52 protein-coding genes (1 of these 52 cut by a window edge) are annotated in these 56647 nt (G+C 73.0%); 29 read left to right on the forward strand and 23 right to left on the reverse strand.

Features of this window, described 5'->3' with window-relative positions; all coding sequences use genetic code 11:
• Nucleotides 1–73 precede the first annotated feature (73 nt).
• Together AMK24_RS29065 and wrbA are read right to left on the reverse strand one after the other, a co-directional pair.
• Nucleotides 74–1501 (reverse strand): glutamate decarboxylase, encoded by a 1428-nt coding sequence (locus AMK24_RS29065; protein WP_073771882.1) that lies wholly within the window; start codon nt 1499–1501, stop codon nt 74–76.
• A 90-nt stretch (nt 1502–1591) separates the two neighbouring features.
• Entirely contained in the window at nt 1592–2215 is a 624-nt protein-coding gene (wrbA, locus tag AMK24_RS29070) for an NAD(P)H:quinone oxidoreductase (RefSeq protein WP_073771883.1), read from the reverse strand.
• Between the two features lie 493 nt (nt 2216–2708).
• Between wrbA and AMK24_RS29075 the strand changes: the two genes are divergently transcribed.
• A complete protein-coding gene (locus AMK24_RS29075) occupies nt 2709–3425 on the forward strand; it encodes a DedA family protein (protein ID WP_073771884.1) in 717 nt (238 codons plus the stop codon).
• A 181-nt stretch (nt 3426–3606) separates the two neighbouring features.
• On the opposite strand, the gene AMK24_RS29080 is transcribed toward AMK24_RS29075, so the two are convergent.
• Both AMK24_RS29080 and AMK24_RS29085 read right to left on the reverse strand, forming a co-directional pair.
• Entirely contained in the window at nt 3607–5310 is a 1704-nt protein-coding gene (locus AMK24_RS29080) for a threonine/serine ThrE exporter family protein (protein ID WP_073771885.1), read from the reverse strand.
• 228 nt (nt 5311–5538) lie between these two features.
• Nucleotides 5539–6033, reverse strand: coding sequence for an inorganic diphosphatase (locus tag AMK24_RS29085; protein WP_003968257.1), 495 nt, complete (start codon nt 6031–6033; stop codon nt 5539–5541).
• An 86-nt stretch (nt 6034–6119) separates the two neighbouring features.
• Between AMK24_RS29085 and dacB the strand changes: the two genes are divergently transcribed.
• From dacB to AMK24_RS29120, 7 genes are all read left to right on the forward strand, one after another.
• On the forward strand, nt 6120–7595 hold the full coding sequence (dacB, locus tag AMK24_RS29090) for a D-alanyl-D-alanine carboxypeptidase/D-alanyl-D-alanine endopeptidase (RefSeq protein WP_199876529.1): 1476 nt from the start codon (nt 6120–6122) through the stop codon (nt 7593–7595).
• A gap of 70 nt (nt 7596–7665) precedes the next feature.
• Nucleotides 7666–8799, forward strand: a complete 1134-nt coding sequence (locus tag AMK24_RS29095) for a zinc-dependent metalloprotease (RefSeq protein ID WP_073771886.1) — start codon at nt 7666–7668, stop codon at nt 8797–8799.
• 197 nt (nt 8800–8996) lie between these two features.
• Nucleotides 8997–10109 carry a tRNA lysidine(34) synthetase TilS gene (gene tilS / locus AMK24_RS29100; RefSeq protein ID WP_073771887.1) on the forward strand — a complete coding sequence of 371 codons (1113 nt, stop codon included), beginning with the start codon at nt 8997–8999 and terminating at the stop codon, nt 10107–10109.
• Between the two features lie 108 nt (nt 10110–10217).
• Nucleotides 10218–10757 (forward strand): hypoxanthine phosphoribosyltransferase, encoded by a 540-nt coding sequence (gene hpt, locus AMK24_RS29105; RefSeq protein ID WP_073771940.1) that lies wholly within the window; start codon nt 10218–10220, stop codon nt 10755–10757.
• Between the two features lie 182 nt (nt 10758–10939).
• Nucleotides 10940–12991, forward strand: a complete 2052-nt coding sequence (gene ftsH / locus AMK24_RS29110) for an ATP-dependent zinc metalloprotease FtsH (RefSeq protein ID WP_073771888.1) — start codon at nt 10940–10942, stop codon at nt 12989–12991.
• A 167-nt stretch (nt 12992–13158) separates the two neighbouring features.
• Nucleotides 13159–13764, forward strand: a complete 606-nt coding sequence (gene folE, locus AMK24_RS29115; protein ID WP_073771889.1) for a GTP cyclohydrolase I FolE — start codon at nt 13159–13161, stop codon at nt 13762–13764.
• A 67-nt stretch (nt 13765–13831) separates the two neighbouring features.
• On the forward strand, nt 13832–14821 hold the full coding sequence (locus AMK24_RS29120; RefSeq protein ID WP_242435280.1) for a hypothetical protein: 990 nt from the start codon (nt 13832–13834) through the stop codon (nt 14819–14821).
• A 52-nt stretch (nt 14822–14873) separates the two neighbouring features.
• On the opposite strand, the gene AMK24_RS29125 is transcribed toward AMK24_RS29120, so the two are convergent.
• The 6 genes from AMK24_RS29125 to AMK24_RS29150 all read right to left on the reverse strand — a co-directional run bounded on the left by AMK24_RS29125 (nt 14874) and on the right by AMK24_RS29150 (nt 19837).
• Nucleotides 14874–15362, reverse strand: coding sequence for a DUF3180 domain-containing protein (locus tag AMK24_RS29125; protein ID WP_073771890.1), 489 nt, complete (start codon nt 15360–15362; stop codon nt 14874–14876).
• A gap of 74 nt (nt 15363–15436) precedes the next feature.
• Nucleotides 15437–16048 carry a 2-amino-4-hydroxy-6-hydroxymethyldihydropteridine diphosphokinase gene (gene folK / locus AMK24_RS29130; RefSeq protein WP_073771891.1) on the reverse strand — a complete coding sequence of 204 codons (612 nt, stop codon included), beginning with the start codon at nt 16046–16048 and terminating at the stop codon, nt 15437–15439.
• Complete coding sequence (gene folB / locus AMK24_RS29135) at nt 16045–16404, reverse strand: dihydroneopterin aldolase (RefSeq protein WP_073771892.1); 360 nt, start codon at nt 16402–16404, stop codon at nt 16045–16047. The genes folK and folB overlap by 4 nt, the downstream gene beginning before the upstream one ends.
• Before the next feature lie 235 nt (nt 16405–16639).
• Nucleotides 16640–17110, reverse strand: coding sequence for a nuclear transport factor 2 family protein (locus AMK24_RS29140; RefSeq protein WP_073771893.1), 471 nt, complete (start codon nt 17108–17110; stop codon nt 16640–16642).
• A complete protein-coding gene (gene folP / locus AMK24_RS29145; RefSeq protein WP_073771894.1) occupies nt 17107–17967 on the reverse strand; it encodes a dihydropteroate synthase in 861 nt (286 codons plus the stop codon). Before folP ends, AMK24_RS29140 begins: the two co-directional genes overlap by 4 nt.
• Nucleotides 17968–18007: 40 nt before the next feature.
• Entirely contained in the window at nt 18008–19837 is a 1830-nt protein-coding gene (locus tag AMK24_RS29150; RefSeq protein WP_073771895.1) for a phosphatidylglycerol lysyltransferase domain-containing protein, read from the reverse strand.
• 193 nt (nt 19838–20030) lie between these two features.
• Between AMK24_RS29150 and AMK24_RS29155 the strand changes: the two genes are divergently transcribed.
• Nucleotides 20031–21164 (forward strand): alpha/beta hydrolase, encoded by a 1134-nt coding sequence (locus tag AMK24_RS29155; RefSeq protein WP_073771896.1) that lies wholly within the window; start codon nt 20031–20033, stop codon nt 21162–21164.
• 13 nt (nt 21165–21177) lie between these two features.
• On the opposite strand, the gene AMK24_RS29160 is transcribed toward AMK24_RS29155, so the two are convergent.
• Nucleotides 21178–22362 (reverse strand): ABC transporter ATP-binding protein, encoded by a 1185-nt coding sequence (locus AMK24_RS29160; protein WP_073771897.1) that lies wholly within the window; start codon nt 22360–22362, stop codon nt 21178–21180.
• Nucleotides 22363–22566: 204 nt separating this feature from the next.
• Here AMK24_RS29160 and AMK24_RS29165 point away from each other — a divergent pair, with 204 nt between their 5' ends.
• The 4 genes from AMK24_RS29165 to AMK24_RS29180 all read left to right on the forward strand — a co-directional run bounded on the left by AMK24_RS29165 (nt 22567) and on the right by AMK24_RS29180 (nt 26384).
• The gene (locus AMK24_RS29165) at nt 22567–23334 is read left to right on the forward strand and encodes an ABC transporter permease (RefSeq protein ID WP_073771898.1); all 768 of its coding nucleotides are present in this window, start codon (nt 22567–22569) and stop codon (nt 23332–23334) included.
• Nucleotides 23335–23337: 3 nt separating this feature from the next.
• Nucleotides 23338–24039, forward strand: coding sequence for an ABC transporter permease (locus tag AMK24_RS29170; protein ID WP_073771899.1), 702 nt, complete (start codon nt 23338–23340; stop codon nt 24037–24039).
• A 132-nt stretch (nt 24040–24171) separates the two neighbouring features.
• Nucleotides 24172–25143, forward strand: a complete 972-nt coding sequence (locus tag AMK24_RS29175) for an ABC transporter substrate-binding protein (protein WP_073771900.1) — start codon at nt 24172–24174, stop codon at nt 25141–25143.
• Between the two features lie 119 nt (nt 25144–25262).
• Nucleotides 25263–26384, forward strand: coding sequence for a hypothetical protein (locus tag AMK24_RS29180; RefSeq protein ID WP_073771901.1), 1122 nt, complete (start codon nt 25263–25265; stop codon nt 26382–26384).
• 65 nt (nt 26385–26449) lie between these two features.
• On the opposite strand, the gene AMK24_RS29185 is transcribed toward AMK24_RS29180, so the two are convergent.
• The gene (locus tag AMK24_RS29185) at nt 26450–27595 is read right to left on the reverse strand and encodes an NADH-quinone oxidoreductase subunit D (RefSeq protein WP_073771902.1); all 1146 of its coding nucleotides are present in this window, start codon (nt 27593–27595) and stop codon (nt 26450–26452) included.
• Between the two features lie 145 nt (nt 27596–27740).
• Complete coding sequence (locus AMK24_RS29190; protein ID WP_073771942.1) at nt 27741–28718, reverse strand: SAM-dependent methyltransferase; 978 nt, start codon at nt 28716–28718, stop codon at nt 27741–27743.
• A gap of 185 nt (nt 28719–28903) precedes the next feature.
• Between AMK24_RS29190 and AMK24_RS29195 the strand changes: the two genes are divergently transcribed.
• Nucleotides 28904–30106 (forward strand): sensor histidine kinase, encoded by a 1203-nt coding sequence (locus tag AMK24_RS29195; protein ID WP_073771903.1) that lies wholly within the window; start codon nt 28904–28906, stop codon nt 30104–30106.
• Between the two features lie 62 nt (nt 30107–30168).
• Nucleotides 30169–30849: a response regulator transcription factor gene (locus tag AMK24_RS29200; RefSeq protein WP_073771904.1), complete on the forward strand. Its 681-nt coding sequence runs from the start codon at nt 30169–30171 to the stop codon at nt 30847–30849.
• 15 nt (nt 30850–30864) lie between these two features.
• Here the strand turns inward: AMK24_RS29200 and AMK24_RS29205 are convergent, their stop codons facing one another.
• Nucleotides 30865–31977 (reverse strand): helix-turn-helix domain-containing protein, encoded by a 1113-nt coding sequence (locus AMK24_RS29205; RefSeq protein WP_073771905.1) that lies wholly within the window; start codon nt 31975–31977, stop codon nt 30865–30867.
• 137 nt (nt 31978–32114) lie between these two features.
• Between AMK24_RS29205 and AMK24_RS29210 the strand changes: the two genes are divergently transcribed.
• Nucleotides 32115–32306: a hypothetical protein gene (locus AMK24_RS29210; RefSeq protein ID WP_073771906.1), complete on the forward strand. Its 192-nt coding sequence runs from the start codon at nt 32115–32117 to the stop codon at nt 32304–32306.
• Nucleotides 32307–32339: 33 nt separating this feature from the next.
• Here AMK24_RS29210 and AMK24_RS29215 read toward each other — a convergent pair whose 3' ends face one another.
• On the reverse strand, nt 32340–33491 hold the full coding sequence (locus AMK24_RS29215; RefSeq protein WP_073771907.1) for a threonine aldolase family protein: 1152 nt from the start codon (nt 33489–33491) through the stop codon (nt 32340–32342).
• Between the two features lie 178 nt (nt 33492–33669).
• Here AMK24_RS29215 and AMK24_RS29220 point away from each other — a divergent pair, with 178 nt between their 5' ends.
• From AMK24_RS29220 to AMK24_RS29265, 10 genes are all read left to right on the forward strand, one after another.
• Nucleotides 33670–34620 carry a Rossmann-like and DUF2520 domain-containing protein gene (locus tag AMK24_RS29220; protein WP_073771908.1) on the forward strand — a complete coding sequence of 317 codons (951 nt, stop codon included), beginning with the start codon at nt 33670–33672 and terminating at the stop codon, nt 34618–34620.
• A complete protein-coding gene (gene panC, locus AMK24_RS29225) occupies nt 34617–35801 on the forward strand; it encodes a pantoate--beta-alanine ligase (RefSeq protein ID WP_242435287.1) in 1185 nt (394 codons plus the stop codon). Before AMK24_RS29220 ends, panC begins: the two co-directional genes overlap by 4 nt.
• The gene (locus tag AMK24_RS29230; protein WP_073771909.1) at nt 35798–37501 is read left to right on the forward strand and encodes an L-aspartate oxidase; all 1704 of its coding nucleotides are present in this window, start codon (nt 35798–35800) and stop codon (nt 37499–37501) included. Before panC ends, AMK24_RS29230 begins: the two co-directional genes overlap by 4 nt.
• 100 nt (nt 37502–37601) lie before the next feature.
• Nucleotides 37602–38666 carry a carboxylating nicotinate-nucleotide diphosphorylase gene (gene nadC, locus AMK24_RS29235; RefSeq protein ID WP_073771910.1) on the forward strand — a complete coding sequence of 355 codons (1065 nt, stop codon included), beginning with the start codon at nt 37602–37604 and terminating at the stop codon, nt 38664–38666.
• Nucleotides 38666–39463 carry a type III pantothenate kinase gene (locus AMK24_RS29240; protein WP_073771911.1) on the forward strand — a complete coding sequence of 266 codons (798 nt, stop codon included), beginning with the start codon at nt 38666–38668 and terminating at the stop codon, nt 39461–39463. Before nadC ends, AMK24_RS29240 begins: the two co-directional genes overlap by 1 nt.
• Nucleotides 39464–39622: 159 nt before the next feature.
• Nucleotides 39623–40210, forward strand: a complete 588-nt coding sequence (locus AMK24_RS29245; protein WP_073771912.1) for a hypothetical protein — start codon at nt 39623–39625, stop codon at nt 40208–40210.
• A gap of 89 nt (nt 40211–40299) precedes the next feature.
• Nucleotides 40300–40479 carry a hypothetical protein gene (locus AMK24_RS29250; protein WP_073771913.1) on the forward strand — a complete coding sequence of 60 codons (180 nt, stop codon included), beginning with the start codon at nt 40300–40302 and terminating at the stop codon, nt 40477–40479.
• A 133-nt stretch (nt 40480–40612) separates the two neighbouring features.
• A complete protein-coding gene (locus tag AMK24_RS29255; RefSeq protein ID WP_073771914.1) occupies nt 40613–41071 on the forward strand; it encodes a BlaI/MecI/CopY family transcriptional regulator in 459 nt (152 codons plus the stop codon).
• A gap of 9 nt (nt 41072–41080) precedes the next feature.
• Nucleotides 41081–41650, forward strand: a complete 570-nt coding sequence (locus tag AMK24_RS29260) for an amino-acid N-acetyltransferase (protein ID WP_073771915.1) — start codon at nt 41081–41083, stop codon at nt 41648–41650.
• A 142-nt stretch (nt 41651–41792) separates the two neighbouring features.
• Nucleotides 41793–42128 carry a histone-like nucleoid-structuring protein Lsr2 gene (locus tag AMK24_RS29265; RefSeq protein WP_073771916.1) on the forward strand — a complete coding sequence of 112 codons (336 nt, stop codon included), beginning with the start codon at nt 41793–41795 and terminating at the stop codon, nt 42126–42128.
• Here the strand turns inward: AMK24_RS29265 and AMK24_RS29270 are convergent.
• On the reverse strand, nt 42107–42709 hold the full coding sequence (locus tag AMK24_RS29270; protein ID WP_073771917.1) for an SCO3374 family protein: 603 nt from the start codon (nt 42707–42709) through the stop codon (nt 42107–42109). The genes AMK24_RS29265 and AMK24_RS29270 overlap by 22 nt on opposite strands.
• A 467-nt stretch (nt 42710–43176) precedes the next feature.
• On the opposite strand from AMK24_RS29270, the gene AMK24_RS29280 reads away from it, so the two are divergent.
• Nucleotides 43177–45705 (forward strand): ATP-dependent Clp protease ATP-binding subunit, encoded by a 2529-nt coding sequence (locus AMK24_RS29280; protein ID WP_073771918.1) that lies wholly within the window; start codon nt 43177–43179, stop codon nt 45703–45705.
• Between the two features lie 90 nt (nt 45706–45795).
• Here AMK24_RS29280 and AMK24_RS29285 read toward each other — a convergent pair whose 3' ends face one another.
• Entirely contained in the window at nt 45796–49086 is a 3291-nt protein-coding gene (locus AMK24_RS29285) for an NACHT domain-containing protein (RefSeq protein ID WP_338012710.1), read from the reverse strand.
• The gene (locus AMK24_RS29290) at nt 49083–49481 is read right to left on the reverse strand and encodes a trypco2 family protein (RefSeq protein WP_073771919.1); all 399 of its coding nucleotides are present in this window, start codon (nt 49479–49481) and stop codon (nt 49083–49085) included. Before AMK24_RS29290 ends, AMK24_RS29285 begins: the two co-directional genes overlap by 4 nt.
• 456 nt (nt 49482–49937) lie before the next feature.
• Here AMK24_RS29290 and AMK24_RS29295 point away from each other — a divergent pair, with 456 nt between their 5' ends.
• On the forward strand, nt 49938–50642 hold the full coding sequence (locus AMK24_RS29295) for a M23 family metallopeptidase (protein WP_073771920.1): 705 nt from the start codon (nt 49938–49940) through the stop codon (nt 50640–50642).
• A gap of 231 nt (nt 50643–50873) precedes the next feature.
• On the opposite strand, the gene cseC is transcribed toward AMK24_RS29295, so the two are convergent.
• The 5 genes from cseC to AMK24_RS29320 all read right to left on the reverse strand — a co-directional run bounded on the left by cseC (nt 50874) and on the right by AMK24_RS29320 (nt 55803).
• Entirely contained in the window at nt 50874–52211 is a 1338-nt protein-coding gene (cseC, locus tag AMK24_RS29300; RefSeq protein WP_073771921.1) for a two-component system sensor histidine kinase CseC, read from the reverse strand.
• A gap of 29 nt (nt 52212–52240) precedes the next feature.
• Nucleotides 52241–52954 (reverse strand): two-component system response regulator CseB, encoded by a 714-nt coding sequence (cseB, locus tag AMK24_RS29305; protein ID WP_073771922.1) that lies wholly within the window; start codon nt 52952–52954, stop codon nt 52241–52243.
• A gap of 211 nt (nt 52955–53165) precedes the next feature.
• Complete coding sequence (locus AMK24_RS29310; protein WP_073771945.1) at nt 53166–53813, reverse strand: hypothetical protein; 648 nt, start codon at nt 53811–53813, stop codon at nt 53166–53168.
• A gap of 194 nt (nt 53814–54007) precedes the next feature.
• Entirely contained in the window at nt 54008–54679 is a 672-nt protein-coding gene (locus AMK24_RS29315) for a SigE family RNA polymerase sigma factor (RefSeq protein ID WP_073771923.1), read from the reverse strand.
• 206 nt (nt 54680–54885) lie between these two features.
• Complete coding sequence (locus tag AMK24_RS29320) at nt 54886–55803, reverse strand: A/G-specific adenine glycosylase (protein ID WP_073771924.1); 918 nt, start codon at nt 55801–55803, stop codon at nt 54886–54888.
• A gap of 219 nt (nt 55804–56022) precedes the next feature.
• Between AMK24_RS29320 and AMK24_RS29325 the strand changes: the two genes are divergently transcribed.
• Nucleotides 56023–56647 carry the 5' portion of a hypothetical protein gene (locus AMK24_RS29325; RefSeq protein WP_242435297.1) on the forward strand. The gene runs 209 nt beyond the window's last position, so only the first 625 of its 834 coding nucleotides appear in the window; its start codon is at nt 56023–56025; its stop codon lies beyond the right edge, outside the window.

Below are 56647 nucleotides of genomic sequence, written 5' to 3' on the forward strand. Positions count from 1 at the left end.
GCGGGTCAATACAGCTAGGGCCTGTCGTCACACCGCCGCCGTCGCCCGGCAGGCGGCAGTGTGACGACGGGCCCTAGTGGTGGAACGCCGTCGAGGCCGACCGGTCCCGGCTCAACGGGTGGCTCTGGGCGCGCAGTTCGGGCAGCAGCAGTTTCAGGTCTCCGATCAGGAGCTCGGCCAGGTCCGAGGAGAATCCGTTGCGGCACACCACCCGCAGCACCGACAGGTCCTGCCGGTCGGCCGGGAAGGTGTACGCGGGCACCAGCCAGCCCCGTTCCCGCAGCCGGCGCGACACGTCGAAGACGTCGTACGCCTGGACGTCGTCCTTCGTCGTGAAGGCGAACACCGGCAACTGGTCGCCCCGGGTGAGGAGCCGGAAGTCGCCCAGCTCCTCCACCGCCCGCGCCAGCCCGCGGGCCACGTCCCGGGACGCCTGCTGGACCGCCCGGTAGCCCTCGCGCCCGAGGCGCAGGAACGTGTAGTACTGCGCGACCACCTGCGCCCCGGGCCGCGAGAAGTTCAGCGCGAACGTGGGCATCTCGCCGCCCAGGTAGTCGACCCGGAAGACCAGCTCCCGCGGCAGCGCGTCCGGCGTACGCCACAGCACCCAGCCGACGCCCGGGTAGACGAGCCCGTACTTGTGCCCCGACGTGTTGATCGACGCCACCCTCGGCAGCCGGAAGTCCCACTCCAGCTCCGGGTCGAGGAAGGGCGCCACCATCCCGCCGGACGCCCCGTCCACGTGGACCGGGACGTCGAGGCCGGTGCGCTCCTGGAGGGCGTCCAGGGCCGCGCACAGCTCCGCGATCGGCTCGTAGGAGCCGTCGAAGGTGGAGCCGAGGATGCCGACCACCCCGATGGTGTTCTCGTCGCACAGCTCGACGGCGGCCGCCGGGTCGAGGTGGAAGCGGTCGCCGTCCATCGGGACCTGGCGGGCCTCGACCTCCCAGAAGTCGCAGAACTTCTCCCAGCACACCTGGACGTTGACGCCCATCACCAGATTGGGCTTCGCCGTCGCCGGGTAGCGGTCCGCGTTCCGCCGGGTCCAGCGCCGCTTCAGGGCCAGCCCCGCGAGCATGCACGCCTCACTGGACCCGGTGGTCGAGCACCCCACGGCCGTCTCCGGATCGGGGGCGTTCCACAGGTCGGCGAGCATCGCCACGCAGCGCCGCTCCAGCTCGGCGGTGCGCGGGTACTCGTCCTTGTCGATCATGTTCTTGTCCCGGCACTCGCTCATCAGGACGTCGGCCTGCGGCTCCATCCAGGTGGTGACGAACGTGGCCAGGTTGAGCCGGGAGTTGCCGTCGAGCATCAGCTCGTCGTGGACCAGCCGGTAGGCGGTCGGCGGCGGCAGCGGCCCGTCGGGCAACCGGTGGCGGGGCGGCGCCGTGGTCATCGCCGCGGTCGGATCCGCCTCGCCGTAGAACGGGTTCAGGGCGAGCCTGCGCTGCTCCTCGGAGGGCTCGTCCCCGTGCGGGTGGGCACCGCGGTGGAGCGGCATGGTGGGAACCCTTCTCTGAGCCGGCGCGCGCTCGGCTCTCGCCGACGCGCGGGACCGGTGGGCGGGGGGCGGTACGGCGGCCGGGCGGGGTCAGTCGCCGGCGGCCAGGCCGGCCTTGAGCGCCCGGGTGACCCTCACGACCCGCTCGGCCTGCACGCGGGCGGCGGTGAGCGTCTGCTCGCCGACCGGGATGTCGCCCTGCCCGGAGACGTGCGAAGTGCCGTACGGGTTGCCGTCGACGAACTTCGACGGATCGGTGTACCCCGGGGCGACGAGGATGCCGCCGAAATGGTGGACCGTGTTGTAGAGCGCGAGCAGCGTGGACTCCTGGCCGCCGTGGGCGGTGGAGCTGGAGGTGAACCCGCTGTAGACCTTGTCGGCGAGCTGCCCGGACTGCCAGAGCCCGCCGAGCGTGTCGATGAACTGCTTGAGCTGGGCGGCGACGTTCCCGTACCGGGTCGGTGAACCGAAGATCACCGCGTCCGCCCAGACCATGTCGTCCGGCGACACCTCGGGGATGCCGGCGGTCGCGCGGGCGTTCTCGGCCCACGCGGGGTTGGAGTCGATCGCGGCCTGCGGGGCCAGCTCCGCCGCCCGGCGCAGCCGCACCTGGGCCCCGGCCCGCTCCGCGTCCTCGGCGATGGCCTTCGCGATCCTCGCGATGGTGCCGGTGGAGGAGTAGTAGACGACGGCGACGGTGACGGGCGTGGACATACGGGGACCTCCGACGAAGCGGCAGCGGTGGCGAACGGTGTCAGCGGGTGGCGCGGACGCACATCGGCGCATAGAGGCACAGAAGGCGCTATTCGGACCATAAGGGGATTCGGTGCGCACGGCGCGGCGAGCGGGTCCTTCCCGGTGCCGTGCGCGGCGGGCGACGAGCTTCTTCTCCCCGCCGCGTACTCCCCGCCGCGTACGGCAGGGGGCGGGCCGCGGTGCCGGGTCCGTCTCCGACGCGGAGCCCCCGGCCGCGTACGCCGTCGGCCGCACCGCTGCGGCTGACCGCCCGCCCCGGCCCCCTGGCCTATCACCGCCGCCGCACCCTCCACGGGGCTGTGCGCGGCACCTCCCGCGGGCGGCTCCCGGCCGCTTCGTAGGATGCCCATTCCCGCTGTACGCCACTGGAACCACCGGCACGCATCGGGCGTTGATAGCTTGGGGCGGCCACAGAGCCGCCATCGCACCCCTCATTCTGGAGCCCGGACCCTTGAATACGCTTGCGCTCGGACCGAGCTGGCTGGACCCGGACTATCTGCTCAACACGTTCGGGCTCCCCGGCCTGCTCCTCATCGTCTTCGCCGAGTCCGGACTCCTCATCGGGTTCTTCCTGCCCGGCGACTCGCTGCTGTTCACCACGGGCCTGCTGGTGACCACCGGCCAGCTGAAATACCCGCTCTGGCTGGTCTGCACCCTGATCGCGGTGGCCGCGATCGTCGGCGACCAGGTGGGCTACCTCTTCGGCCGCAAGGTCGGCCCGGCCCTCTTCAAGCGCCCCGACTCCCGCCTCTTCAAGCAGGAGAACGTGGAGAAGGCCCACGAGTTCTTCGAGAAGCACGGCCCGAAGTCCCTGGTCCTGGCCCGGTTCGTGCCCATCGTGCGCACCTTCACCCCGATCATCGCGGGCGTCAGCCGGATGAACTACCGCTCCTTCATCACGTACAACGTCGTCGGCGCGATCCTCTGGGGCGTCGGCGTCACCGTGCTCGGGGCCCTGCTCGGCAAGATCGACTTCGTGCACGAGCACATCGAGATGATCCTCATCCTGATCGTGCTCATCTCCGTGGTGCCGATCGTGATCGAGGTCCTGCGCGCCCGCAGCCAGGGCAAGAAGGCCGCCGCCCTGGAAGGCGACGGCTCCGGCCGGCCCCCGGGGGGCGGCAACGGCCCCTCCTCCGGCCAGCGCGGCCGGCACGCCAAGCGCTGACCCCCCTGTACGCGCACGCGCGAGCGCCCCGCCCCGGAAGATCCACGGGGCGGGGCGCTCTCGTCTCCGCGGCGGGCGGCCCCTCCGTACGGCACGCGGTCCCGGACCGGCCACGCGGCCCCGGCGGGCGGACCCAGGCCTCGGACCGGGCAGCCCCGGCGCCCGCCGGGCGGGCGGCGGCTCAGAACCCCCTGGTCCGCTTCGCCGCCCGGCGGCTCGCCCCGCCGACCGCCCCCGGCAGCCCCATGAACAGCCGCGAGATCTCGCTCCCCAGGTTCACCCCGATCGCGATCGCCAGCGCCGTCGCGACGGCCGTCGACAGCGAGGCGAGCCCCGCGTCCAGCTCGTTCTGCGCCACGCCCAGCAGACCGAAGTACGTCGCCGAGCCGGGCAGCAGCGGGCCGATCGCCGCCGTGATGTACGGCAGCGAGGAGGTGAACCGGTAGCGCGAGAACAACTGGCCGAACAGCCCCACCAGACCGGCCGCCACCGCCGTCGCCGCGACCGGCGAGATGCCTCCGGTCCGCGCCAGCGCCCCGAAGACGATCCAGGCCACGCCGCCGTTCAGGGTGACCGCCAGCACCGTCGACCGCTCCTGCTGGAGCAGCACGGCGAAGGCCAGGCTCAGCGCCATCGACGCCAGGATCTGCACCACCGGCTCGTTGTACGGCGTGAACCGGGCCTCCGGATTGAGCTGCGCCCCCAGCTGGAGCCCCAGGTACAGCACGATCAGCACGCCCGCGACGATGCCGATGAAGAAGTACATGACCTCCAGGAGGCGGGCCGCGGCGGTGATGTAGTAGCCGGTCAGCCCGTCCTGCACCCCCGCCACCAGCGCCCGCCCCGGCAGCAGCGCGAACAGCCCACCGGTGATCACCGCGGAGGGCCGGATGTCCGTCGAGTGGGTCAGCGTCAGCGCCACCCCCATCGCGGCCGGCGGCATCGCGGCCACCGTGAACTGGTAGAACTCCGGCAGCCCGCGCCCCGCGCACAGCCACGCCAGCCGGTCGCCGAGCATCGCGCCCGCCGCCGCCACCAGGAACACCAGCACCCCGCCGCCCACCAGCACCGAGGCCGAACCGGCCAGCAGACCGGCCGCCGCCGTCAGCACCCAGCCCGGGTAGGGGTGGCGGTTGCGGCGAATCTCGGCGAGCCGCCGGTAGGCCTCCTCCAGCGACACCTCTGCGTCCGTGCTGGTGATGTCGTCCACCAGCCGGAACACGGCCGCCAGCCGGGTGTAGTCGGTGCCCCGGCGGCGCACCGTACGGCTCGCCGTCACCGGGTCGTCGACCAGCGAGGGCTGGTGCGAGATGGACAGCAGCGTGAACGTCACCGTCGGCTCGCTGCGGTCAAGCCCGTAGGACCGGGTCACCGCGAACATCGCCGCCTCGACGTCCTCGGCCCCCTCGCCGCCCGCCAGCAGCAGCTCCCCGATACGCAGCGTCAGGTCGAGCACGCGCGGCACCGCGGGGCCGGTCTCGTCGTCGGTGTGCTGGATCGACTCCGCCGCGGGGCGCTCGGTCACCGGCATGCGCAGCATCGTGCGCATCCGGTCCTGCCAGGGCGCCTCCTTGGTCAACTTGACCATCGGAATGCCCTGCGCGGGAGTGAACGCGGGCGGCGACTGCTGGGCCCTGTACGTGCTCGGCGGCGTGAAGGCGGAACTCAGCGTGTCGGAGTTCGAGCCGCCCCCGGAACCGCCGCCCGGCCCCGGTGAACCGCTCGGCTCCGGCTGCACCCCGGTCGGAAGGGCGAATTCCGACGTCGGATGGTCCTCCTCGGGCGGCGACACCGGCTGCATCGTCCCGGCGGGCGGAGCGAAAGCGCTCCGCGCCTCGTCGGACTGGGGCTTCTGGTCCTCGGGACCGCCCGGTTCCGCCACCACTCGACCTCGTTCCTGCTCGACTGCACGTCACTGGGGGTGCCCCGCCGCACGTGTGCCCAGTATGGCCACCGGCATGGGTGCCGCACGTGCGCGGGCCGCGCGTCCCGCGCGCCTCCGCGGACCCCCCGGGCGGAGGCGCGGACAGCGGAACGGGCGGCACACCCGCGAAGGTGTGCCGCCCGTTCCACGACGGCCGTCCGGCTCAGCGACGGAACCGGAAGGAGTACGTCAGTGCGCGCCGCCCTGCGCCTCCAGGCGCTTGTACGAGGCCTCGATCTCGGCCTCCGCCTCGGCGCGGCCGACCCAGTCGGCGCCCTCGACGGACTTGCCCGGCTCCAGGTCCTTGTAGACCTCGAAGAAGTGCTGGATCTCCAGGCGGTCGAACTCCGACACGTGGTGGATGTCGCGCAGGTGCTCCACGCGCGGGTCGGACGCCGGGACGCAGAGCAGCTTGTCGTCGCCGCCCGCCTCGTCGGTCATCCGGAACATGCCGATGGCACGGCACTTGATGAGGCAACCGGGGAAGGTCGGCTCGTCCAGGATGACGAGCGCGTCCAGCGGGTCGCCGTCCTCGCCGAGGGTGTTCTCGACGAAGCCGTAGTCGGCCGGGTAGCTGGTCGAGGTGAAGAGTCGACGGTCCAGGCGGATCCGACCGGTCTCGTGGTCCACCTCGTACTTGTTCCGCGAACCCTTCGGGATCTCGATGGTGACGTCGAACTCCACGGGTGGCTCCTCCATGATCAACACATACGACTGGTGATTAAGTGTCCCCCACGCAGAAGAGTGCTCGCGAAAGGGGCTGGTCAGCGGTGGCCGAGCAGGTGGAAGAACCGTCGGTGCGCCCCTCGGACCCGTGGGGCGGGCCGAAGATCCTGACGAGGAAGCGCAACGGGTCCTCCACCTGGCAGGTGATCGCAGGCTCCGCAACGCTCGGCCTGGCCGTGGCCGCCGGCGCCGTCCTCGCCGCCGGCCCCTGGGACAACGGTCAGCGTAAGGCCGAGCGGGCCCTGGCAGTCACCGCCGACCGGACAGGTGGCGCACATCACGGCCGCCCCGCCCCCGACGGCCCCCGCCCGGCCCCCAGCGCCCCCGCCGTCCTCCCCGCCCTCGGCACCGCCGCCCGGGAAGCCCCCCAGGACCCCGCCGGACTCCGCGACGCCCTCGCCCCGCTGATCGGCGCGCCCGGACTCGGGAACAAGCTCGCCGCCTCCGTCATCGACGCCGCCACGGGCGAGCGGCTGTACGAGCACGGCGCCGCCACCCCGATGACCCCGGCCTCCACCGTCAAGATCGCCACCACCGTCGCGGCCCTCTCCGTCCTCGGCCCCGACCACCGCATCACCACCACCGCCGCGCTCTCCCCCGACTCCCGCACCCTGACCCTGGTCGGCGGCGGCGACCCCACGCTCAGCGCGGCGGACCTGCGCTCGATGGCCGCCCGGGCCGCCCGGGCCCTGCGCGAGGACGGCCGGGACCCCGTCCGCCTCGCCTACGACGTCTCCCGCTACACCGGCCCCGTACTCCACCCGATCAGCCCCAACGAGAACATCGCGCCCGTCACCGCCCTCATGGTGGACGAGGGCCGCCTCGACGACACGGACCGCGGCCCGGCCGACCGCACCGACGACCCGGCCGGCGACGCCGCCCGCGCCTTCGCCCGGGCCCTGGAGAAGGAGGGCGTCCAGGTCGCCGGCGCCCCCCGCGAGGCCCGCGCCGCCACGTCCGCCCGCACCGTCGCGACCCACCGCTCGGCCCCGCTCTCCGCCCTCGCCGAGCGCACCCTCACCAACAGCGACAACGACATCGCCGAAGCCCTCGCCCGGCAGACCGCCATCGCCAAGGGCGAGAAGGCGTCCTTCGCGGGAGCGGGCCGCGCCGTCACCAACGAACTCAAGAAGCTCCAGGTCCCCGTCGCCGGGGCCCGCTTCGCCGACGGCAGCGGCCTGGACCGCGCGGGCCGGGTCACCCCCGCCCTCCTGACCGCCCTCCTCGCCCGCGCCGCCGACCCCGAGCGCCCGGGGCTGCGCCCCGCCCTCACCGGCCTCCCGATCGCCGGATTCAGCGGCACCCTCGGCGGCCGCTACGAGCGGGACGCGGCGGGCACCGGTCTGATCCGCGCCAAGACCGGCACCCTCCGGGGCGTCAACTCCCTCGCCGGGACCGTCGTGGACCGGAAGGGCCGGCTGCTCGCCTTCGCCTTCCTCGCCTCCGGCAGCACCTCCGCCACCGAGGCCGAACCCGCCCTCGACGCCCTGGCCACCGCCCTCGCCGGGACGGGCGGCTGAGGACGGCGCCGCATCCGGCGAGCCGCGCAAGACCCCGCCGCCGGACGACGGGCTCACGTACGGTTGACGCATGACGAGCATCGGTGGTGCCCAGATGGTCGACTGGAATCTCGCGGTGGCGACCGCGACCCGGCTCGTACGTCCCGGGCCCGACATCAGCCGCGAGGAGGCCCGCGCCGTCGTCGCGGAGCTCCGCCGCCACGCCAAGGCGTCCGAGCAGCACGTCCGGGAGTTCACCCGGATGGTCCCCGAAGGGACCGAACCCGAGGACACCCCCGTCCTCGTCGTGGACCGCTCCGGCTGGATCAAGGCCAACGTGGCGGGCTTCCGCGAACTCCTCAAGCCCCTGCTCGCCAAGATGGAGAACCGCCGCCCCGGCGGACCCGGCGGCGCCGTCCTCGGCGCGGTCGGCGGCAAGGTCACCGGCGTCGAACTGGGCATGCTGCTCTCGTTCCTCGCCTCCCGTGTGCTCGGCCAGTACGAGACCTTCGCCCCCGCCACCCGGGAGCTGCCCGCCTCCGCCGACGGCGGCGGCCGACTCCTGCTCGTCGCCCCCAACATCGTCCACGTCGAACGCGAACTGGGCGTCGACCCGCACGACTTCCGGCTCTGGGTCGCCCTCCACGAGGAGACCCACCGCACCCAGTTCACCGGCGTGCCCTGGCTCCGCGACCACCTCCGGGGCGAGATCCAGACGTTCCTCGACGAGACCGACGTCGACCCGATGACCTTCCTGGAACGCCTCCGCGAGGCCGCCCAGTCCCTCGCCGGCGGCCGGCCCGAGGGCGAAGAGGGCGAGAGCGGGGGCCGCAGCCTCGTCGACATCGTCCAGACCCCCGCCCAGCGCGAGGTCCTCGGCCGCCTCACCGCCGTCATGTCCCTCCTCGAAGGACACGCGGACTACGTCATGGACGGCGTCGGCCCCGGCGTCGTGGGCTCGGTCTCCGAGATCCGGGAGAAGTTCCAGCAGCGCCGCGCCCAGGGCGCCGGCCGCCTCGACCAAGCCCTGCGCAAGCTCCTCGGCCTCGACGCCAAGCTGCGCCAGTACAAGGACGGCGAGAAGTTCGTGCGATCGGTCGTCGACGAGGTCGGCATGGACGGCTTCAACCGCGTCTGGACCTCGCCCAACACCCTCCCGACCAAGGCGGAGATCGCCAAGCCCGCCGACTGGGTCGCGCGCGTGCACCGTAAGGCCGAATCCTGACCATCGGACGGCCCGAATACTCCTGGGGGACCGATATTCGCCCCCTAATCACCCATCCGAGGGACCATGGAGCCACGGGAAGGCGTGCAATGCTCGATGAACAGCTTGCCTCTGTCACCATCGACGCACTCTGAGTGACGGGACTCACGCGTTCCGGCGCTCGACGCTCCTCCCGAACTCCACGAAGGGCACCGGACATGGGTCCCCATCCTGCGGTCGCGGCGATACGCCTGGCGGTCCGCCGCGTACTCCACGACGTCCTCACCGATTTCCACCGGCACGCCGGAGACGACCGGCCCGCCGGCGCCGCGAAGCGCACCGCGCACGCCGCCCGCTCTCCCCGCGCCGTGGCCGCCCCGGCGGGCGGCGCCCGCGCGGCCCTCCCCGAACGGCCCGGCGCCCCGCTCGTCCTCGTCGCCTGCTCCGGCGGCGCCGACTCCATGGCGCTCGCCTCCGCCCTCGCCTTCGAGGCACGCAGACTCGGCGTCCGGGCCGGCGGCATCACCGTCGACCACAACCTCCAGCAGGGTTCCGCACTCCGCGCCACCGAGGTCGTCACCCGGCTCGCCGCCATGGAACTCGACCCCGTCGAGGCCGTCGCCGTGCACGTCGGACGCGAGGGCGGCCCCGAGGCCGCCGCCCGCGACGCCCGCTACGCCGCGCTGGACGCCGCCGCCGAACGCCACGGCGCCGCCGCCGTCCTGCTCGGTCACACCCGCGACGACCAGGCCGAGACCGTCCTGCTCGGCCTCGCCCGCGGCTCCGGCATCCGCTCGCTCTCCGGCATGGCCGACGCCTCCGGCCCGGCCGGCCGCTACCGCCGCCCCTTCCTCCGGCTCGACCGGCAGACCGTCCGCAAGGCCTGCCTGGTCCAGTCGATCCCCGTCTGGGACGACCCGCACAACACCGACCCCGCCTACACCCGCTCCCGGCTGCGCCACGAAGGGCTGCCCGCGCTGGAGAAGGCGCTCGGCAAGGGCGTCGTCGAGGCCCTCGCCCGTACCGCCCGGCTCTCCCGCGACGACGCCGACGCCCTGGACGCCTGGGCCACCGAGGCCGAGCTGTCCGTACGCGACGAGACCGGCGGCCTGGAGTGCGCCGGCCTCTACGCCCTGCCCCCCGCCGTACGCCGCCGGGTGCTGCGCCGCGCCCTGATCGGCGCCGGGTCGCCCGCCGGCTCCCTCTTCGCCCGGCACCTGGAAGAAGTCGACCGCCTGATCACCGGCTGGCGCGGCCAGCGGGCCATCAATCTGCCCGGCCGCGTCGAGGCGATGCGGCAGGGTGGCAGACTGGTCATTCGGCAGAGCTGACGCGCGAGCGGCTGAAGTGCAGGCGAACCGCCGCCGGCCCGGGTGCGCCCGGACCGGCGGGCCAGGGCGTCGGCAGCACAGAAAGAGACGTGGGTGAACGAGAAGGACATGGGTACCGACCTCCAGTCGGTGCTCCTCACCAAGGAAGAGATCGACGCGAAGCTTGTCGAGCTGGCCGCGAAGATCGACGCGGAGTACGCGGGCAAGGACCTGCTCCTCGTCGGCGTCCTCAAGGGCGCGGTGATGGTCATGGCGGACCTGGCGCGCGCCCTGTCGTCCCCCGTCACGATGGACTGGATGGCCGTCTCCTCGTACGGGGCCGGCACCCAGTCCTCCGGCGTCGTGCGGATCCTCAAGGACCTCGACACCGACATCAAGGGCAAGCACGTCCTGATCGTCGAGGACATCATCGACTCCGGCCTGACGCTGTCCTGGCTGCTGTCCAACCTGGGCTCCCGGGAGCCGGCCTCGCTGGAGGTCTGCACCCTGCTGCGCAAGCCGGATGCCGCAAAGGTCGCCATCGACGTGAAATGGATCGGTTTCGACATCCCCAACGAGTTCGTCGTCGGCTACGGGCTGGACTACGCGGAGAAGTACCGCAACCTGCCCTTCGTCGGCACGCTCGCCCCGCACGTCTACGGCGGCTGACCCCGGCTCGCCTGCCGGGGAACCCTCACCGCCCTCGGGCCGTTGAAGCTCCGAAAGCGGGTTTCTCCGCGGCACCCAGCGGTCGGGGGCGCCCATGCTGAGGTACCGTCCGAAGAACACTCTTTTCAAACAGCAGCATTTACCTACGGGCAGGAGGGACGGGGCGTCTTCGCTCCGTATGGATGGACGTGAAGCGATACTTCCGTGGGCCGGTCATGTGGATCGTGCTGGCCGTCCTCGCCGTGGTCGTGTTGATGCAGGTCGTCGGCTCGTCGGGCGGCTACAAGACGGTGGACACCGCCAAGGTGGTCCAGGCGATCAGCAAGGACCAGGTGGAGCAGGCCAAGCTGACCACCGGTGACGAACAAATCCTCAAGGTCGAGCTGAAGGACGGCCAGAAGCTCGAGGGCGAGTCCGGGAGCAAGTTCCAGGCGAGCTACATCGGCAACCAGGGCGTCGAGCTCGCCGACACGCTGCAGAAGAAGTTCGAGTCGGGTGACATCGAGAAGGGTTACACCGTCTCGCCGTCCAAGCAGTCCCCGTTCGTCTCGATCCTCCTCTCGCTGCTGCCCTTCGTCCTCATCGTGGTCGTCTTCCTGTTTCTGATGAACCAGATGCAGGGCGGCGGCTCCAAGGTCATGCAGTTCGGCAAGTCCAAGGCCAAGCTGATCACCAAGGACACCCCCAAGACGACCTTCGCCGACGTGGCGGGGTCCGACGAGGCGGTCGAGGAGCTCCACGAGATCAAGGAGTTCCTCCAGGAGCCGGCGAAGTTCCAGGCCGTCGGCGCCAAGATCCCCAAGGGCGTCCTGCTCTACGGGCCGCCCGGTACGGGCAAGACCCTGCTCGCCCGCGCCGTCGCCGGCGAGGCGGGCGTGCCGTTCTACTCGATCTCCGGCTCCGACTTCGTCGAGATGTTCGTCGGCGTCGGCGCCTCCCGGGTGCGCGACCTCTTCGAGCAGGCCAAGGCGAACGCCCCGGCGATCGTCTTCGTCGACGAGATCGACGCCGTCGGCCGCCACCGCGGCGCCGGCATGGGCGGCGGTCACGACGAGCGCGAGCAGACGCTCAACCAGCTGCTCGTCGAGATGGACGGGTTCGACGTGAAGGGCGGCGTCATCCTGATCGCCGCCACCAACCGCCCGGACATCCTCGATCCGGCGCTGCTGCGCCCGGGACGCTTCGACCGGCAGATCGCGGTCGACCGCCCGGACATGCAGGGCCGCCTGGAGATCCTCAAGGTGCACCAGAAGGGCAAGCCCGTCGCGGAGGACGTCGACCTCGGCGCCGTCGCCCGGCGCACGCCCGGCTTCACCGGCGCCGACCTGTCGAACGTGCTGAACGAAGCGGCGCTCCTGACGGCGCGCAGCGGCAAGAAGCTCATCGACAACGAGAGTCTCGACGAGGCGATCGACCGTGTCGTGGCGGGTCCGCAGAAGCGGACCCGGATCATGTCCGAGAAGGAGAAGAAGATCACCGCGTACCACGAGGGCGGACACGCCCTGGTCGCGGCGGCCTCCCCCCAGTCGGACCCGGTCCACAAGATCACGATCCTCTCCCGCGGCCGTGCCCTCGGTTACACGATGGTGCTCCCGGAGGAGGACAAGTACTCCACGACCCGCAACGAGATGCTCGACCAGCTGGCGTACATGCTGGGCGGGCGCGCGGCCGAGGAGCTGGTCTTCCACGACCCGACCACCGGCGCCGCCAACGACATCGAGAAGGCCACGGCGACGGCCCGCGCGATGGTCACGCAGTACGGCATGACGGAGCGCCTCGGCGCGATCAAGTTCGGCGGCGACAACTCGGAGCCCTTCCTGGGCCGCGAGATGGGCCACCAGCGCGACTACTCGGAAGAGGTCGCGGCCCTGGTCGACGAGGAGGTCAAGAAGCTCATCGAGACCGCCCACAACGACGCGTGGGAGATCCTCGTCGAGAACCGCGACATCCTCGACGCCCTCGTGCTCGAACTCCTGGAGAAGGAGACGCTGGGCAAGGACGAGATCGCGGAGATCTTCGCCCCGATCGTGAAGCGCCCCGCCCGCCCGGCGTGGACCGGCTCCGCCCGACGCACCCCGTCGACCCGGCCCCCGGTCCTCTCGCCCAAGGAACTGGCCCTCACCAACGGCGCCGCCAACGGTTCGGCCACTCCGCCGGAGATCGCTCCGACGGATCTGACGAAGGACATCGGCCCGTCCACCGAGGCGGTCCCCGAGGACCGTCCCGAGAGCTAGTCCCGGACCGGACACCCCGGTGAGACCCCCGTCACGGGGGCCGGACCGGGCCCGGAATGGATGCCGCGCCCCCCAAGTTCTAGCCTGTGGGGGCGCGGCTTTTCCGTAGGTCCGCGGTGTCCGGTCGCGAATCCGCGTACGGGACGGCACAGAGGAACGAGGCACAGATGACCGACCCCGTGACGCTGGACGGGCAGGGTCCGATCGGCGCATTCGACGAGAAGCGGGCCGAGGCGGCCGTACGCGAGCTGCTGATCGCCGTCGGCGAGAACCCGGACCGCGAGGGCCTGCGGGAGACCCCGGCCCGGGTGGCGCGGGCGTACCAGGAGATCCTGGCCGGCCTGCGGCAGGAGCCCGAGGACGTGCTCACCACGACCTTCGACCTCGGACACGACGAGATGGTCCTGGTGAAGGACATCGAGATCATGTCGCTCTGCGAACACCACCTGCTGCCCTTCCACGGGGTCGCGCACGTCGGCTACATCCCGGCCGAGACGGGCAAGATCACCGGTCTGTCGAAGCTGGCGCGCCTGGTGGACGTCTTCGCCCGCAGGCCCCAGGTGCAGGAACGACTCACCACGCAGGTGGCGGACTCGCTCATGCGGATCCTGGAGGCGCGGGGCGCGATCGTGGTGATCGAGGCCGAGCACATGTGCATGTCGGTGCGGGGCATCCGCAAGCCCGGGGCGAAGACCACCACGTCGGCCGTACGCGGCCAACTGCGCGACGCCTCGACCCGCGCCGAGGCGATGAGCCTGATACTCGCTCGATAGCCCGCTTCGTCGGCGGCACCCGATACGCTCCTCGGCCTGTGAGGGAGAGCAGGCCGAGGAGCGTCACATGAGTGAGGGTTTACCGAGCAGGCAGACCGTGAACGCGGTGGGGGGACGCCTACGGGCGCGGGATATAGCCGTCGGCACCGAGCTGTGGACGCTGGACGGGGGCCGTGCGGTTCGGACGGCGGTCACAGAAGTGAGGGCCGTCAAGGCGAGAACGGCCGTGCAGGTCGTCACGGACCACGCGGCCTTCATGGTCGCCGGGGATCTCCTGATGGCCACGCCGGACGGCTGGGTCCGGGCGGAGGACTCGGCGGGCAGGTCCATCGTATGGACTCAGGCGCGCAAGCTCTGCCGTGAACGGCCCGCGTTCCGCGTGGGATACGCCTTCGGCTATTTCGTGGGGGCCACCTGCGCGGACGGCACCGTGGGCAAGAACTACGTCTCGCTCGTGGTGAACGACGAAGCGTTCGCCGTCCGGTACGCGCGAAGCCTCACCGAAGCGACAGGGCTGCCCGCACGTCCCCAGCCGGTGATACGCCCTTCCGGATACCTGGGGCGAGACATCCCGGGCTTCCGGGTCCGGGTGGTGTCCTCGTACCTCGCCGACGCGCTGCGCCAGTACGCAGGCGGCGACGCGCACCACATGAGGCAAGCGTTTCCCCGGGTCGTGTTGCGGGACCGCGAGGTCTTCGACGGCTTCCTCGACGGGTACGCGGACGGTGACGGGTGCCGGGCCAAGCACTGGGCCGGCCGGATTCTGGTCAGTGCCAATGTGCCCTTCCTCGTCGACCTGGCCGAGATCATCGGCGCTCGGTTCACACCCCGGAGGGAGGGGCTGGCGTCGCATCTGACCGTGGTGGACCGTTGGGCGGACCGCGGCACTTTCCGCCCGGAACACCACGACGCCGATCCGGTGGAATCGAGTTGGGTGACGGTCCAGTCCGTACGGCCCCGGATCGCACTCGGTAAGCCGTTCACCCTGTACGGGTACCGGCTTCGGCCGTATCCCACGTTTCTGGTGAACGGCCACCTGGTGGGCGTGGCGGCATGAGGCGGGCCCGGCCCCGACCGCACTGTGCGGTCGGGGCCGGGCCCGCAGTGTGTCAGGCCGCCGCCGTGCCCGTGCCGTCGTGGTCGCCGCCGTCCTCCGGGAGGCGGCAGACGCGTTCCAGGAAGAGGGCGGCGGCGATGACGCCGATGCCGGCGACCACCGCCGCGCCCGCGTAGATGGCCTGGTCGCGGCGGGGCGGGATGTCGAGGAAGGCGAGCAGGAAGACGCCCGTGCCGCCGTACATTCCGGCGACCAGGGCGGCGACCAGGGCGCTCGCCTGGCCGAAGACGACCGCGCGGGCCGCGAACAGCGGCTCGACGCCCTTGGCGCCGGGGCGGCGCTCGCGCTGGGCGCGGAGGCGGGCGCGGGTGGAGAGCGCGGTCGCGAGGAGGATCACCGCGATCACCGCGAGCACGATCGACGCGGCCAGCGGGACGCTCGGCAGCGTGCCGAAGGAGTCCCAGAGGCGGGCCCCGCCCCAGGAGAGGACGCCGGCGGCGGCGAAGAGGCCCGCCAGTACCCCGAGCCGTAGTTGCTTCACCGCGTGAGCCGCCCTTCGCGCCGCCTGTGCCCGGTCCGGCCGTGTGCCGGACCGCCGTCCGTCGAGCCTAACGATTACTCCGGCAGGCGCAGTTCCAGGTCGTCCCGGGGCAGGACGCCGTCGCGGCCGACCGCGGCCAGCAGGTCGGCCACCGGACCGGAGCCGGGCAGCTGCGCCTCGGGGTCCACGTCGTGCCAGGGGGCGAGGACGAAGGCCCGCTCGTGGGCGCGCGGGTGGGGGAGGGTGAGCACCGGGTCGTCGGAGAGGACGTCGGCGTACGCCACGATGTCCACGTCGATGGTGCGCGGGCCCCAGCGCTCCTCGCGGACCCGGTCGAACGCCTCCTCCACGGCCTGGCCGCGCTCCAGCAGGGAGGCCGGGGGCAGCGTCGTCTTCACGAGGATGACGGCGTTGAAGTACGCGGGCTGGGAGCCGGCGTCCACGCCCCAGGGCTCCGTCTCGTACACCGGGGAGACGGCCTTGACCTTCAGGCCCGGCGTGTCCTCCAGGGCGTCGACGGCCCCCTGGAGGGTCTCCAGCCGGTTGCCCAGGTTGGAGCCGAGGGCGATCACGGCCGTCTTGGGGTTGGAGAGGGTGGTGTCGGCGGCGTCGACCTGCCGGACGACGGCGGTGGGAACCGGCTGTACGGTCGGGTCGCTCTGTCCCTCGGTCGAGAACGCGGTCATGATCGGCTCCGGGTGATGGTGACGGTGACGTCGTCGAAGGGGACGGTGATCGGTGCGTCCGGCTTGTGCACCACGACCTCGACCTCCTCGACGCCGTCGTGCTTCAGGCACTGCTGGGCGATGCGCTCGGCGAGCGTCTCGATCAGGTCCACCGGCTCGCCGGACACCACGGCGACGACCTCCTCGGCCACCACGCCGTAGTGCACGGTGCGGGTCAGATCGTCGGTGGCCGCCGCGGGGCGGGTGTCGAGGCCGAGCACCAGGTCGACGATGAAGGTCTGGCCCTCCTCCCGCTCCCGGGGGAAGACGCCGTGGTGCCCGCGGGCCTTGAGGCCGCGCAGCGCGACACGATCCACGCGAATCACTCCTGCTGTCGTTGGTCCAGAGGCGCCCCGGCCGCGTGCGGGCGGCGAGGCGCCGTCGTGCGAATCTACTGCGAGCACCGGGGGTGCTCGTCCGTGGGGGCCGCGCGCCGCGCCTCGTGGGGCTGGAAGCCGCCCCTACCCGGCGGCCCGGGTTTCCATCCCTACCGGTCCCGTACCCACTCGTACGGGTGTTTCCTCCTCGGGGGACCTTTGGCTGTGCTTTCGCTCAGGAGGAGGTCTCCCCGTCGTCCTCGTCGGAGTCGGCCAGGACGGGCGATCCGTGGTGGGACCAGAGCTTCCAGCCGTCCGCCGTGTGCCGGAACACGTTGGTGGCGACGACGAGCCGCCCCACCAGCGGGCCCAGCGCGTCGCCCTCCTCGGCCGGGCCGCCGCTGAGGATGTTCTCGGTGCAGGTGACCAGGGCGGTGGCGCCGGTCATCGCGACGTTGACGTCGGTGAGGAAGAACTGGATGTAGTCGGTGTTCGCCATGATCAGGGCGTAGCTGCGCAGGACGTCGCGGCGGCCCGTGAGCACCGGCCACCCGGGGTGGACGCAGGAGACGGTCAGGTCCTCGCCCGGCAGCCAGCAGTCGGAGAGGGCGTCGAGGTCGCCGCGTTCCAGCGCCTCGTAGAAGGCGGCGTTGGCCGCCTCGACCTCCGCGATGTCGGCGGCCGCCCGCGCGTGCTCCTCGTTCACGCGGCTCCCTCGACCGCGCGGGCCACGCGGACCGCGTCGGCGGTGGCCCGCACCTCGTGGACCCGGACCGCCCAGGCGCCGGCCGCCGCGGAGAGCGCGGAGACGGCCGCCGTCGCCGCGTCGCGTTCGCGGGCGGGCGGCGGGGCCGCGCCGGGGCCCGCCAGGACGTGTCCGAGGAACCGTTTGCGGGAGGCGGCCACCAGCAGCGGGCGGCCCAGCGTGTGCAGCCCGTCCAGGCGGGCGACCAGCGCCAGGTCGTGGGCGGCGTCCTTCGCGAAGCCGAGGCCGGGATCGATCACGACGCGGTCCGGGGCGATCCCGCCCGCGACCACCGCGTCCATCCGCTGCCGCAGCTCGTCGAGGACCTCGGCGACGACGTCCCCGTAGACCGCGCGGCTGTTCATCGACTCGCTGAAGCCGCGCCAGTGCATCACGACGAACGGGACGTCGGCGTCGGCGACCGCCGGGACCATGTCCGGGTCGGCGAGGCCGCCGCTGACGTCGTTGACCAGGGCGGCCCCGGCGGCGACGGCCTGTTCCGCGACGCGGGCGCGCATGGTGTCCACGGAGACGGTGACGCCTTCGGAGGCCAGGCCCCGCACGACCGGGACGACCCGGCGCAGCTCCTCGGCCTCGTCGACCCGGCTGGCGCCCGGCCGGGTGGACTCGCCGCCCACGTCGACCAGGTCCGCGCCCTCGGAGACCAGGTGCAGGCCGCGTTTGACGGCGGTCGTGGTGTCGAACCAGCGGCCGCCGTCGGAGAAGGAGTCGGGGGTGACGTTGACGACCCCCATGACCGCACAGCGGTCCCACTCCGGCAGTCCTCGGACCGTGCCCCGCGTGCGTGACGTACTCATACGACCAGACTAGAACCTGCCGCACCCGGCGGCTGCGCCGTCATGCCGCGCTCACCTCGTGCTCGGGCTGCGTCCGCGCGGTGTGGCCGCACGGGCGGGCGGGGCGGGCGCGGAACGGGCGGGGCGGCGAGAGGTTCACGAAGCCCTCCGCCCGCATCGCCGCGATCCCGATGCGGGGCAGGTCGCGGCTGGTGCGGAAGACCACGAAGCGGGGCTCCCAGCGCGGCTGGAACTTGGCGTTGAACTTGTACAGCGACTCGATCTGGAACCAGCGCGACAGGAAGATCAGCAGCCCGCGCCAGCAGCGCAGCACCGGTCCCGCGCCGAGCCGTTCGCCGCGGGCGAGCGCGGAGCGGAACATGGCGAAGTTCAGCGAGACCCGGTCGACGCCGAGCCTCTCGGCGGCCTGGAGGGAGGCGACGATCAGCAGTTCGTTCATGCCGGGGTCGGCCGAGCGGTCGCGGCGCATCAGCTCCAGCGACATCCCGTCGCGCCCCCAGGGGACGAAATGGAGGACCGCCTTCAGGTCGCCGTGCGGGGCGTCCTGCGTACCGGAGCCGGGCAGGTGGGCGGTGGCGATCACGCAGTCGCCGTCGGCCGGGTCGCCGATCCGGCCCAGCGCCATGGAGAAGCCGCGCTCGGTGTCGGTGCCGCGCCAGTCGGCGGCGGCGTGCCGGATGCGGTCCAGTTCGGTGTCGCCGATGTCACGTGCCCGCCGGACCCGGGTCTCGTAGCCGGCCCGCTCGATGCGCTTGACCATCTGGCGCACGTTCCGCATGGCCCGTCCGGAGAGGGAGAAATCCGCGGCGTCCACCACCGCCTCGTCCCCGAGCTCCAGGGCGGTGAGCCCGGTCTCCCGGGTCCAGACCTGGCCGCCGGTCTCGCTGCAGCCCATCACGGCGGGGGTCCAGGAGTGCGCCCGCGCCTCGTCCATGAAGCGCTCGATCGCGCCCGGCCACGCCTCCACGTCTCCGATCGGGTCGCCGCCGGCCAGCATCACCCCGGAGACGACCCGGTAGCAGACGGCGGCCTTGCCGCTGGGGGAGAAGACGACGGCCTTGTCGCGGCGGAGCGCGAAGTGGCCGAGCGAGTCCCGGCCGCCGTGCCGCTCCAGGAGGGCCCGCAGCCGGGCCTCGTCGTCCTCGGTGAGGCGGGCGGCCGGGTGCTCGGGGCGGAAGGCGAAGTAGACGGTGGTGACGGCGGTCAGCAGGCCGAGCGCGCCCAGCGAGCAGGCCACCGTCCAGCTGGTCCGCCCGGCGTAGTCGACGGGCCCCTCGACGCCGAACAGGCCGTACAGCACGTGTTGGAGGCGGTCGGCGATGGACGGGTCCCCGACGACGCGGCCGGGGTGGGCGCTGACGATGATCAGTCCGAGCCCCAGCGAACCGGCCCCGAGCAGCACGAAGTTGACGAGCGCGCGCCAGCGGCTGCGCGGGTCGGGCAGGGCCCGGAACTGGTCGCGGTGGCGCACCAGCAGCCAGCAGAGCACCAGCGGGACGAGTACCCCGACGACCGAGTGGCGGTACGCGAACTGGGCCGCGGCCCCCGCGGGCAGCAGGGCCACCGCCGCCCGCCAGGCCCGCCGCTTGTGCCGCTTCAGCCCGTGTGCGAGCAGGAGCAGGAGGACGCCCGCGCTGAGGGAGAGCGCGGCGGCGAACGGGCCGAGCGCGCCGGGGAGCACTTCGGCGATGGAGTGCATACGGCTGTGCCGGAAGCGGGGGAAGACCCCGGCGGCGACGTCGATCAGCCCGACGACGGTGCAGGCGGTGCCGACGATCGCCGGTACGGATTCGGGGCGCGGCCCGTGGAGCGACCGGCGGACGCGCCGCGGAACCGATATCGACTTATCCCCATCTAGCGTGACAGACATCGCTTCCCGTGGCTTCGCGTGAGATTTCCTGAGTCCGCCGACCGGAGCCGCTCGGACGATGTGCGCCCTCTAGGACGGGGGCCGGGGAGCGGGGGTTCACCCACATTCCGGAAATTTCCCGCATCCGGCCCCGGTCCGGCCCTGCGCCGGACCTCGTCCGCCCCGGTACGGAGAACACGGAGAAAGCACGCTCATGGGTCTCACCAGCACCGCGGTCCTCGCGGTCGTGGCGGCGACGGCCGTCGCGCTGTTCGCCGCCACGGTCCGGTTCTGGCCGCGGTTGGCCCGCCCCGGCGCGGTCGCGGTCTCGGGCCGGATCGGACTGCTGCTGGCGACCCAGCTGACGCTGTTCGCCGCGGTGGGCCTGGCGGCCAACAACGCCTTTCTCTTCTACGGCTCCTGGGCCGACCTCTTCGGGCGGGAGCAGGAGTTGGGGGTCGTCACCGACCACGCGGAGGGTGTGGCCGGCTCGCCGCACCTGGCGCGGATCGCCACCCGGCGCCCGGACGTGCCGGGCGGGCGGACGCCCTCGGCCGGCGGGCGGATCGACCAGGTGGTGGTCTCGGGGCGCAGGTCGGGCATCGAGGCGCCCGCGTACGTCTATCTGCCGCCGGAGTACTTCCGGGCGGCGTACGCCGGGCGGACGTTCCCGGCGGCGGTGGTCCTGACGGGGTACCCGGGCACGGCCGAGAACCTCCTGAAGGGCCTGCGCTACCCGCAGACGGCGCATGAGCGGGTGAGGGCGGGGAAGGCCCGGCCGATGATCCTGGTGATGCTGCGTCCGACGGTCGCGCCGCCCCGGGACACCGAGTGCGTGGACGTCCCGGGAGGCCCGCAGACGGAGACGTTCTTCGCGAAGGACCTCCCGGAGGCGGTGGCGGACTCCTACCGGGTCGGGAAGGAGGCCCGTGACTGGGGGATCATCGGCAACTCCACGGGCGGCTACTGCGCGTTGAAGATCGGGATGCTCCACCCGGACCGGTACGCGGCGAGCGCCGGGCTCTCCGCGTACTACGAGGCGGCCGAGGACCCGACGACGGGCGACCTGTTCCACGGGCGGCGGGAGCTGCGCGACCGCGCCGACCTGATGTGGAACCTGGAGAACCGGCCGCCGAGGGGCGGGTCCTTCCTGGTGACGACGTCCCGGGAGGGCGAGGACAACCTCAGGAGCACGATGAGGTTCATCGAGAAGGTGAAGGCGCCCGCGCGGGTCTCCTCCATCGTGCTCGACAGCGGCGGGCACAACTTCACGACCTGGCGGCGGGAGATCCCGCCGGCCCTGGAGTGGCTGAGCGCCCGCCTCGGCGGGAGCCGGGCCCCGGAATGACCGGGGCCGGTCCTCAGGAGGTCCGGGCGACCGTCGCGACCGTCTCCACGGCGACCTCCGCGCGCGGTACGTCCTGGGCGTCCGCGTCGATCGAGCGGCGCAGGGCCTCGTGCAGGCGGGCGGGGGTCAGCACGCCGAGGAAGCGGCCCCCGCCCTCCTCGTCGACGACCGCGATCCAGCCCGCGTCGTGCTGGAGCATGGTGGCGAACCCCTGCTTGAGGGGCGCGCCGAGCGGGAGCCACGCCTCCATCCGGCGGGCGTGGTCGCGGACGGCGCCCCCGGCGGCCCCCCGCGCGGTGGCGTCGGCGGGGATCCAGCCGTGGAGGTTGTCGCGGCCGTCCAGGACGACCGCCCAGCGCGCGCCCTGGGACCTGAGCCGTTCGGTGGCCGTGGCCAGCGGGTCGTCGAGGTGGACGACCGGCGGCTGATCGAGGTCGCTCTCCTCCACGGGCGTCACCGAGAGCCGCTTGAGGCCGCGGTCCGCACCGACGAAATCGGCCACGTAGGGGGTCGCCGGGGCTCCCAGCACGGTGGCGGGGGAGTCGAACTGCTCGATGCGGCCCTGCCCGTAGACGGCGATCCGGTCGCCCAGGCGGACGGCCTCCTCGATGTCGTGCGTGACGAACAGCACGGTCTTGCGGACCTGGGCCTGGAGTTTCAGGAATTCGTTCTGGAGGCGTTCGCGGACGACGGGATCGACCGCTCCGAAAGGCTCGTCCATCAGGAGGACGGGCGGGTCGGCGGCCAATGCCCGAGCCACGCCCACACGTTGGCGCTGACCACCGGAAAGCTGCTCCGGATAGCGGTCGCCATGAACGGAAGGATCGAGTCCGACGAGGTCGAGGAGTTCGGCGGCGCGTTCGCGTCCCTTTCCGCGCTTCCAGCCCAGCAGATGGGGAACGGTCGCGGTGTTCTCCAGCACCGTCCTGTGCGGGAAGAGGCCGACCTGTTGGATCACATAGCCGATTCTGCGGCGCAGTCGGACGGGATCGATGGTGGATATGTCGTCCCCGTCGAGGAATATCCGGCCCTCGGTCGGTTCGATCAGCCGGTTCACCATCTTCATGGTGGTCGTCTTGCCGCAACCGGACGGTCCGACGAGCGTGACCAGTTCACCCTCGGCGACCTCGAAGGAAAGGTCGTCGACGGCGGTGGTGCCGTCGGCGTACCGCTTGGTGACATGCTCGAAACGGATCATGGTTCCCCATTGTGGAGGGCGTTTCGTGAAGGGCGTGTTGCCGGAATGCGACAGCCCTCCGCGATTGTCGGTGGTCGAGGATAGGCTCGCCAGTCATCAGTTCGATCCGGTGCGATCCGGGGGCCGCGGGGTTCCGGGCGGAGCGCCGGGGCGGTTTCCCGGAGCGTTCCCGGGCGATGAGGACGGGCAGGAGGTGGAGGGCGGATGGCCGGACGGAGCTGTCTGGCGACGAACGACTGGATCTGCGGGGAGTATCTGCGCTCCCGGAGCCAGGAGTTGACGGACGCGACCGTGCAACACGTGGGGATCACGGCCGTCTCGGTGCTGATCGGGCTCGCGGTGGCCTTTCCGCTGGCCCTGCTCGCCCGCCGGGGCCGGGGGTTCGCCGGGCCGGTGCTCGGGCTGACGACCGTGCTCTACACCGTGCCCTCGCTGGCGATGTTCTCGTTGCTGCTGCCCCTGTTCGGGCTGTCGGCCTCGCTCGTCGTGACCGGCCTGGTGCTCTATTCGCTGACCATCCTCGTGCGCAACATCCTGGCCGGGCTCGAAGCGGTGCCGCAGGAGGCCAGGGAAGCCGCCCGCGGCATGGGGTACGGGCCGGCGAGGCTGCTGTGGGAGGTGGAGCTGCCGCTGGCGCTGCCCGCGGTGATGGCGGGGGTGCGGATAGCCACCGTGTCGACGGTCGCGCTGACCACGGTCGGTTCGCTCGTCGGCAAGGGCGGCCTCGGCAACCTCATCGAGGACGCGTTGCCCAGCTTCTTCAAGGCCCAGGTGCTCACCGCCTCGGTGCTGTGCGTGCTGCTCGCGGTGGCGGCGGACCTGCTGCTGCTCGGCCTCCAGCGGCTGCTGACGCCCTGGACGCGTCTCTCCGGGGCGGGCCGGCCGGGCGCGGCGACGACGGACGCCGGGCCGCGGGCCCCGGCGGTGACGGACGCGGGGCCTCCCGCCCCGGCGAAGGCGGAGGTGGGCTGACCCGTGGGAGTCGTCGGCGACGCCTGGACCTGGCTGACCACCGGGGCCAACTGGTCGGGGGAGGGCGGGGCCGCGCACCGGCTCGGCGAGCACCTGTACGTGAGCGGGGTCGCCCTCGCGGCGGCCTGCGCGATAGCCCTGCCGCTCGCCCTGTACCTGGGGCACATCGGCAGGGGCGGCCCGCTGGCGGTGAACATCTCCAACGTGGGGCGGGCCGTCCCCGTCTTCGCGGTGCTGGCCCTGTTCATGGTCACGCCCCTGCGCAACGCGGGGTACTGGCCCACCATCATCGCGCTGGTCCTGTTCGCGGTTCCGCCGCTGCTGACCAACGCCTACGTCGGCATGCGGGAGGTGGACCGGGCGGTGGTGGAGGCGGCGCGCGGCATGGGGATGTCGGGTCTCCAGCTCTTCGTCCGGGTCGAACTGCCGCTCGCCCACCCGATGATCATGACGGGGCTGCGGTCCGCCGCCGTCCAGGTCGTGGCCACCGCGTCGATCGCCGCGATGGTCGGCCTCGGCGGTCTCGGCCGGATCATCACCGCCGGGTTCAACACCTACGACACCGCCCAGGTCTTCGCGGGCGCCGTCCTGGTCGCCGGGCTCGCCCTGGTGGTGGAGGGCGTGCTGGTGGGCCTGGACCGGCTGCTCTCCCCGCTCCGCCGCCGCCGGCCCACGCCCCCCGCCCGCCGCGCACGACCCGCATGACGCGCACGGGTGTGAACGCCGGGCCCGCGGACACGCTTCCTGCGGACGCCGCCCCCGGGCTGCTCCGCCCGGGCACGCCCTCGGTCGCTTTCTTCTGATCACTTCCCTCTGTTCGGACGGAGAACAACACATATGAGCAGGACCTCGCGGATAGCCGGTGCGGTCGTCGGCATGGTGGCGCTGGCCGGGTCGCTCGCGGCCTGCGGCGGCGACAGCCTGGAGCAGGAGAAGGGCGGCCCGGCCTCCTCCGGCGGGGGCGGCGGGAAGGGCTCCCTGGTCGTCGGTTCGGCCGCGTTCACCGAGTCCAAGGTGCTCGCCGAGCTGTACGCGCAGATCCTGGGCGACGCCGGATACAGCACCTCCGTCACCACGGTGAAGAACCGTGAGCTGTACGAGCCGTCGCTGGAGAAGGGCGAGATCGACGTCGTACCGGAGTACGCGGCCACCATCGCCGAGTTCCTCAACGCCAAGGTCAACGGCGCCGACAAGGCCCAGGAGAAGCCCGTGGCCTCCGGGGACGTCGGGGCCACCGTCTCCGCGTTGAAGCGGCTCGCCGAACCGCTGGGCCTCACGGTCCTCCCGCCCGGAAAGGCCGTCGACCAGAACGCCTTCGCGGTATCGGAGGAATTCGCCGAGAAGAACGACCTCGCCTCCCTTTCCGATCTGGGGAAGGCGAAGATCAAGGTCAGGATCGCGGCGGGCGACGAGTGCGAGGTGCGGCCCTTCTGCGCACCGGGTCTCAAGGAGACGTACGGCATCGACGTCACCGGTATCGACCCGAAGGGCGTCGGCACCCCGCAGTCCAAGCAGGCGGTCCGCGACGGCAAGGCCCAACTGGTCCTGACGACCACGACGGACGCCGTGCTGGACGGACTGGTGTTCCTGAAGGACGACAAGAAGCTCCAGAACGCGGACAACGTCCTTCCGGTTCTGCATACGAAGGACGCGGGCGCGCCGGAGATCGCCGACGCCCTCGGCAAGCTCACCGCCGCGCTCACGACGGAAGATCTCGCCGAGCTGAACCGGAAGGTGGACGCCGAGCGGGCCAAGCCCGCCGACGTCGCCAAGGAGTATCTGGAGTCGAAGGGACTGATCGGGAAGTAGCGTTCGGGCCCGGAGAAAAGAGCCGGGCGAGCGCCTTCGGGGGGCCGTGAGGTAACCGGCGGGGAACAGATTTCCGGGCGGCCCCCCACATGGTCCGTGCACACGGTAAATTTCAGGCCATGCCCCGTGGACGCCACCGCCATTCGCCGCCCCTCCACAAAATCCTGCCCCCCTCCGTGGTGGCGGGCGTTTCGGTCGTCGGCGCCGCCGGCGCCTGGCTGCCGGCCGAACCCCTGGCCCTGCGCGGCCTGGTGGCCGTCGTGGCGGCCGCCGCCGTCACCGGCGCGTATCTGATGCGGAGCTGGGACCGGGCGGCGGGGCTGCGGGTCGCCGAGCTGACGCGCGCCCGCACCCGCGACGAATGGCGGGCCGAGGAGCGGATCGCCGAGCTGGAGCAGGACCTGGAGGAGTCGCGCGAGCTGCGCACCCGTCTGGAGGCCAAGCTCCGCCGCAAGCGGGTGGAGCTGGCCGGGCTGCGCGGTGAGCACGCCGGACTGCTGCGCCGTTACGCCAACGCCGAGACCGAGCGGGCCAGCGCGCTGGAGGGCCGGCGGCAGCTCGCCGTCGAGGCGGCCGCCCCCAAGGAGCTGCTGCCCGCACGCTCCACGCCGACCCCCGAGTCGTACCGGCGCGCGGACGAGGCCCTGATGAACCTCACGCGCAACGCGAAGATCCAGGAGGCCCGCCGCACGGCGGAGTTGGTCCGGCAGCGCGCCCTCGCCGGGCGCTCCCAGACGACGGACCCGGCGGTCCCGGAGGTCCCGGAGACGGCGGGCCCGCGGGCTTCGGCCGCCTCCGAACTCGCCCCCGCGACGGTGCCGCGCGCGCCCCGGTCCGCCTCGTCCGTCGTCCCGTACGCGGCACGCCGCCACCCGGCGCCCCAGGGAAACTTCGACTACTTCGGCACCCAGGGCGCCCGCACCGCCCGGAGCGCCCGGAGCGCCCGCAGCCCCCAGGACGCCGCGAGCCCGCAGGGCGGCGAGGGTGCCCAGGACGACGCGGGCGCCCAGGACGGCCCGGCTCCCCGGACCGTCCCGGCCGTCCGGGGCGCCCAGCGGGCGAAGTCCGCGATCGAGTCCGTGCAGAACGAGGACCTCGCGGACGTCGTCGGCGAGGAGGCGCTCGCCGCCCACCGCACGGGGGCCGTCGACCACCGCGCGGTCGGCAAGGTCATCGATCTCACCGCGCATGACGAGACCGAGCAGATCGACGTGGCACGCCTGCGCGGCGCCGTCTCCTGACCGGGCGCCGCACGCGCGGCGTACCGACGCCGCCCGGCCCCGGCCGCACGCGCGCCGGTACGCGGCTACTTGTCGATGTCCCCGACGACGAAGAACAGCGAGCCCAGGATCGCCACCATGTCTGCGACCAGCGTGCCCGGCAACAGCTCCGTGAGCGCCTGGATGTTGTTGAACGAGGCCGAGCGCAGCTTCAGCCGGTAGGGCGTCTTCTCACCCTTGGAGACCAGGTAGTAGCCGTTGACGCCGAGCGGGTTCTCCGTCCAGGCGTAGGTGTGGCCCTCCGGGGCCTTGAGCACCTTGGGCAGCCGTTGGTTGACCGGGCCGGGCGCCAGGCCGGCCATCCGGTCCAGGCAGGCGTCGGCCAGGTCCAGCGAGTTGAGGGTCTGCTCCAGCAGGCACTCGAAGCGGGCCAGGCAGTCGCCCTCGCTCCGGGTGACGACCTCCAGGGTGTCCAGCAGCTCCCCGTACGCGAGGTACGGCTCGTCGCGCCGCAGGTCGAAGTCGACGCCCGAGGCGCGGGCGATCGGCCCCGACACCCCGTACCCGTACACCGCTTCGGCGGACAGCACGCCGACATCGCGCGTACGGCCCCGGAAGATCTCGTTGCCGAGGACGAGGTCCTCGTACACGCCCATCCGGGAGCGGACCGAGGCGACCGCGTCGCGGACCCGGCCGGTCCACCCCGCCGGGACGTCCTCCTTGAGGCCGCCGACCCGGTTGAACATGTAGTGCATCCGGCCGCCCGACACCTCCTCCATCACCGCCTGGAGCTCCTCGCGCTCCCGGAAGGCGTGGAAGACCGGGGTGATGCCGCCGAGTTCGAGGGGGTAGGAGCCGAGGAACATCAGGTGGTTGAGGACCCGGTTCAGCTCGGCGAGCAGCGTCCGCGTCCACACCGCGCGCTCGGGGACCTCCATGCCGAGCATCCGCTCGACGGCCATCACCACGCCCAGCTCGTTCGAGAACGCCGAGAGCCAGTCGTGGCGGTTGGCGAGCATGACGATCTGCCGGTAGTCCCGCGCCTCGAACAGCTTCTCCGCGCCCCGGTGCATGTAGCCGACGACCGGCTCCGCGTGCTGGACGCGCTCGCCGTCCAGCACGATCCGCAACCGGAGGACGCCGTGCGTCGAGGGGTGCTGGGGACCGATGTTCAGCACCATGTCGGTGCTCTCCGCCGCTCCGCCGATACCGATCGTGGTCGTCTCCGTCATGCGGGACAGTATTCCCCCTGATCCTCCTGAACCCCCCGTCCCCCTTGCTCCCCCTGATCCCCCCTGCCCCCCTGATCCCCCCTACCCCCCCCGGCTCCGTCGCGCCGGGGCTCCCCCCGGGCCCCGCCGGGCCGCGCCCCGGCGGTCACCCGTGGTCCGGCAGGCCCACCCGGTGCAGCAGCCAGCCGAAGTCGCCGAGGCCGCCGCGTGCGGTCAGCTCCGCCGCCTCGCCGGCCGCCGCCAGCGCGGAGAGGTATCCCGCCGGATCGGTGGCGGCCAGGCTCAGCGGCGGCCGGTCGCCGCCGACGCCCAGCCGGCGCAGCATCGTCCGCTGGTCGGTCAGTTCGGCGCGCGCGTACGGGACCGCCGCCGCGCAGGCGTCCAGCGCCACGTGCGCGGTCAGGTCCCGGGAGCCGTCCGGCACCGGCCGCACCTCGCGCCCGCCCCGGAAGCCGGTCAGCGTTCCGAAGGGCGGCCGCGCGCCCCGTACATGGGCGTAGTCCACCGCCACCGCGAGCCCGGCGGCCACGCACCCCGCCGCCCGCGCCCAGGCCGCGTCGCGGGGCCGCCCGATCTCCGCCCGCTCGCCCGGCTCGGACAGCGGCCACCAGCGCTCCAGCCACGCCGCGTCCGCCCCGGCCACCGGGTCGCCCAGCCGCTCCGCGCCGTCCGAGGTCCGCACCCGGACGTACCGGGGGACGCCGTCCGCGTCCGCCTCCGCCACCTCCGCCGGAACGTTGTCCAGCCACTCGTTGGCGAACAGCAGCCCGGTGATCCCGGCAGGCGGTTCCGCGCACCACTCGATCCGCGGGTCCAGGCCCGGGGGCCGGGCGGCGACCTCCACGGCGTACGGGACCACCTCCAGCCCCTCGGGCAGCGCGGCCAGCACACCGGTCAGCAGCTCCCCCCGCCCCGCGCCCACGTCGACCAGGGCGATCGTGCCGGTGTCCAGCTCCCGCGCGATCCCGGCCAGCAGCCGGGCCACCGCCGCCGCGAAGAGGGGCGAGGCGTGCACCGACGTACGGAAATGGCCCGCGGGCCCCTCCGGGCGGCGGTAGAAGCCCTCGTCCCCGTACAGGGCGGCCTGAACCGCCTCCCGCCACCCGCGCCACTCGTCCGTCACGTCCGTCACCCGGCCAAGTCTCCTGCCTCCGGGGCGGGCGGGCCTCCACCGCCGGTCCCCTCCCCGGCGAGCGGGCCTCCACCCCGGGGAGCCGGGCGGGCCTCCACCTTGGGGAGTACGGCCCCGCACCCGGATCGACCCTCCGGTTGACCCGGCGCCGATCGGCGGTCCTTACGCTTGGTCACGTGCAGCGCCTCTACGACTTCATCCGCAGACACCCGACGGGCGTCGACGTCTTCTGGGCCGTCTTCCTCCTCGGGCTCTCCGGGATGTCGATGGTGTCGGGCATGTACGACGCGGGGCGCGAGGAGATCGTCGCCGTCCCGGTCGCGCTCGGTCTCTCCACGGTCGTGGCGCTGCGCCGCAGGGCCCCCGAGAAGATGCTGCTCCTCGCCGTCCTGGTGGGCCTCGTGCAGCTGGTGTTCGACGTCCGGCCCGGCATCGGGGACTTCGCGATGCTGGTGATCACGTACACCGTGGCCACGATCGGGGAGCGGTGGGCGTCCCGGCTCGCCCTGGCCTGCAGCCTGAGCGCGGCGGCCTTGTCCCAGCTGCGGTGGGATCCCGAACCCGGTGGATCCTGGCCGCAGGTGGTCTTCGTGACGATCATCATGACCGTGCCGTTCGTGCTGGCCTGGGTGCTGGGGGACTCGCTGCGGACCCGGCGCGCCTACTTCGACCAGCTGGAGGAGCGTGCGGCCCGGCTGGAGCGGGAACGCGAGGCGCAGTCCAAGGTCGCGGTCGCCGCCGAGCGCGCCCGGATCGCCCGGGAACTGCACGACGTCGTCGCGCACAACGTGTCCGTGATGGTGGTCCAGGCCGACGGCGCCGCGTACGTCATGGACGCCGCCCCCGACCAGGCCCGCCAGGCCCTGGAGACCATCTCCAGCACCGGCCGCCAGGCGCTCGCCGAGATGCGGCGGCTGCTCGGGGTGCTGCGGACCGGCGACGGCCCGGAGAGCGGGGAGTACGTCCCCCAGCCCGATGTGGAGCAGATCGAGGACCTGGTCGCCCAGGTCCGGCAGACCGGCCTGGAGGTCGACTTCAAGGTCGAGGGCACGCCCCGCCCGCTGCCCAGCGGTGTGGAGCTGACCGCGTACCGGGTCGTCCAGGAGGCCCTGACGAACACCCGCAAGCACGGCGGCCCCGACGCCGGGGCGAGCGTCCGGCTGGTCTACTTCGACGACGGCCTCGGCCTGCTGATCGAGGACGACGGCCGGGGAGCCGCGCACGAACTGTACGAGGACGGCGGCGCGGACGGCGCCGGGCACGGGATGATCGGGATGCGGGAGCGCGTCGGCATGGTCGGCGGCACGCTGGACGCGGGGCCCCGGCCCGGCGGAGGCTTCCGGATCAGCGCCCTGCTGCCGCTCAAGCCCCCGAGCTGACCGCCCCGCCCCGCCACCCCCGCCACCGCCCCCGCCACGACCCAGGACAGGACACGATCCCCATGACCCCCGCCATCCGCGTGATGCTCGTCGACGACCAGGTGCTGCTGCGGACCGGGTTCCGGATGGTGCTCGCGGCCCAGCCCGACATGGAGGTCGTGGCCGAGGCCGGGGACGGGGCGGAGGCGATCGAGCTGCTGCGGTCCACCGCCGTCGACGTGGTGCTGATGGACGTCCGCATGCCCCGGCTCGACGGCGTCGAGGCGACCCGCCGCATCTGCGCGCAGCAGGACCCGCCGAAGGTGCTCATCCTGACCACCTTCGACCTCGACGAGTACGCCTTCTCCGGGCTGAAGGCGGGGGCCAGCGGCTTCATGCTCAAGGACGTGCCGCCCGCGGAGCTGCTCGCCGCGATCCGCTCGGTGCACAGCGGGGACGCGGTCGTCGCCCCGTCCACCACCCGCCGGCTGCTCGACCGCTTCTCGCCGATGCTGCCCAGCGGCGAGAAGGAGCCCGGGAACAAGCACGTCGGCAAGCTCACCGAACGCGAACGGGAAGTCATGCTCCTGGTCGCCCAGGGCCTCTCCAACGGGGAGATCGCCTCCCGCCTCGTCCTCTCCGAGGCCACGGTCAAGACGCACGTGGGCCGCATCCTCACCAAGCTGAACCTCCGCGACCGGGTCCAGGTCGTCGTCCTCGCCTACGAGTCCGGCCTGGTCCGGGCCGGGGGCGGCGCGGGCTGAGGAAGCGCCGCCCGCTCAGCGCAGGACGCCCTCCAGGAAGTCGCTGCCGAGCCGGGCGACGACCGTCAGGTCCAGCTGGTGCAGGACGTAGCGGCCGCGGCGGCGCGTCGTGACCAGCCCCGCCTTCTTGAGCACGGAGAGGTGCCGGGAGACCTCGGGGGAGGTGATGCCGTGGGAGTCGGCCAGTTCACCCGTGGTGTACGGGGAGCGGGCCAGATTGCGGCAGAGGCGCATCCGCATCGGGTGGGCCAGCGCCTCCAGGCGGAGCCGGAGCAGTTCCACGGAGGCGGGCGCCGGCAGGTCGGGCAGGTGGACCGGGTAGTGGATGACCGGCCGCCAGCCCGGGGCGTGCAGCACCATCAGGTGCGGCCAGCCGAAGCTGGTGGGGATGAGCGTCAGACCCCGCCCCACGCTCGGGTCCAGGGCGGTGGTCCGGCCTTCGGACAGCTTGTCGACGCTGATCCGGCCCGCCTCCTCGTCCAGCGTCACGGCGGCGGAGACCGCCCCGACCGCGTCGGCCAGCCCCTTGCGCCGCAGCAGCTCCGTCTTGTGCCGGGCGTCCGCGACCAGCTGGACGGAGACCCGCCGCCAGGTGTCCGCGAAGAACGCCTGGTCGCAGTCCTCGAACAGCCGCCGCACCCAGCCGCGTACGGAGGCGGGGTCGGCCAGCAGCCGCCGGGTGAAGTCCACCTGCTGCGGGCCGCGCGCCGCCGCCAGGTCCAGGGCGCGCACCCGCATCGCCTCGTCGTGCAGCGGTGACGGCGACCCGGCCCCGTAATGGCTGGCGCAGGTGAACTCCAGCGCGGCGGCGACGAACCGTTCGTCGTCCAGCCGGTCCAGCAGGTCCAGGTCCTCCGTGAGCGTGGCCCCGGTCCTGCCGTCGCCGCCCCGGATGCCGGAGAACGGCATGAACACGTCGGAGAAGGTGTTCCGCCACAGGAACTCCGCCTCCAGCATCCGGTCCGCGAGGCCGGGCTCCAGCGCCGCCGCGGTCGCGGTGGCCCAGCCGTGCAGCCCCGGGTGGTGGCCGGGCTCGGAGAGCGCGTGCAGGGCCAGGCCCAGCTCGGCCAGCGGAGAGGTCGCGAAAACGACCTGGTCGGTGGGGAGTCCCCCGATGTCTATGTGCACGCTCACGCCTCCATGGTGGAGGAACGCGCCCGGGCCGTCGCCCCATTTGACGGCCCCCGTCAATCAGCGGCCGACGGATTGACGGGCCCCGTCAACCGGCGGGCGGCGGGCGGCGCGGCCTTCGCAGGCTGTGCCGTATGAGCGCCCTCCAGCAGCATCTGCTCGACGCCCACCGCGCGGCCCGGCTGTCCCGGCCCGCGCCTCCGCCCCCGGGCCGCCACGACGGCCCCCTCCTGCGCGCGCTGTACCGCCGCGTCCGCCCCGCCGGGCGGACCGCCCCGCCCGGCGCCTCCCGCCCGTCCGCCCCGCCCGGCCCGTCCGGCGGGTGAGGAGGGCGCCCCGGGGTCCGGGGCGCCGCGGGCCTATCCCACGTACCGCACGAACCCCGCCACCGCCTCCCGTACGTCCCGCGCCGTCCACTCCAGCCCGTCCGCCGCCACCGTCACCTCGGTGAACGAGACCCCGGGCGGCAGCCCCGTCCCGGCCGCCCCCGCGGACCAGCGCCGGAAGAGCGCCACGCCCGTCTCCTCGGCCTGCCGCACCGACGCCTCGTCCAGCACCTCGGGCCCGTACGGCAGCCAGACCTGGAACTGGTGCGTGTGCGGCGGCTCCGGCCACACCCGGAACCACGGCGCCCCCGACGCCGCGAACCCCTCCGCCAGCGCCCCGGCCACCACCTTCGCGTGCGCCACGTACGACGGCAGCCTGGGCAGCTCCCGCTCCAGGCCGAGCAGGGCGGAGAGCGCGGCCGGGAACTGCTGGAACACCTGGCCCCCGTAGCGGTGGCGCCACACCCGGGCCTCCTCCACCAGCGTCTGCGGACCCGCCAGCACCGCCCCCGACAGCCCGCCCAGGGACTTGTAGAACGACACGTACACGCTGTCCGCCAGCGCGGCGATCTCCGAGAGCCCCCGCCCGAAGTGCGGCCCGCACTCCCACAGCCGCGCCCCGTCGAGATGGACCACCGCGTCCCGCTCCCGGGCCGCCTCCACCACCGCCGTCAGCTCCTCCCAGGACGGCAGCACGAACCCGGCGTCCCGCAACGGCAGCTCCAGCATCAGCGTCCCGAACGGCTCGGGGAACTCCCGTACCTCGTCCGCGTCCGGCAGCCTCGGCTCCGTCGTGGGACGCACCGTCCGCAACCCGCTCACGGCCCCCAGCGCCCCGCCCTCGTGCAGCTCCGGATGGGAGAGGGGGTGGAGCGCCACGGTCGCGTTCCCCGTACGCCCCGCCCAGCACCGCAGCGCGACCTGCTGGGCCATCGTCCCGGTCGGGAAGAACGCCGCCGCCTCCATGCCCAGCAGCCCCGCCACCCGCCGCTCCAGATCGGCGACGACCCCGCCCCCGTACACATCGGTCCAGTCGTCCGGATCGTGTACGGAGGAGGCGTCGGCCGCCAGCGCCGCCAGCCGCTCGCCCACCGTCGCGTCCGCACCCGTCCGGGCCAGCACCTTCGACCCCCGCCACGCGCTCAGCCCGCGCCGCCGCTTTTCCCGCTCGTCCGTCGTCGCCATGGGACGATCATCGCCCGGCGCCGGGGCGGGGCGCCCCCGGTATCCGGACGCCCGGCGGCGGGTTCCGAAAGTTATCCACAGGCTGTGGGCAGCGGATGAGATCCGCCGAAACGCTGGCGTAGCATGCAGAGAAATCGTCCGGTACCCCCTGCGGACTGGAACGGAAGGCCATCGCCGCGTGAACGCATCAGTTTCGAAGGAACCCCTCGACGCGAGGGACCGCCCCGCCCGGCTCACGGTCGGCGTCGTCGGCGCGGGACGGGTCGGACCCGCCCTGGCCGCGTCCCTCCAGCTCGCCGGGCACCGCCCCGTCGCCGTGTCCGCGGTCTCCGACGCCTCCCGCCGCCGTGCCGCGGCCCTGCTCCCCGGGGTGCCCGTGGTGGAGCCCGCCGAGGTGCTGGCCCGCGCCGACCTGGTGCTGCTGACCGTCCCCGACGACGTCCTGCCCACGCTGGTCGAGGGCCTCGCCGAGACCGGCGCGGTACGGCCGGGCCACCTGCTCGTCCACACCTCCGGGCGGTACGGGGCACGGGTGCTGGACCCCGCGCTGCGGGCGGGGGCGCTGCCGCTCGCGCTGCACCCCGCGATGACGTTCACCGGGACCGCCGTGGACGTCCAGCGGCTGGCGGGCTGCTCGTTCGGGGTCACCGCCCCCGAGGAGCTGCGGCTCGCCGCCGAGGCCCTGGTCATCGAGATGGGCGGCGAGCCCGAGTGGATCGCCGAGGAGTCCCGCCCGCTCTACCACGCGGCCCTCGCCCTCGGGGCGAACCACCTGGTCACCCTGGTCGCCCAGTCGATGGAGCTGTTGGCCGCGGCAGGGGTCTCGGCGCCCGACCGGATGCTCGGCCCGCTGCTCGGCGCGGCCCTGGACAACGCCCTGCGCTCCGGCGACGCCGCGCTGACGGGCCCGGTCGCGCGGGGGGACGCGGGCACGGTCGCCGCCCACATCGACGAACTGCGCGCCCACGCCCCGCAGGCGGTGGCCGGTTATGTCGCGATGGCCCGCACCACGGCCGACCGGGCGCTCGCCCACGGCCTGCTCAAGGCGGAGCTGGCCGAGGACCTGCTCGTGGTCCTGGCCGACCGGGAAGGCCGCCCCGGCGGCCCCGGAGCGGAGGAGACCCGATGACCGCCACCGGCCGTACGGGAGACGGGAGCACCGCCCCCGCCCCGACCCCGGGCACGCCCCCGGCCTCCGCCCCGGGCACGCCCCCGGCCTCCGCTTCGGCGCCGGGCCCGGCCGCCCCCGCTCCGACCGCCCCCGCCCCGGACCCGGGCGTTCCGGCGTCCCCCCGCCGCCCCGCTCCGCCCGTCCTCCTGCGCACCGCCGCCGAGTTGGACGCGCTGGAGCGGCCGGCCGGGGCCGAGCGGGCCGTCGTCATGACGATGGGCGCGCTCCACGAGGGGCACGCCGCCCTGATCCGGGCCGCCCGTGCGGCGGCCGGCGCGGACGGCCAGGTCGTGGTCACCGTCTTCGTGAACCCGTTGCAGTTCGGCGAGGCCGCCGACCTGGACCGCTACCCGCGCACCCTGGACGCCGACCTGGAGATCGCCGCCGCGGCCGGGGCCGACGCGGTCTTCGCCCCCGGCGTCGAGGAGGTGTACCCCGGCGGCGAGCCCCAGGTCCGGATCACCGCGGGCCCCATGGGCGAGCGGCTCGAAGGCGCGGCCCGCCCCGGGCACTTCGACGGGATGCTCACCGTCGTCGCCAAGCTCCTCCACCTCACCCGGCCCGACGAGGCGTTCTACGGGCAGAAGGACGCCCAGCAGCTCGCCCTGATCCGCCGCATGGTCCGCGACCTGGACTTCGGCGTCCGGATCACCGGCGTCCCCACCGTCCGCGACCCGGACGGCCTCGCCCTCTCCAGCCGCAACCGCTTCCTCTCCGCCCGGGAGCGGCACACCGCGCTCGCCCTGCCCCGCGCCCTGTTCGCGGCCCGCGACCGGCTCGCCGCCCAGCAGGCCCTGCACGAGCGGGCCCGCGCCACCGCACCCGGCGGCGACCGGGCCGCCGGGCTCAACAAGCTCGGCGAGGTGCGCGCCGCCGCCGACGCCCAGGCCGTGGCGCTGGTCCGGCCGGGCGGGGCGCCCGCCGCCGTCCGCGCCGCCGCCCGGCTGGTGCTGGACGAGGCCGCCGAGCGGGGACGGCCGCCCCTGCGTGTGGACTACCTGGCCCTGGTCGACCCGGCGGACTTCACCGAGATCCCGGACGACCGCGAGAGCGGGGAGGCCATCCTCGCCGTCGCGGCCCGGGTCGGGGACACCCGCCTCATCGACAACATCCCCCTCACCTTCGGAGCCCTGACGTGACCGGTATACGGCTGACCGCCCCCGCCCCCGGCTGGGCCATCGACGCGGACGTCGTGGTGGTCGGCTCCGGCGTGGCCGGGCTCACCGCCGCGCTGCGCTGCGCCGCCGCCGGCCTGGACACCGTCGTCGTCACCAAGGCCCGCCTGGACGACGGCTCGACCCGCTGGGCCCAGGGCGGCATCGCCGCCGCGCTCGGCGAGGGCGACACCCCCGAGCAGCACCTCGACGACACCCTCGTCGCGGGTGCGGGCCTCTGCGACGAGGAGGCCGTGCGCACCCTGGTCACCGAGGGCCCCGACGCCGTACGCCGGCTGATCGAGACCGGCGCGCACTTCGACACCACCGACAGCGGGGCCATCGCGCTGACCCGCGAGGGCGGCCACCACCGCCGCCGCATCGCCCACGCCGGCGGCGACGCGACCGGCGCGGAGATCTCCCGCGCCCTGGTGGAAGCGGTCCGCGAGGCCGCCCTGCACACCATCGAGAACGCCCTCGTCCTGGACCTGCTCACCGACGCCGAAGGCCGTACGGCCGGCGTCTCGCTGCACGTCATGGGCGAGGGCCAGCACGACGGCGTCGGCGCGGTCCGGGCCCCCTCGGTGGTCCTCGCCACCGGCGGCATGGGCCAGGTCTTCTCCGCCACCACCAACCCCTCCGTCTCCACCGGCGACGGGGTGGCGCTCGCGCTGCGGGCCGGGGCGGAGGTCTCCGACCTGGAGTTCGTCCAGTTCCACCCCACCGTCCTGTTCCTCGGCGCGGACTCCGAGGGCCAGCAGCCGCTGGTCTCCGAAGCCGTACGCGGCGAGGGCGCCCACCTCGTCGACGGCGACGGCGTGCGCTTCATGGCCGGGCAGCACGAGCTGGCCGAGCTGGCCCCCCGCGACATCGTCGCCAAGGGCATCACGCGCCGGATGCACGAGAAGGGCGCCGAGCACATGTACCTGGACGCCCGGCACTTCGGGGCGGCCATGTGGGAGCAGCGCTTCCCGACCATCCTGGCCGCCTGCCGGGCCCACGGCGTCGACCCGGTGACCGAGCCGATCCCCGTCGCCCCGGCCGCGCACTACGCCTCCGGGGGCGTGCGCACCGACCTGCGGGGCCGCACCACCGTCCCCGGCCTGTACGCCTGCGGCGAGGTCGCCTGTACCGGGGTGCACGGGGCCAACCGCCTCGCGTCCAACTCCCTCCTGGAGGGACTGGTCTTCGCCGAGCGCATCGCCGCCGACATCGCGAAGACCCGCCCGCCCCGCACCGGACCGGTCGCGGCCCCGGACGGCGTCGGCCCGGTCGCGCTGCCGGCCCCCGAGGCCCGTACGGCGATCCAGCGCACCATGAGCCGGGGCGCCGGGGTGCTGCGCTCCGCCGCCAGCCTGGCCGCGGCCGCCGAGGAGCTGGAGGCCCTGCACCGCGAGGCCGCCGCCGGCGCGGACGGGGCGGGCGCGGACGGGGCGGGCGCCAAGGCGGTCGTCCCCGGGGTCGAGGCGTGGGAGGTCGCCAACCTCCTCCTGGTCTCCCGCGTCCTGGTCGCCGCCGCCCGGGACCGCGAGGAGACCCGGGGCTGCCACTGGCGCGAGGACCGGCCCGACCGCGACGACGTCCACGGCCGCCGCCACCTGGTCGTCCGCCTCGCGCCGGACCGCGCCCCGGTGGTCCACCGCACGGAGACCGCCGCGTTCCCGCCCGTACGCCCGTCCGATTGAGCAGACTGCCGGGAGCACCCGCTCCGCCGCACCGGGCGGGGCGTCCCCGCACCGCACGTTCCACCCGCACCACCCGCCACACCCCCGAGGAGCCGTCACCGTGAGCACGCCCGAAGAGAATCCGCGCCCCACACCCGTGGACGTACCGCTGATCCGGGTCGGCGCGCCCGCAGCGTCCGCACCGGCGGAAGGCGGCTGCGGCGACGGCTGCGGCTGCGGCGGCGAGGACGGGATGGGCCCCGAGGCCCTGGAGTGCGGGCTCGACCCCGCGCTCGCCCTGCTGCTGGCCCAAGCCGGCCTCGACCCCGTCCAGGTCGAGGACGTCGCCCATGTGGCGATCGAGGAGGACCTCGACGGAGGGGTGGACGTCACGACCGTGGCGACCGTTCCCGAGGACGCCGTGACCACCGGGGACTTCACCGCCCGCGAGGCGGGCGTGGTCGCCGGGCTCCGGGTCGCGGAGGCGGTCCTGTCGATCGTCTGCACCGAGGAGTTCGAGGTCGAGCGGCACGTCGAGGACGGCGACCGGGTCGCCCCCGGCCAGAAGCTGCTGACCGTCACCACCCGCACGCGCGACCTGCTGACCGGCGAGCGCAGCGCGCTCAACCTGCTCTGCCGCCTCTCCGGCATCGCGACCGCCACCCGCGCCTGGGCGGACGTGCTGGAGGGCTCCAGGGCGAAGGTCCGCGACACCCGCAAGACGACGGCGGGCCTGCGCGCGCTGGAGAAGTACGCGGTGCGCTGCGGCGGCGGCGTCAACCACCGGATGTCGCTCTCCGACGCGGCCCTGGTCAAGGACAACCACGTGATCGCGGCGGGCGGCGTGGCGGAGGCGTTCACCCGGGTCCGCGACACCTTCCCCGACCTGCCCATCGAGGTCGAGGTCGACACGATGGAGCAGGTCCGCGAGGTGCTGGACGCGGGCGCCGATCTGATCCTGCTGGACAACTTCACCCCGGCCGAGACCGCCGAGGCGGTCGCCCTGGTGGACGGCCGGGCGGTCCTGGAGTCCTCCGGCCGCCTCACCCTCGACTCGGCCCGCGCCTACGCCGACGCGGGCGTCGACTACCTCGCTGTCGGGGCGCTCACCCACTCCGCGCCGATCCTCGACATCGGCCTGGACTTCCGCGACGCCGCCTCGGCCGGGGACGGGGCCGACGCCTGATGCTGCTCACCATCGACGTCGGCAACACCCACACGGTCCTCGGCCTCTTCGACGGCGAGGAGATCGTCGAGCACTGGCGAATCTCCACCGACCCCCGCCGCACCGCCGACGAGCTGGCCGTCCTGCTCCAGGGCCTGATGGGCATGCACCCCCTGCTCGGCATGGAGCTGGGCGACGGCATCGAGGGCATCGCGATCTGCGCCACGGTCCCCTCGGTCCTGCACGAGCTGCGCGAGGTCACCCGCCGCTACTACGGCGACGTCCCCGCCGTCCTGGTGGAGCCCGGCGTGAAGACGGGCGTGCCGATCCTGATGGACAACCCCAAGGAGGTCGGCGCGGACCGGATCATCAACGCGGTCGCCGCCGTCGAGCTGTACGGAGGCCCGGCGATCGTCGTCGACTTCGGCACCGCCACCACCTTCGACGCGGTCTCCGCGCGCGGGGAGTACACGGGCGGGGTGATCGCCCCCGGCATCGAGATCTCCGTCGAGGCGCTCGGCGTCCGGGGCGCCCAGCTCCGCAAGATCGAGCTGGCCCGGCCGCGCAGCGTGATCGGCAAGAACACCGTCGAGGCCATGCAGTCCGGCATCGTCTACGGCTTCGCGGGCCAGGTCGACGGGGTGGTGGCCCGGATGAAGAAGGAGCTGGCCGCCGACCCGGACGACGTCACCGTGATCGCGACGGGCGGCCTTGCTCCGATGGTGTTGGGGGAGTCCTCCGCCATCGACGAGCACGAGCCGTGGCTGACCCTCATCGGGCTGCGCCTGGTGTACGAGCGGAACACGTCCCGGCCGTAGCACAAGCGCCTCCGGGGCCCGGCGTACCTGCGGGAACGGCCGGGCCCCGGGCCCCGGGGGCCGCCCCGGCGCCGCGACACCGGCGACCAGCTAAACGGATTTTGTCCATTTAGCACGTATTGTCGCGCTATGCCCACGCCCTACGGTTCACGAGGCGGCATGGCGTTCAGCGCGGACGAGCTGCGGGTGCTCCGACGTGCCCTCGCCATCGCCCTCCACCCCATGTCCCTGTCCGACGAGGACGTCCAGGACTGCCTGCGGCTCGCGGGCTCCGTGGACGAGGCGGTCGCCGAGGCGGGTCGGCTGCGAGCGTTCCTCCTCGCCGACCTCGCCCGCTACCGCCACGCCCTCCCCGGCTCCGCCGTCGGCTACCTGGAACTGCTCCAGGACGCCCTGGCCGCCGGGTACGACCCCCGGCCGGACGACCTGGCCGCCCTGCGGGCCCTGCGCGGCGGACCGCTCGCCGCGTCCCTCCTGGAGCGGTGCCAGGTGCTCGCCGAGCGCTCGGTACGGGCCCGGCTCGCCGGCCGCACCGCCGGAGCGGCGGCCCCCGGCCCCCGCGGCAGGCTGCTCGCCCTGCCCGGCGGTCGCGCCGCCGCCGGGCAGGAGGCGGACCGGCCCGCGACCCCGGCGGTCCCGGGCCGCCCGCCGAAGCCCGGGGCCCGCCCGGCGCCCAAGCCGTCGGAGGTCTTCCCGCCGCGCCGCCGTCCCGCCCCGCCGCCCTCCGAGGAGCGGGCGGCCGGCTGACGCCCGCCCCTCCCGCCGGCGTCCGACGCGGCGGCCTCCACCGGGAGGTCGCCGCGTCCGGCCGTCCGGGGCTCGCTACTCTGGACGGCATGGACTATGTATCCGCGCTCGTGCCCCCCGTGGTGATGGCCGTCTTCTTCATCGCCCTGATCGTGATCATCGTCAAGAGCCAGGGCGGTCCGAACAAGACCAAGGAGGACGGTTTCGTCGACGCGGCGCTCGCCCGCGCGGAATCCGCGAAGCAGACCGCTCGTCCGGAGAACGGCTGAATCGCGGGAGCGGCCCGCCCCTCCCGGCGCCTTCCCGGAGCGCGCCTCCCGAGCGCACGACTCACCCGAGCCGTGCGCTCTTTTGCTGCGCGAATACCGGAACATCCAGGACATAAGGCACTAAAGTGATCCCGTGCCCCGTCAATTGGGAGACCTCGAAGACGCCGTGATGACGCGCGTCTGGCAATGGAACCGGCCGGTCACGGTGCGGGAAGTCCTTGAGGACCTTCAGGAGGAACGCTCCATCGCCTACACGACCGTGATGACGGTAATGGACAATCTCCATCAGAAGGGCTGGGTGCGCAGGGAAGTCGACGGCCGCGCCTATCGATATACGGCCGTCTCCACCAGGGCCGCCTACTCGGCCGCACTGATGAACGAAGCCTGGTCACGCAGTGACAACCCCGCCGCAGCGCTTGTCGCGTTCTTCGGCATGATGTCGCCGGAGCAGCGCGAAGCGCTCCGCGACGCCGTTCGCATGGTTTCCCCCGACCTCGCCGAAATCGCTCCCGGCGACCCCGGGGAACCGACCGCCGGGTCCGCCGGGAGCGGCGCCCCGGCCGATGGGACGGCCCGGGAGAGCGGGCGATAGCGTCGGGGCATGTCCTCAGACCAGCCGCAAAGCGACCCGGATACCGAACTCCATACCGACCCGTCGGTAAATAAGCCCGCCATCACCGTGAGGCGGGCCAGGACGAGTGATGTCGCGTCCGTGCGCGCGCTCCTCGACGGGTACGTGTCCGGAGGCATCCTGCTCGACAAAGCGACCGTCACCCTTTACGAGGACATCCAGGAGTTCTGGGTCGCGGAACGCGACGAGGACGCGCGGGTCATCGGCTGCGGCGCACTTCACGTCATGTGGGAAGACCTGGCGGAAGTCCGGACCCTCGCTGTGGATCCCCGGATCAAGGGCGCCGGAGTAGGGCACCAGGTGCTGGACAAGCTCTTGCAGACCGCCCGTTGGCTCGGCGTCCGCAAGGTCTTCTGCCTCACCTTCGAAGTCGACTTCTTCGCGAAGCACGGCTTCGTGGAGATCGGAGAGACGCCCGTGGACACCGATGTCCACAGCGAGCTGCTGCGTTCCTACGACGAGGGCGTCGCGGAGTTCCTCGGTCTCGAACGAGTGAAGCCGAACACCTTGGGCAACAGCCGGATGCTTCTGCGCCTGTGATGCGGAAGGACCTGCAACCCTATGTCCGAATCGCGCACGTTTCCCGTCTTCCCGAGCCGCGGAACCTCTCCCGAGGGTTTGTGTTTTCGAGAGAAAAGCGGTTTCCTTTCCGCGTACTCCATTTCCGATGAAAGGAAATCCCGTGGCACAGAAGGTTCAGGTCCTTCTTGTCGATGACCTCGACGGTGTCGAGGCCGATGAGACGGTCACGTTCGCCCTTGACGGCAAGACGTACGAGATCGACCTCACCACGGCCAACGCGGACAAGCTCCGCAGTCTTCTCGAGCCCTACACCAAGGGCGGGCGTCGTACCGGCGGTCGCGCGGCCACGGGGCGCGGCAAGGGCCGTGCCGTGTCCGGCGGTAACAAGGACACCGCGGAAATCCGCCGGTGGGCCCGCGAGAACGGCCACAACGTGAATGACCGGGGCCGCGTCCCCGCCGAGATCCGCGAGGCTTACGAGAAGGCCAACGGCTGATCCGCCGAATCCCTTGTCGACGCCCCGGAACGGGCGCGTGACAGCCGGACCCGATGGCATTCGGTAGCCGCCGCGTCCACCAGGCGTACGAGGTCGGGGGCCTCGCCCCCACCGCTCCCGAAGCCCGCGAGGGCCGGCAGCGCGGGCTCGGGCCCACGCCTCGGCTCTGGGGGCCGCAGCCACGCGGCGGCCCCCGGCGAGCCCCCGGGAGCGCCCGGGAGAGGCGGGGCCGCGACCCGGCCGCCCGCCCCCACGGCGGTCAGGTCCGGTACGAGGGGGCCCCACTCCAGCCAGTCGAGCAGCCCCGGCAGCTCGTCGGCGCCGCCCGCGGCGACCAGCAGCCCCATCCGCGCGCCGGCCAGCAGTACGGGGCCGGTGCGCACCCCGCGCCGCAGTACGGCGTGACCCGCTTCGGCGGGCAGCTCCAGCACGTCGAAGTCCACCCCGGTGAGCAGGCTCAGCGGAGCGCGCCCGACCGCGGCCCAGCCCAGCTCCCTCGCGTACCGCAGGGCGAGGGCGGCGTCCGCGGAGGCCGTAGCGGCGTCGGGCGACGGACGGGGGGACGGGACGGCGGGTCTCATGTCCGATGAACCGCCGAACCGCTCGCGGAGTTACGCGCCCCCCGGTTATGGCGGAGAGTTCCCGGGCCGTCGCTCTCCGTGCCGCTCGCGGGGGCGCTCGGGAGCGTTCGGCAGCGCAAGGGTGTTCGCCCGTAGCGGAGGGAACAGGGGTGCGCCGCATGGACTGTCGGTGGTTGCGGGTAAGACTTCCCTAGTGGGAAGGGGCGACACGCCCGCCGGGACGCCCCACGTTCGCCATCGGCGTACTGGCGAAAGGGGTATCTGCCTGGCCTGCGGGAACATCGTCTCGCACCATCGGGTTGGAGCAGTTGTCAGCTGTTCGGCAGTAAGAATCCCCGCCGGTGCGGGGTGATCCGGACGGATGTCGGCAGTTGGAATGAGCTGTCCCGTCCTGCGGGACTAGCATGCGGAAGGACTGGGAGGGGACCGACCCCTCACTGACCGACCGCTCTGAGGAGCGATTAACGATGTTCGAGAGGTTCACCGACCGCGCGCGGCGGGTTGTCGTCCTGGCTCAGGAAGAAGCCCGGATGCTCAACCACAACTACATCGGCACCGAGCACATCCTCCTGGGCCTGATCCACGAGGGTGAGGGTGTCGCCGCTAAGGCCCTGGAGAGCCTCGGGATTTCGCTCGAGGCGGTCCGCCAGCAGGTGGAGGAGATCATCGGGCAGGGGCAGCAGGCTCCTTCCGGGCACATCCCCTTCACCCCGCGAGCCAAGAAGGTCCTGGAGCTGTCGCTCCGCGAGGCCCTTCAGCTGGGCCACAACTACATCGGCACCGAGCACATCCTGCTCGGCCTGATCCGCGAGGGCGAGGGCGTCGCCGCCCAGGTCCTCGTGAAGCTGGGCGCCGACCTGAACCGGGTCCGGCAGCAGGTCATCCAGCTTCTTTCCGGGTACTCGGGCAGCAAGGAGGCGGCCACCGCCGGCGGTCCCGCCGAAGGCACGCCCTCCACGTCCCTGGTGCTCGACCAGTTCGGCCGGAACCTCACCCAGGCCGCTCGTGAGTCCAAGCTCGACCCGGTCATCGGGCGCGAGAAGGAGATCGAGCGGGTCATGCAGGTGCTGTCCCGCCGGACCAAGAACAACCCGGTGCTCATCGGCGAGCCCGGCGTCGGCAAGACGGCGGTCGTCGAGGGCCTGGCCCAGGCGATCGTCAAGGGCGAGGTGCCCGAGACCCTCAAGGACAAGCACCTCTACACCCTGGACCTCGGCGCCCTGGTCGCCGGTTCGCGGTACCGGGGTGACTTCGAGGAGCGCCTGAAGAAGGTCCTCAAGGAGATCCGCACCCGCGGCGACATCATCCTGTTCATCGACGAGCTCCACACGCTGGTCGGTGCGGGCGCCGCCGAGGGCGCGATCGACGCGGCCAGCATCCTCAAGCCCATGCTGGCGCGCGGTGAGCTCCAGACCATCGGCGCCACCACGCTCGACGAGTACCGCAAGCACCTGGAGAAGGACGCGGCCCTGGAGCGCCGCTTCCAGCCCATCCAGGTCGCGGAGCCGTCGCTGCCGCACACCATCGAGATCCTCAAGGGTCTGCGCGACCGTTACGAGGCCCACCACCGGGTCTCCATCACGGACGAGGCCCTCGTCCAGGCCGCGACCCTGGCCGACCGGTACATCTCGGACCGCTTCCTGCCGGACAAGGCGATCGACCTGATCGACGAGGCCGGTTCCAGGATGCGCATCCGCCGGATGACCGCGCCGCCGGACCTCCGCGAGTTCGACGAGAAGATCGCGGGCGTCCGCCGCGACAAGGAGTCGGCCATCGACTCCCAGGACTTCGAGAAGGCGGCTTCCCTCCGCGACAAGGAGAAGCAGCTGCTGGCGGCGAAGGCCAAGCGCGAGAAGGAGTGGAAGGCCGGCGACATGGACGTCGTCGCCGAGGTCGACGGCGAGCTGATCGCCGAAGTCCTGGCCACGGCCACCGGCATCCCGGTCTTCAAGCTGACGGAGGAGGAGTCCTCCCGTCTGCTGCGCATGGAGGACGAGCTCCACAAGCGCGTCATCGGGCAGAAGGACGCCATCAAGGCCCTTTCTCAGGCGATCCGCCGTACGCGGGCCGGCCTGAAGGACCCGAAGCGCCCCGGCGGCTCGTTCATCTTCGCCGGCCCCTCCGGTGTCGGTAAGACCGAGCTCTCCAAGACGCTCGCCGAATTCCTCTTCGGAGACGAGGACGCGCTGATCTCCCTCGACATGTCGGAGTTCAGCGAGAAGCACACGGTTTCCCGCCTCTTCGGTTCGCCCCCCGGCTACGTGGGTTACGAGGAGGGCGGCCAGCTCACCGAGAAGGTGCGCCGCAAGCCGTTCTCCGTCGTCCTCTTCGACGAGGTCGAGAAGGCCCACCCCGATATCTTCAATTCCCTGCTCCAGATCCTGGAGGACGGTCGCCTGACCGACTCCCAGGGCCGGGTCGTGGACTTCAAGAACACGGTCATCATCATGACGACCAACCTCGGGACCCGGGACATCTCGAAGGGCTTCAACCTGGGCTTCGCCGCCCAGGGCGACGTCAAGACGAACTACGAGCGGATGAAGATCAAGGTCAACGAAGAGCTCAAGCAGCACTTCCGGCCGGAATTCCTCAACCGTGTCGACGACACGGTGGTCTTCCACCAGCTGACCGAGGAAGACATCATCCAGATCGTCGACCTCATGATCGCCAAGGTCGACGAGCGTCTCAAGGACCGCGACATGGGCATCGAGCTCAGCGGCGAGGCCAAGACGCTGCTCGCCAAGAAGGGCTACGACCCCGTGATGGGCGCCCGGCCGCTGCGCCGGACGATCCAGCGGCAGATCGAGGACATCCTCTCCGAGAAGATCCTCTTCGGCGAGCTGCGTCCCGGTCACATCGTGGTCGTGGGCACCGAGGGCGAGGGCGACGACAAGGCGTTCACCTTCCGCGGCGAGGAGAAGTCGGCTCTGCCCGACGTCCCCCCGATCGAGCAGGCGGCAGGCGGCGCCGGCCCGAACCTCACGAAGGACGCGTGACGCGCCCGTAGGGCGTGAGCCCGAGCGCTGTGAAGGGGCTGCCCCGGAACCGGTATCCGTACCGGTCCGGGGCAGCCCCTTTTCCTGTGCTCACGTCAGGGGCAGGACCGTGAGCCGGTCGCCCAGTTCCTCCGCCCCGGTGAGCAGGAACCGCTCGTCCGTGTGGACGGTCACCGTGATCCCGGACCAGTCGTGGAGCGGTGAGAGGTCCAGCGCCCCCTGGTCCGCGGCGACCCTGATGACCAGGCGTTCCAGCCGCGGAAAGAGGTCGCGCAGCAGGGCCGGACTCCGGCCGTTCCCGGGCGAGGGCACCGTCAGGTCCTCGACGGACGGGACCGCCGGTGTGCCGCTGAAGTCGGCGTGCCAGGGAAACACGGTGACCGCGAGAGCAGTGATCCCCGCGTGGGCGCGCACCTCACCGAGCGCGGCGTCGAAGTCGCCGAGCTCGAAGACCTCCAGCCTCTTCAGGGACCGCCAGGCGCCCAGCCCGTCCAGTGCGAGGGGGCACCGGGTGTCCAGCCGCAGCTGGGTGAGGCCGGTATGCGGGGCGAGGTCACCGAGCCGCTCCAGCGTCAGATTCTCCAGCCACAGGGCGTCCAGCCCGTCGGGCAGTCCGGCGACGGCCCCCCGGGTGGAAGACATCCCCGCGGCGTCCAGGAACAGAGCCCCCAGGGCGCTGAACTCCTTCAGCGGCCCCAGGTCCCGCACCCCCGGGCACTCGTCCAGGGACAGCAACTCCAGCGAGGCGCGCACGGGGCGCAGGCAGGAGAGGTCGGTGAGGAGCCGGTTGCCCCCGATGAAGAGGTTCTGGAGTCGCGGCGTCTTCTCCAGGGCCTCGCTGATCTCCCGCTCGGGCAGGTCCGTACTCAGGGAGATGTCTTCGACCAGGGGGATGTGGCGCAGTGCCCTGAGCCGGTCGCGGTCGCTGATTACCCACAGAACCGAGGAGCGGTCGCCGTGGGCGAGGACCTGGGAGGCGTACTCCTCCGCGGGGAAATTCCGCCAGCTGTGGACGAACGAACTGGCCAGGCCGGGATGGGCGAGGAACCAGGCTCGGGCGTGAGGAATGGCCTCCCTCCCTCCGATCGCGGTGATCAGGTCTGCCATGTGTTCGGCGGACGGGTGCTCCGTCGCCATGGTGTCCGGTCCGGGCAGGAGGCCGAGCACTGCCGCACCCAGTCGGGCCAGTGAGCCCACCTGGACGCTGCCCGTGGGAGGAAGCAGACCGGCGAGGGACGTGCGAACCCGCTCCCGCACCGTGCCGTCCAGCCAGGAGGCGTACTGGGCGCACAGGGCGGCCAGGACGTGCAGGTCGGTGCGGAGGGGTGACTTCTCCCCGTGCTTCTCTCCCGCGTCCAGCAAACCCTCGACGAGCTGCGCCAGTTGGCGGCGTCCGCAGTGCCCCGCCGCCAGCAGGATCACGTCCTGCCAGGTCTCCTCCTCAGCGTGCCGGAGCAGTTCGCCCAGGTGGTCGTCCTCGACGAGTTCCTTGGCGGCCAGGTAGTCCTGGAAGGTGCGGTGGATGAACTGGTAGACGTCGTCGCCGTGTTCCTGGAGCAGGCCGCTGCGGTTGAGCAGGTGGGTGAGGATCCGTTCGGGCGGGCCCTGGGCGCTCACCCGGTCCATCCCCGCCAGCGCGCGGCCGAGTTGGCGCAGCGCCTGGTCCCGCGTGAACTCCGACTGGCCCTCCCGGACCAGCCAGACGGCGATCCTCTGGAGAAGCTGGGTGTGTTCCTCGACTTCCAGGACGACGCCTTCGGGCTCGCCGATCCTGCGGCGGCGGTCGCGGTGGCCGAGCAGCATCTCCAGAGCCGAGCGGTAGAGCTTCCAGCGGGTCTCCGGGAGGAAGCCGTCGCGTTGACGGTGCAGGGCGCAGATCACCGCGCAGAGCAGCGGCGTACGGGCCAGGTCGCGGAGCGCGGGGTTCTGCTCGAACTGGCGCGAGAGGTCCCGCTCCAGTTCGTCCAGCCGTTCGGCGTCGTCCTGCTCGGTGGACCGGGCGGCCCGGTGCCAGCAGGCCACGAACGTCTGGATGTCCTCGTTCCGCATCGGCAGCAGCCGCAGTTCCGCGAAGTGCTCCGAGCGCAGCCAGTCCGCCTCGACGGCGAGCGGGCGTACGGTCGCGATGCACCGGGTGCCCGGATAGCGGGCCAGCAGCTGCGAGAGCCAGGTGTGCGCCTGCTCACGGTCCTCCGGCGGCACCTCGTCCAGGCCGTCCACCAGCAGCAACGCCCGCCCGGACTCCAGGACCCGGCCCACCCAGCCCTCCGGGGCCGTGTCGACCATCAGACCGGCCGCGCCGTGCAGCTCGGCGGGGCCCGGGAACGTCACCCCACGGGCCCGCAGAGTGCGCAGCGGGACGACGAAGGGGATCAGACCGTTCAGCGGGGCCAGCGCGTCGCCGAGGGTGCGGGCCGAGGCGTGGGCGGCCAGCCACCACAGCAGCGTCGTCTTGCCCGCGCCCGCCTCGCCGCGCAGCAGGACCCGCGGGCGGTCGGTGAGGAGGTCGTCGATGCGCTGGGGGAGGGGCGGGGCGCCTTGGGAAGCCGGGTCCTGGGGCTGCGCCTGCGCCTCCAGGCTCAGGTAGGCCGTGTCCAGGTCCCACTCGGAGTCGTGCCGGCTCAGCTCGTCCAGGCCGAAGACCTTCGTGCGGCGGTACGCGACGCCGAGCGCCTGCGCGTACTCCGTCTCGTAGCGCAGGTCCCTCGGGAAGCTGCCGTGCACGCGTTCCTCGCGCAGGTCGACCCCGGTCCGCCGGTAGACCAGGCGGAAGGGCTTCGCGGCCAGGACCGGTCCGAGCGGGACGCATTCGACCCGGCGCCCGTCGCGCTGCCTCGGGACCTGCCGGGCGACGCCCAGCAGCACGTCCCCCATGAAGACCGGGCCGCCCGAGAGCCCGGCCAGAGCCGCCGACTCGTCGTCCGGGTGGGCGGCGGGCGAACCGTCCAGGTCGCAGACCAGCAGGTCGCGGACCCGGCCCGCCAGGGGCAGGACCGTCGCCGTGTACTGGTCCGCCTCCAGCCGCCGGTCGGGGCCGTACCGCTGGACGCGCGGGAAGCCGGTGATCTCGCAGTCGGGTATCGCCTGGCGTGTGTCGACCACGCCGAGGCGTACGGGAGGGACGGGCCGCACCGGTTCGACGGCCTGGAGGAGCGCCACGTCCAAGCGGTAGTCGATCCAGGCGACCGTGGCGCGGACGCGGTCCGGGCTGTCCGGGTGGGCCACGTGGACGCTCCCGGTCTTGACCACGTGGGCGCAGGTCAGGATCAGCAGGTCGGTGAGGAGGACGCCGCTGCCCTGGCGGGCCCCGGTGACGACCACCGTGCGGTCGGCGGGGTGGGTCGGGACGGTGTGGGGCGGGATCGCGGTGGACCCCCTCACGGCCGGCCGGGCCCGTCACCGAACCCCGCCGCGGAGCCGTGTCCCTCCCCCGCGCTTCGGCCGAACCCCGCCGTGGACCCGTCGTCGTCGGTCCCCACCTCCCACGCCTCCCCGGTCACGGCGTCGCGCGGGGTCAGGGTGAAGGCCACCTTGTGCGTGCGGCCCGAGACGAGGGCGGCGTCCGCGCCCGCCTCGACCACCCAGGCCCTCACCTTGCCGCCTGCCTTCGCCTCCCGCCGCAGTTCGAGGGTGAACTCCATCTGGATGTCGCCGACCGCGAAGGAGACCGGGTGGTCCGTGGCCCGGGCGGCCGCCTCGACCAGCTGGTTGCGGATGGATGCGACGGCGTCGGCCAGCTCGATGCCGTCCAGCGCATGGGTGTTCTCGGCTGTCATGGGATCCCCCGGAGTGCGGTGCCGCTTTCCCGTCAGCGTAGTGAAGGAGCGCGCCGAAGGTCCCGAAACGGAAGGACCAAGGTCCCACCGGCGGTGACAAGGCGCACAGGGCGAAACGTGCCTACTACCCGGGCTAGGAGGAGCGGCCGGGAGGGGGCGGGGGACCTTCGGCCCGGTGTCGGCGGGCCCTTCCGGGGTTTCGTCCGATACGGACGTTTCTCGGTGCCTTGTCCGGAAAGGTGCCCGTGGAACAGGCGTTAAACCTCTTCCGCGGGAAGGATTCCGTGGCCCGTCAGAGCGCCTCATAACGGGACAACTCCTCCTCATTCCCGGGGCCCCTTCTACGGCTTTTCTTCGTAGAAGGGGTGTTTGAGCCCCGGCGGGGACGCGGGTTACCAAGGTGGAGCAAGCCCGGACAGCACGCCGGGTCCACTCACCTTCGGAGGACTTCCCCGTATGAAGCGCGCAACGAACCAGCACACCGTCCGCCCGTCCGCCTTCCGCGTCCGTGGCGCCGTCCTGGCCGCCGGCCTGGGGGCGTCCGTGGTGCTGGGTGCCGGTACGGCGTTCGCCTCCGGTGGCGCCGAGGCCGCCGCCGCCCCCCTCACCGCGAGCACCACCGCCGACGGGGTCGCCGCCCAGGCCGCCGCGCAGGGCAAGGCCGCCGACGCGGCCAAGAAGAAGGCGTCCGACGCGAAGAAGAAGGCCGAGGACAAGAAGAAGGCCGCGAAGAAGAACGCCGCCTCCTGGAAGACCCCGGTCAAGAAGTACACGCTGACCGCCAGCTACGGCACCGGTGGCGCCCGCTGGGCCGCCAAGCACTCCGGCCAGGACTTCGCGGTGCCGATCGGCACCACGGTCACGGCCGCCCACACCGGCACCGTCGTGAAGGCCGGCCCGAACGGCGCCGGCGACGGCCCCGCGTACGGCAACGCCGTCGTGATCAAGCACTCCAACGGCAAGTACTCGCAGTACGCGCACCTGTCGAAGGTCAACGTGAAGATCGGCCAGCACGTCAAGACGGGCCAGAAGATCGCCCTGTCCGGCAACACCGGCAACTCCAGCGGCCCGCACCTGCACTTCGAGATCCGCACCACCCCGAACTACGGCTCGGCGCTGAACCCGGCCGCGTTCCTCCGCTCGGTGCACGTCTCCATCTGATCCGACCGGCCTGACCGCGCGGCCCCACGGCGTCCGCCGGCGGACCACGCCCGGCGCCCGGCCGGCCGCGCAGCACAACCGAAGAAGCGTTCAGTGGACCCGTTACACCCCGGTACCCGGGGCGTGCGCCCGGGTCACCCGACCGACGGCGACGTCGAGGACGGCCTCACGGCCCACTCCTCGGGGTCGCCGTCGGCGTTCCCGCACCCTGCCCCCGCCGGGGCGAGCCGCTCAGTCCGGGGGCCGCGGCCGGTCCGCCGCCCGCAGCACCGGGAAGCTCCCGGTCACCGTCGGCGCGTGCTCGGGCAGCCACAGCACCGCGATCGCCCCGCCCGCGCCCGCCGCGGACCCCGAGGGCGCCGCGTTGCGGAAGGTCAGCCGGGCCCCCAGCACCCGCGCCTGGCCCGCCGCGATCGTCAGACCGAGGCCGTGCCCATGCCCGGCCCGGTCCACGCTCCCCGTACGGAACCGGCTCGGCCCGTCCCGCAGCAGCTCCTCCGGGAAGCCCGGACCGTGGTCGCGGACCCGTACCACCCGGCCCTCGACCGTGACCTCCACCGGGGTCGAACCGTGCCTGGCGGCGTTCCCGAGCAGATTGCCGAGGATGCGCTCCAGCCGGCGCGGATCGGTGGAGACCCACGACTCGTGCACCACCCGCACGGTCACATCGGGGTCCAACCGCCCGATCCGCCTGCTGACGAACTCCCCGAGCGGGAGCATCTGGAGCTCCGCCCGCTCCGAAGCGCTGTCCAGCCGGGCCACCTCCAGCACGTCCTCGACCAGCGTGCGCATCGCCTGCGCCCGGTCCCGCACCAGCTCGGTGGGGCGTCCCGGCGGCAGCAGCTCGGCCGCCGTGAGCAGCCCGGTCACCGGGGTGCGCAGCTCATGGGCGATGTCCGCGGTGACCCGGCGCTCCGCCTCGATCCGCTCGTTCAGCGCGTCGGTCAGCGCGTCGACCGCCCGCGCCAGCTCGTCCGTCTCGTCGCGGACGACCCCGCCGACGGCGTCCCCGACCCGTACGTCCGTCTGCCCCTGGGCGACCAGGCCCGCCGCGGCCGCCGCCTTGCGCAGCCGGCGCGAGAGCCGGCCGCCGATGAGCACGCCGAGCGCGCAGCCGCCGAAGACCACCGAGACCGATCCGATGATCAGGGCCCGGTCGAGATCGTCCATGATCGCGGCGGAGCGGTCGGCGAAGCGGGTGTGGAGCGAGAGCACGTCCCCGTTGGCCAGCGGCAGGGCCGCCCAGACCTCGGGAACGCCGTCGGCGCCCTGCTCGACGTGGGTGGCCCGGCGGTTCTTGCGGACCTCCTCGCGCAGGGTCGGCGGCAGCGTCGGGTCGTTGAGCTGGGCCCCGAACTTCGGGCCGCCCTTCTGCATGCTCGTCGCCTCGTAGAAGCGCTGGGCGCCGAGCAGCCGCTCCAACTGCACCTCGCGGGCGTTCTCGATCATCGAGACGCGGGCCGCGTTGTGCACCACGAGGCTCAGCGCCACCGCGATGAGCGCGCCGACCGCCGCGATGGCGATGCTGATCTTCCAGCGGACGCCCGTCCGCAGAGCCGGGCGCCTCATCCGTGCCTCACCGGACGCTCCACGACGCGTCAGCCGCGCAGCTTGTAGCCGAAGCCGCGGACCGTGTCGATCCGGTCCTGGCCGATCTTGGTGCGCAGTCGCTGGACGTGGACGTCCACGACCCGGGTGTCGCCGCCCCACCCGTAGTCCCAGACCCGCTCCAGGAGCCGGTCGCGGGACAGGACGGTCCCCGGCGCGGAGGAGAACTCCAGCAGCAGCCGCATCTCGGTGGGCGTCAGCGCCACCTGCTCACCGGCGCGCCGCACCTCCATGCCGTCCGTGTCGACCTCCAGGTCGCCGAAGACCAGCACTCCGTCCAGCGCCTCGGAGTCCTCCTCCGCACCGCCCTGGCCCGGCCCGTCCGGCCCGGCCGCGTGGCCGAAGCGGCGCAGCACCGCCCGGATGCGGGCGACCAGGACCGCGCCGTCGAAGGGCTTGGTGACGTAGTCGTCGGCCCCGGCCTCCAGGCCCAGCACCACGTCGATGGCGTCGGCCCGCGCGGAGAGCATGATCACCGGCACGGTCGACTCGTCCCGGATGCGGCGGCAGAGGCTGACGCCGTCCAGCCCGGGCACCATCACGTCGAGCAGCGCGATGTCCGGCCGGTCGGCGCGGAACGCCTCCAGTCCCAGGAGCCCGTCGGGCATCGCGGTGACCGTGAAGCCCACCCGCTCCAGGGCGAGCTGGGTGGCCTCCCGGATGACGTCGTCGTCCTCGACGAAGAGGACGTGGGTCTCGGCCATGGGGCTGCTTCTCGCTTTCCGTTCCCGCCCGGTCGCACCGGCTCGCCTGTGTTCCCGCCGGGTCCTGCCGGCGTGTGGTCCCGCGTCCCCGCCGGGTCGCACCGGCGGGTGGTCCTTCGTTCCCGCCCGGTCCTGCCGACGGGTGGTCCTTCGCTCCCGCCGGGCTCCGGTACGCGTATCCCGCCCCGGCAGGCCCGGTCCCGGCGCGTTCTCAGTTCCCGCCCGGACGCGCCGGATCGTCCGTCGGGACCGGTTCCACCGGCTCGGACTGCACGGGCAGGTCGCCGTCCGTGCCCTCGACGGCACGGCTGAACTCGTTGTGCACCCGGTCGTGCTCGGTGAAGCGGTCGTTGGTCCAACGGTAGGTGACCACCTCGGAGCCGGACGGGTAGGCCAGCGGATCCTTCGACCCGTAGACCTGGGTCGTCACCACCAGGTCGCCCCGGTCGATCGTGCCGTAGACGGCGGGGACCTCGACCGCGAAGACGTTCTCGTAGGAGCCCTTCTCGTCCGCCCGGTACACGTACGTCCCCACGCTCACCGAGTCGGCGCAGCTCATCACGTTGACCACCACGTCGGCGGAGCGGCCGCCGGTCATCGACCCGTAGGAGGTGTCGACCGGGTAGCTCCTGCCCGCGCAGGGCTTGAGCCCCTCCCTGATCCGCTCGCCCACCTCGGGGTCGTTCTTGAGCAGCTTCACGGCGTCGACCCGGCGGACGGGCGTGGCCGTCCCGGTCGGGCCGGTGCGCGGGCTGGCCTGGGCGACCGGCTGACCGCCCGCCGGGCCCTCGTCCCGGGTTCCGGCGCCTCCGGAGGAGCAGCCGACGGCGAACAGCCCGAAGGCGGCGAGTCCGGCCAAGGCCGTGCCGCTCGCCGCCGTACCCGCCCGCAAGCCCCGCCCGCGGTTCCGGCTCCGCTCCGGTCCGCCCGGGACGGAGCCGCCGCCCGGTCTCCCGGAGCCGCCCGGGGAGGGCGGGGCGGGGGACGTGCCGTTCCCGCGGGGACCGCCCGGGAAACCGTCCCGGTGACCGCCTCCGCCGACGCTGCTGCCGCTCAGGCCGCGCACCGCTCCATCCCCCGCTCGTCGTGACGCCTGTTCCGCTGCGCCGGTGTACGCGCCCCCGCCCCCGGCACCGTCGTGAGCGGCGACCGCTGGGAGGGGACACGGGAGGAAGCGGCCGGCGCCATGCTCCGGCGGCCGGCGTGCTCCCGGGCCACCGCCTCGCGGCTGTCCAGCTCGCGGCTCTCCAGCTCCTGGCGCAGTCGCGCCAGGGCCCGGTGCAGCGTGCTCTTGACCGTACCGGCCGACATGCCGAGCGCCGCGGCCGTCTCCTCCGTGCTCATCTGCTCCCAGTGTCGCAGCACGACGACGCTGCGCTGCTTGGGAGCCAGAATGCCCAGGATGTCCATCAGCAGGGCGCGGTCGGCGCGCTGCTCGCTGCCGTCGTCGACGCTCGCATCGGGCAGCTGCTCGGTCGGGACCTCTTCGAGCTTGCGCGCCCGCCACCACTCCGTACGGGTGTTGATCATGACGCGGCGCAGATAGGCGTCGGCCAGCGACTTGTCGGCGATGCCGTCCCAGCGGCCGTACGTGCGCACCAGGGCGGTCTGCAGCAGGTCCTGGGCGTCCACGGGGTCGGGGACCAGACGGCGTGCGCTGCGCAGCAGCGCGTCCTGCCGTGTGCGTACGTAATCCTCGAACGCGAGCACCTCGCCCTGCGCCATGACAACCGCCTCCGTCCCCGGACATCCCCGTGTACCGCCGGGCCGCGGTGGTCTCCGCGGTCCCGGCCGTCCTGCCGTCCTGCTGTCGCAGACGCTACGGAGGCGTTGTCACGACGATGTGCGGAGCAGCCGTAGGCCGGTGCACGGCTGTCCATCGGTTGTGTAACAGCGGGGGAGCGGGGGAAGGGCTCCCGGCGGTGCGGGGATCAGGACATCGGCAGCCGGTACCGGCCGTCGGCCAGCGGCTCGACGAGCCCGTCGGCGACCAGCCCGTCCAGCGCCCTGGCCCGCTGCACCGGTTCCTCCCACACCGCGTCCAGCGCGGCCTGCGGCACCGGGGCCACCGCGTCCCGCAGCACCGCCAGCAGCCGCCCGCGCACCTGGCGGTCGGTCCCGGCGTAGGTCTGGCCCTTGCGCGGCGGCCCCTGGTGCGCGGGCTTCCCCGCCAGCCGCCAGGAACACCGCGCGGCGATGGGGCACCGGTCGCAGTCCTCGTTGCGCGCGGTGCACACGAGGGCGCCCAGCTCCATCGTGGCCGCCGCCCACTTCGCCGCCCGCTCGTCCTCCTCGGGCAGCAGCGCCCGCGCGAGTTTGCGCTCGGCGGCGGTGGTCGCGTTCGGCGGGTACTGGACGCCGGTCGCGGCGCGGGCGAACACCCGGCGGACGTTCGTGTCGAGCACCGCGTGCCGCTGCCCGTACGCGAACGAGGCCACGGCCGCCGCCGTGTACTCGCCGATCCCGGGCAGCGCCAGCAGTTGGGCGTGCTCGCTCGGCACATCGCCGCCGTGCCGTTCCGTTATCGCCTGCGCGGCCCCGTGCAGGCGCAGCGCGCGGCGCGGGTAGCCGAGCCGGCCCCAGGCGCGGACCGCCTCGCCGGGCGCCTCGGCGGCCAGGTCGGCGGGGCGGGGCCAGCGGGCGAGCCACTGCTCGTACACCGGCAGGACCCGGTTCACCGGGGTCTGCTGCAGCATGAACTCGCTGACCATCACACCCCAGGCGCCCGCTTCGGGGCGGCGCCAGGGCAGATCGCGGGCGTGCTGTTCGAACCACCCGATGACGGGGGTGTGAAGGGAATGGGCGGCGACGGGGGGCGTCTGGGCTGAGGGCGAAGTCATGGCAGTCATGGCACTGACGATCCTGGCACGGAAGGCGGTGCGGGCGTCACGGACGCGGGGGTGTCGGCCCGCGCGGCGGCCCACGGGGTGACAACGCCACCCGTTCTGTCCCCTGTGACCGGCTCGCGACACCGTTTCCATGATGATGATCGGCAAAACTTGTGAGCGGAGCGGCGGGTGGGGCCGGAGAAGGCCCGGATCTCTCGTAGAGTTCTGAGCGTGGGATCTATGCGCAATCCGGTCGGTCCGCTTCCCTCCAGCATCTACTGGCGACGAAGGGCGGTAGCGGGGCTTCTGGTTGCGCTCCTCGCCGCGTTGATCGCCTGGGCCGTGACGTCCGCGGGCGGTGGGGGGAGCCGGGACGACGGCAAGCCGGGCGGCTCCGACCCGGTCGAGTCGATCACCCCCGGCCCGGGCGGTTCCGGTCCCGCGATCAGCCAACAGCCGGGCGGGCGCGACGAGTCGGACGACGGGGGCGGCTCCGGCGGCCCGGCAGGCGCGGGCGGCTCCTCCGACGGCGCAAGCGGGGACGGCGCGTCCGACGCCACGTCAACAGGCGGTACGGGCACGGGCGGTGCGGACACGTCCGGCGCGGGCACGGCGGGCGCGGACAGCGACGGCGGCGCGGGCCGGCAGGTGCCGGCCGGCTCCCCGCTCCCCGAATGCAAGCCCACCCAGCTCCGGTTGAGCCTGCGCACGAAGGTCAGCTACGGCCCCGACGACAAGCCGGAGTTCGAACTGATCGCGAAGAACACCTCGTCGACCACGTGCAAGGCCGACTTCGGGCCGAAGAACGCGGTGCTCACGGTGACCGAGGCCGGGGGCGAGGACGACGACCCGATCTGGTCCTCCA

Source organism: Streptomyces sp. CB02366 (assembly GCF_001905905.1).
Lineage (GTDB): Bacteria > Actinomycetota > Actinomycetes > Streptomycetales > Streptomycetaceae > Streptomyces.

What these genes read in the sequence shown, in the direction of transcription:
- AMK24_RS29065 (WP_073771882.1), bottom strand. Translation starts at nt 1,501, where the DNA reads ATGCCGCTCCACCGCGGTGCCCACCCGCACGGGGACGAGCCCTCCGAG.
- wrbA (WP_073771883.1), bottom strand. Translation starts at nt 2,215, where the DNA reads ATGTCCACGCCCGTCACCGTCGCCGTCGTCTACTACTCCTCCACCGGC.
- AMK24_RS29095 (WP_073771886.1), top strand. Translation starts at nt 7,666, where the DNA reads ATGACGAGCATCGGTGGTGCCCAGATGGTCGACTGGAATCTCGCGGTG.
- tilS (WP_073771887.1), top strand. Translation starts at nt 8,997, where the DNA reads ATGGGTCCCCATCCTGCGGTCGCGGCGATACGCCTGGCGGTCCGCCGC.
- hpt (WP_073771940.1), top strand. Translation starts at nt 10,218, where the DNA reads ATGGGTACCGACCTCCAGTCGGTGCTCCTCACCAAGGAAGAGATCGAC.
- ftsH (WP_073771888.1), top strand. Translation starts at nt 10,940, where the DNA reads ATGGACGTGAAGCGATACTTCCGTGGGCCGGTCATGTGGATCGTGCTG.
- folE (WP_073771889.1), top strand. Translation starts at nt 13,159, where the DNA reads ATGACCGACCCCGTGACGCTGGACGGGCAGGGTCCGATCGGCGCATTC.
- AMK24_RS29120 (WP_242435280.1), top strand. Translation starts at nt 13,832, where the DNA reads ATGAGTGAGGGTTTACCGAGCAGGCAGACCGTGAACGCGGTGGGGGGA.
- folK (WP_073771891.1), bottom strand. Translation starts at nt 16,048, where the DNA reads ATGACCGCGTTCTCGACCGAGGGACAGAGCGACCCGACCGTACAGCCG.
- folP (WP_073771894.1), bottom strand. Translation starts at nt 17,967, where the DNA reads ATGAGTACGTCACGCACGCGGGGCACGGTCCGAGGACTGCCGGAGTGG.
- AMK24_RS29150 (WP_073771895.1), bottom strand. Translation starts at nt 19,837, where the DNA reads ATGTCTGTCACGCTAGATGGGGATAAGTCGATATCGGTTCCGCGGCGC.
- AMK24_RS29155 (WP_073771896.1), top strand. Translation starts at nt 20,031, where the DNA reads ATGGGTCTCACCAGCACCGCGGTCCTCGCGGTCGTGGCGGCGACGGCC.
- AMK24_RS29160 (WP_073771897.1), bottom strand. Translation starts at nt 22,362, where the DNA reads ATGATCCGTTTCGAGCATGTCACCAAGCGGTACGCCGACGGCACCACC.
- AMK24_RS29165 (WP_073771898.1), top strand. Translation starts at nt 22,567, where the DNA reads ATGGCCGGACGGAGCTGTCTGGCGACGAACGACTGGATCTGCGGGGAG.
- AMK24_RS29175 (WP_073771900.1), top strand. Translation starts at nt 24,172, where the DNA reads ATGAGCAGGACCTCGCGGATAGCCGGTGCGGTCGTCGGCATGGTGGCG.
- AMK24_RS29180 (WP_073771901.1), top strand. Translation starts at nt 25,263, where the DNA reads ATGCCCCGTGGACGCCACCGCCATTCGCCGCCCCTCCACAAAATCCTG.
- AMK24_RS29185 (WP_073771902.1), bottom strand. Translation starts at nt 27,595, where the DNA reads ATGACGGAGACGACCACGATCGGTATCGGCGGAGCGGCGGAGAGCACC.
- AMK24_RS29200 (WP_073771904.1), top strand. Translation starts at nt 30,169, where the DNA reads ATGACCCCCGCCATCCGCGTGATGCTCGTCGACGACCAGGTGCTGCTG.
- AMK24_RS29210 (WP_073771906.1), top strand. Translation starts at nt 32,115, where the DNA reads ATGAGCGCCCTCCAGCAGCATCTGCTCGACGCCCACCGCGCGGCCCGG.
- AMK24_RS29215 (WP_073771907.1), bottom strand. Translation starts at nt 33,491, where the DNA reads ATGGCGACGACGGACGAGCGGGAAAAGCGGCGGCGCGGGCTGAGCGCG.
- panC (WP_242435287.1), top strand. Translation starts at nt 34,617, where the DNA reads ATGACCGCCACCGGCCGTACGGGAGACGGGAGCACCGCCCCCGCCCCG.
- AMK24_RS29240 (WP_073771911.1), top strand. Translation starts at nt 38,666, where the DNA reads ATGCTGCTCACCATCGACGTCGGCAACACCCACACGGTCCTCGGCCTC.
- AMK24_RS29245 (WP_073771912.1), top strand. Translation starts at nt 39,623, where the DNA reads ATGGCGTTCAGCGCGGACGAGCTGCGGGTGCTCCGACGTGCCCTCGCC.
- AMK24_RS29250 (WP_073771913.1), top strand. Translation starts at nt 40,300, where the DNA reads ATGGACTATGTATCCGCGCTCGTGCCCCCCGTGGTGATGGCCGTCTTC.
- AMK24_RS29260 (WP_073771915.1), top strand. Translation starts at nt 41,081, where the DNA reads ATGTCCTCAGACCAGCCGCAAAGCGACCCGGATACCGAACTCCATACC.
- AMK24_RS29270 (WP_073771917.1), bottom strand. Translation starts at nt 42,709, where the DNA reads ATGAGACCCGCCGTCCCGTCCCCCCGTCCGTCGCCCGACGCCGCTACG.
- AMK24_RS29280 (WP_073771918.1), top strand. Translation starts at nt 43,177, where the DNA reads ATGTTCGAGAGGTTCACCGACCGCGCGCGGCGGGTTGTCGTCCTGGCT.
- AMK24_RS29290 (WP_073771919.1), bottom strand. Translation starts at nt 49,481, where the DNA reads ATGACAGCCGAGAACACCCATGCGCTGGACGGCATCGAGCTGGCCGAC.
- AMK24_RS29295 (WP_073771920.1), top strand. Translation starts at nt 49,938, where the DNA reads ATGAAGCGCGCAACGAACCAGCACACCGTCCGCCCGTCCGCCTTCCGC.
- cseC (WP_073771921.1), bottom strand. Translation starts at nt 52,211, where the DNA reads ATGAGGCGCCCGGCTCTGCGGACGGGCGTCCGCTGGAAGATCAGCATC.
- cseB (WP_073771922.1), bottom strand. Translation starts at nt 52,954, where the DNA reads ATGGCCGAGACCCACGTCCTCTTCGTCGAGGACGACGACGTCATCCGG.
- AMK24_RS29315 (WP_073771923.1), bottom strand. Translation starts at nt 54,679, where the DNA reads ATGGCGCAGGGCGAGGTGCTCGCGTTCGAGGATTACGTACGCACACGG.
- AMK24_RS29320 (WP_073771924.1), bottom strand. Translation starts at nt 55,803, where the DNA reads ATGACTGCCATGACTTCGCCCTCAGCCCAGACGCCCCCCGTCGCCGCC.